This is a genomic window from Micromonospora sp. NPDC001898, from assembly GCF_042891255.1.
In the GTDB taxonomy this organism is placed as follows: domain Bacteria; phylum Actinomycetota; class Actinomycetes; order Mycobacteriales; family Micromonosporaceae; genus Micromonospora.
The window spans coordinates 285,095-341,928 of record NZ_JBIATC010000004.1; the positions used below are offsets into that span (position 1 = coordinate 285,095).

The 56,834-nt window shown below is 73.6% G+C and carries 48 protein-coding genes and 1 pseudogene (2 of these 49 running past the window's edge); 26 read left to right on the top strand and 23 right to left on the bottom strand.

All coding sequences use genetic code 11. The features are described from left to right. Both ACFYZF_RS11800 and yidD read right to left on the bottom strand, forming a co-directional pair. Positions 1-2,387: the 5' portion of a Tex family protein gene (locus ACFYZF_RS11800; protein ID WP_387018753.1), read on the bottom strand. Its footprint begins 55 nt before the window's first position; only the first 2,387 of its 2,442 coding nucleotides appear in the window; it begins with the start codon at positions 2,385-2,387; its stop codon lies beyond the left edge, outside the window. A gap of 163 nt (positions 2,388-2,550) precedes the next feature. Further along, positions 2,551-3,063: a membrane protein insertion efficiency factor YidD gene (gene yidD / locus ACFYZF_RS11805; RefSeq protein WP_387018756.1), complete on the bottom strand. Its 513-nt coding sequence runs from the start codon at positions 3,061-3,063 to the stop codon at positions 2,551-2,553. A 121-nt stretch (positions 3,064-3,184) separates the two neighbouring features. Here yidD and ACFYZF_RS11810 point away from each other — a divergent pair, with 121 nt between their 5' ends. Then, complete coding sequence (locus tag ACFYZF_RS11810) at positions 3,185-4,696, top strand: deoxyguanosinetriphosphate triphosphohydrolase family protein (protein WP_387018759.1); 1,512 nt, start codon at positions 3,185-3,187, stop codon at positions 4,694-4,696. Positions 4,697-4,787: 91 nt separating this feature from the next. On the opposite strand, the gene ACFYZF_RS11815 is transcribed toward ACFYZF_RS11810, so the two are convergent. The 3 genes from ACFYZF_RS11815 to ACFYZF_RS11825 form a co-directional block, all read right to left on the bottom strand. Next, on the bottom strand, positions 4,788-5,927 hold the full coding sequence (locus ACFYZF_RS11815) for an MBL fold metallo-hydrolase (protein ID WP_387018761.1): 1,140 nt from the start codon (positions 5,925-5,927) through the stop codon (positions 4,788-4,790). 136 nt (positions 5,928-6,063) lie between these two features. Beyond that, entirely contained in the window at positions 6,064-7,074 is a 1,011-nt protein-coding gene (locus tag ACFYZF_RS11820; protein WP_387018764.1) for a serine hydrolase, read from the bottom strand. Positions 7,075-7,201: 127 nt separating this feature from the next. Further along, positions 7,202-8,386, bottom strand: coding sequence for a zinc-dependent alcohol dehydrogenase (locus tag ACFYZF_RS11825; RefSeq protein ID WP_387018766.1), 1,185 nt, complete (start codon positions 8,384-8,386; stop codon positions 7,202-7,204). A gap of 228 nt (positions 8,387-8,614) precedes the next feature. Between ACFYZF_RS11825 and ACFYZF_RS11830 the strand changes: the two genes are divergently transcribed. Next, positions 8,615-9,583, top strand: a complete 969-nt coding sequence (locus ACFYZF_RS11830) for a peptidoglycan DD-metalloendopeptidase family protein (protein WP_387018769.1) — start codon at positions 8,615-8,617, stop codon at positions 9,581-9,583. Positions 9,584-9,804: 221 nt separating this feature from the next. Here ACFYZF_RS11830 and ACFYZF_RS11835 read toward each other — a convergent pair whose 3' ends face one another. From ACFYZF_RS11835 to ACFYZF_RS11845, 3 genes are read right to left on the bottom strand one after another with little or no spacing between them, the layout of a single operon-like run. Then, the gene (locus tag ACFYZF_RS11835; protein WP_387018771.1) at positions 9,805-10,566 is read right to left on the bottom strand and encodes a succinate dehydrogenase/fumarate reductase iron-sulfur subunit; all 762 of its coding nucleotides are present in this window, start codon (positions 10,564-10,566) and stop codon (positions 9,805-9,807) included. Continuing rightward, positions 10,563-12,500 (bottom strand): fumarate reductase/succinate dehydrogenase flavoprotein subunit, encoded by a 1,938-nt coding sequence (locus tag ACFYZF_RS11840; RefSeq protein WP_387018774.1) that lies wholly within the window; start codon positions 12,498-12,500, stop codon positions 10,563-10,565. Before ACFYZF_RS11840 ends, ACFYZF_RS11835 begins: the two co-directional genes overlap by 4 nt. Before the next feature lie 2 nt (positions 12,501-12,502). Next, a complete protein-coding gene (locus ACFYZF_RS11845) occupies positions 12,503-13,192 on the bottom strand; it encodes a succinate dehydrogenase cytochrome b subunit (protein ID WP_387018776.1) in 690 nt (229 codons plus the stop codon). 77 nt (positions 13,193-13,269) lie between these two features. Between ACFYZF_RS11845 and ACFYZF_RS11850 the strand changes: the two genes are divergently transcribed. Both ACFYZF_RS11850 and rfbB read left to right on the top strand, forming a co-directional pair. Further along, positions 13,270-14,199: a LysR family transcriptional regulator gene (locus tag ACFYZF_RS11850; RefSeq protein ID WP_350882140.1), complete on the top strand. Its 930-nt coding sequence runs from the start codon at positions 13,270-13,272 to the stop codon at positions 14,197-14,199. 199 nt (positions 14,200-14,398) lie between these two features. Beyond that, positions 14,399-15,439, top strand: coding sequence for a dTDP-glucose 4,6-dehydratase (rfbB, locus tag ACFYZF_RS11855; protein ID WP_387018780.1), 1,041 nt, complete (start codon positions 14,399-14,401; stop codon positions 15,437-15,439). Between the two features lie 100 nt (positions 15,440-15,539). Here rfbB and hrpA read toward each other — a convergent pair whose 3' ends face one another. Next, positions 15,540-19,607 carry an ATP-dependent RNA helicase HrpA gene (hrpA, locus tag ACFYZF_RS11860; RefSeq protein WP_387018783.1) on the bottom strand — a complete coding sequence of 1,356 codons (4,068 nt, stop codon included), beginning with the start codon at positions 19,605-19,607 and terminating at the stop codon, positions 15,540-15,542. Positions 19,608-19,705: 98 nt separating this feature from the next. Between hrpA and ACFYZF_RS11865 the strand changes: the two genes are divergently transcribed. Next, positions 19,706-20,149: a cytidine deaminase gene (locus ACFYZF_RS11865; protein WP_387018786.1), complete on the top strand. Its 444-nt coding sequence runs from the start codon at positions 19,706-19,708 to the stop codon at positions 20,147-20,149. 37 nt (positions 20,150-20,186) lie between these two features. Here the strand turns inward: ACFYZF_RS11865 and ACFYZF_RS11870 are convergent, their stop codons facing one another. After that, positions 20,187-20,546, bottom strand: coding sequence for a YciI family protein (locus ACFYZF_RS11870; RefSeq protein ID WP_387018789.1), 360 nt, complete (start codon positions 20,544-20,546; stop codon positions 20,187-20,189). A 286-nt stretch (positions 20,547-20,832) separates the two neighbouring features. Between ACFYZF_RS11870 and ACFYZF_RS11875 the strand changes: the two genes are divergently transcribed. The 4 genes from ACFYZF_RS11875 to ACFYZF_RS11890 all read left to right on the top strand — a co-directional run bounded on the left by ACFYZF_RS11875 (position 20,833) and on the right by ACFYZF_RS11890 (position 24,837). Continuing rightward, positions 20,833-21,879 (top strand): FecCD family ABC transporter permease, encoded by a 1,047-nt coding sequence (locus ACFYZF_RS11875; RefSeq protein ID WP_387018792.1) that lies wholly within the window; start codon positions 20,833-20,835, stop codon positions 21,877-21,879. Beyond that, positions 21,876-22,940 carry a FecCD family ABC transporter permease gene (locus ACFYZF_RS11880; protein ID WP_387018794.1) on the top strand — a complete coding sequence of 355 codons (1,065 nt, stop codon included), beginning with the start codon at positions 21,876-21,878 and terminating at the stop codon, positions 22,938-22,940. The genes ACFYZF_RS11875 and ACFYZF_RS11880 overlap by 4 nt, the downstream gene beginning before the upstream one ends. 95 nt (positions 22,941-23,035) lie before the next feature. Next, positions 23,036-23,884, top strand: a complete 849-nt coding sequence (locus tag ACFYZF_RS11885) for an ABC transporter ATP-binding protein (RefSeq protein WP_387018797.1) — start codon at positions 23,036-23,038, stop codon at positions 23,882-23,884. 11 nt (positions 23,885-23,895) lie between these two features. Further along, on the top strand, positions 23,896-24,837 hold the full coding sequence (locus ACFYZF_RS11890; protein ID WP_387018800.1) for an ABC transporter substrate-binding protein: 942 nt from the start codon (positions 23,896-23,898) through the stop codon (positions 24,835-24,837). Between the two features lie 75 nt (positions 24,838-24,912). Here the strand turns inward: ACFYZF_RS11890 and ACFYZF_RS11895 are convergent, their stop codons facing one another. The 4 genes from ACFYZF_RS11895 to trmB all read right to left on the bottom strand — a co-directional run bounded on the left by ACFYZF_RS11895 (position 24,913) and on the right by trmB (position 30,313). Next, positions 24,913-25,893 (bottom strand): endonuclease domain-containing protein, encoded by a 981-nt coding sequence (locus ACFYZF_RS11895; protein WP_387018804.1) that lies wholly within the window; start codon positions 25,891-25,893, stop codon positions 24,913-24,915. A 368-nt stretch (positions 25,894-26,261) separates the two neighbouring features. After that, entirely contained in the window at positions 26,262-26,909 is a 648-nt protein-coding gene (locus tag ACFYZF_RS11900; RefSeq protein ID WP_387018806.1) for a hypothetical protein, read from the bottom strand. Positions 26,910-27,029: 120 nt separating this feature from the next. Further along, a complete protein-coding gene (locus ACFYZF_RS11905; protein ID WP_387018809.1) occupies positions 27,030-29,543 on the bottom strand; it encodes a DEAD/DEAH box helicase in 2,514 nt (837 codons plus the stop codon). Between the two features lie 56 nt (positions 29,544-29,599). Beyond that, complete coding sequence (trmB, locus tag ACFYZF_RS11910) at positions 29,600-30,313, bottom strand: tRNA (guanosine(46)-N7)-methyltransferase TrmB (protein ID WP_387018811.1); 714 nt, start codon at positions 30,311-30,313, stop codon at positions 29,600-29,602. A 128-nt stretch (positions 30,314-30,441) separates the two neighbouring features. Here trmB and ACFYZF_RS11915 point away from each other — a divergent pair, with 128 nt between their 5' ends. Together ACFYZF_RS11915 and ACFYZF_RS11920 are read left to right on the top strand one after the other, a co-directional pair. After that, on the top strand, positions 30,442-31,182 hold the full coding sequence (locus ACFYZF_RS11915) for a hypothetical protein (protein WP_387018814.1): 741 nt from the start codon (positions 30,442-30,444) through the stop codon (positions 31,180-31,182). Positions 31,183-31,190: 8 nt separating this feature from the next. Continuing rightward, on the top strand, positions 31,191-31,862 hold the full coding sequence (locus ACFYZF_RS11920; RefSeq protein WP_387018816.1) for a class F sortase: 672 nt from the start codon (positions 31,191-31,193) through the stop codon (positions 31,860-31,862). Between the two features lie 43 nt (positions 31,863-31,905). Here ACFYZF_RS11920 and ACFYZF_RS11925 read toward each other — a convergent pair whose 3' ends face one another. The 4 genes from ACFYZF_RS11925 to ACFYZF_RS11940 all read right to left on the bottom strand — a co-directional run bounded on the left by ACFYZF_RS11925 (position 31,906) and on the right by ACFYZF_RS11940 (position 34,964). Beyond that, positions 31,906-32,592 (bottom strand): tyrosine-protein phosphatase, encoded by a 687-nt coding sequence (locus ACFYZF_RS11925; RefSeq protein WP_387018819.1) that lies wholly within the window; start codon positions 32,590-32,592, stop codon positions 31,906-31,908. 256 nt (positions 32,593-32,848) lie between these two features. Further along, entirely contained in the window at positions 32,849-33,169 is a 321-nt protein-coding gene (locus ACFYZF_RS11930; protein ID WP_387018822.1) for an antibiotic biosynthesis monooxygenase family protein, read from the bottom strand. Positions 33,170-33,208: 39 nt separating this feature from the next. Next, on the bottom strand, positions 33,209-34,006 hold the full coding sequence (locus ACFYZF_RS11935) for an exodeoxyribonuclease III (RefSeq protein WP_387018825.1): 798 nt from the start codon (positions 34,004-34,006) through the stop codon (positions 33,209-33,211). A gap of 37 nt (positions 34,007-34,043) precedes the next feature. Next, a complete protein-coding gene (locus tag ACFYZF_RS11940; RefSeq protein WP_387018828.1) occupies positions 34,044-34,964 on the bottom strand; it encodes a proteasome assembly chaperone family protein in 921 nt (306 codons plus the stop codon). Positions 34,965-35,374: 410 nt separating this feature from the next. Here ACFYZF_RS11940 and ACFYZF_RS11945 point away from each other — a divergent pair, with 410 nt between their 5' ends. From ACFYZF_RS11945 to ACFYZF_RS11955, 3 genes are all read left to right on the top strand, one after another. Next, the gene (locus ACFYZF_RS11945; RefSeq protein ID WP_387018830.1) at positions 35,375-36,361 is read left to right on the top strand and encodes a peptidase M23; all 987 of its coding nucleotides are present in this window, start codon (positions 35,375-35,377) and stop codon (positions 36,359-36,361) included. Between the two features lie 103 nt (positions 36,362-36,464). Further along, positions 36,465-36,611, top strand: a complete 147-nt coding sequence (locus ACFYZF_RS11950; protein WP_201754126.1) for a hypothetical protein — start codon at positions 36,465-36,467, stop codon at positions 36,609-36,611. A 47-nt stretch (positions 36,612-36,658) separates the two neighbouring features. Then, positions 36,659-37,423, top strand: a complete 765-nt coding sequence (locus ACFYZF_RS11955) for an EcsC family protein (protein WP_387018833.1) — start codon at positions 36,659-36,661, stop codon at positions 37,421-37,423. Positions 37,424-37,495: 72 nt separating this feature from the next. Here the strand turns inward: ACFYZF_RS11955 and ACFYZF_RS11960 are convergent, their stop codons facing one another. Then, positions 37,496-38,344 (bottom strand): GDSL-type esterase/lipase family protein, encoded by an 849-nt coding sequence (locus tag ACFYZF_RS11960; RefSeq protein ID WP_387018836.1) that lies wholly within the window; start codon positions 38,342-38,344, stop codon positions 37,496-37,498. A 178-nt stretch (positions 38,345-38,522) separates the two neighbouring features. On the opposite strand from ACFYZF_RS11960, the gene ACFYZF_RS11965 reads away from it, so the two are divergent. The 7 genes and pseudogenes from ACFYZF_RS11965 (at position 38,523) to ACFYZF_RS11995 (ending at position 44,395) form a co-directional block, all read left to right on the top strand. Continuing rightward, entirely contained in the window at positions 38,523-38,786 is a 264-nt protein-coding gene (locus ACFYZF_RS11965) for a DUF6343 family protein (RefSeq protein ID WP_387018839.1), read from the top strand. 12 nt (positions 38,787-38,798) lie between these two features. Continuing rightward, a complete protein-coding gene (locus ACFYZF_RS11970) occupies positions 38,799-40,211 on the top strand; it encodes an NADP-dependent succinic semialdehyde dehydrogenase (protein WP_387018841.1) in 1,413 nt (470 codons plus the stop codon). 38 nt (positions 40,212-40,249) lie between these two features. Further along, on the top strand, positions 40,250-41,212 hold the full coding sequence (locus ACFYZF_RS11975; protein ID WP_387018844.1) for a TIGR03885 family FMN-dependent LLM class oxidoreductase: 963 nt from the start codon (positions 40,250-40,252) through the stop codon (positions 41,210-41,212). Between the two features lie 37 nt (positions 41,213-41,249). Further along, the gene (locus ACFYZF_RS11980) at positions 41,250-42,821 is read left to right on the top strand and encodes a Na+/H+ antiporter (protein WP_387018846.1); all 1,572 of its coding nucleotides are present in this window, start codon (positions 41,250-41,252) and stop codon (positions 42,819-42,821) included. Then, a complete protein-coding gene (locus tag ACFYZF_RS11985; RefSeq protein WP_387018849.1) occupies positions 42,821-43,078 on the top strand; it encodes a UBP-type zinc finger domain-containing protein in 258 nt (85 codons plus the stop codon). The genes ACFYZF_RS11980 and ACFYZF_RS11985 overlap by 1 nt, the downstream gene beginning before the upstream one ends. 186 nt (positions 43,079-43,264) lie before the next feature. After that, positions 43,265-43,678, top strand: a pseudogene (locus ACFYZF_RS11990) (snapalysin family zinc-dependent metalloprotease); the annotation flags it as partial. Next, positions 43,676-44,395: a S1 family peptidase gene (locus ACFYZF_RS11995; RefSeq protein WP_387019311.1), complete on the top strand. Its 720-nt coding sequence runs from the start codon at positions 43,676-43,678 to the stop codon at positions 44,393-44,395. The pseudogene ACFYZF_RS11990 and the gene ACFYZF_RS11995, both read left to right, overlap by 3 nt. 179 nt (positions 44,396-44,574) lie before the next feature. Here ACFYZF_RS11995 and ACFYZF_RS12000 read toward each other — a convergent pair whose 3' ends face one another. Next, positions 44,575-47,196, bottom strand: a complete 2,622-nt coding sequence (locus ACFYZF_RS12000) for a glycoside hydrolase family 9 protein (protein ID WP_387018852.1) — start codon at positions 47,194-47,196, stop codon at positions 44,575-44,577. 221 nt (positions 47,197-47,417) lie between these two features. Between ACFYZF_RS12000 and ACFYZF_RS12005 the strand changes: the two genes are divergently transcribed. Continuing rightward, the gene (locus ACFYZF_RS12005) at positions 47,418-48,146 is read left to right on the top strand and encodes a PP2C family protein-serine/threonine phosphatase (RefSeq protein ID WP_387018855.1); all 729 of its coding nucleotides are present in this window, start codon (positions 47,418-47,420) and stop codon (positions 48,144-48,146) included. Between the two features lie 69 nt (positions 48,147-48,215). Here the strand turns inward: ACFYZF_RS12005 and ACFYZF_RS12010 are convergent, their stop codons facing one another. After that, complete coding sequence (locus tag ACFYZF_RS12010; RefSeq protein WP_387018858.1) at positions 48,216-50,906, bottom strand: ATP-dependent RNA helicase; 2,691 nt, start codon at positions 50,904-50,906, stop codon at positions 48,216-48,218. A 304-nt stretch (positions 50,907-51,210) separates the two neighbouring features. Here ACFYZF_RS12010 and ACFYZF_RS12015 point away from each other — a divergent pair, with 304 nt between their 5' ends. Genes ACFYZF_RS12015 through ACFYZF_RS12025 form a run of 3 tightly spaced genes read left to right on the top strand, consistent with a single transcriptional unit; the run spans position 51,211 to position 53,996 of the window. Beyond that, complete coding sequence (locus ACFYZF_RS12015) at positions 51,211-51,837, top strand: GPP34 family phosphoprotein (protein WP_387018860.1); 627 nt, start codon at positions 51,211-51,213, stop codon at positions 51,835-51,837. A gap of 42 nt (positions 51,838-51,879) precedes the next feature. Further along, entirely contained in the window at positions 51,880-53,406 is a 1,527-nt protein-coding gene (locus ACFYZF_RS12020) for an APC family permease (RefSeq protein ID WP_387018863.1), read from the top strand. Further along, positions 53,403-53,996, top strand: coding sequence for a GNAT family N-acetyltransferase (locus ACFYZF_RS12025; RefSeq protein ID WP_387018865.1), 594 nt, complete (start codon positions 53,403-53,405; stop codon positions 53,994-53,996). Before ACFYZF_RS12020 ends, ACFYZF_RS12025 begins: the two co-directional genes overlap by 4 nt. Before the next feature lie 127 nt (positions 53,997-54,123). Here ACFYZF_RS12025 and ACFYZF_RS12030 read toward each other — a convergent pair whose 3' ends face one another. After that, on the bottom strand, positions 54,124-54,951 hold the full coding sequence (locus ACFYZF_RS12030; protein WP_387018868.1) for a SigB/SigF/SigG family RNA polymerase sigma factor: 828 nt from the start codon (positions 54,949-54,951) through the stop codon (positions 54,124-54,126). A 471-nt stretch (positions 54,952-55,422) separates the two neighbouring features. On the opposite strand from ACFYZF_RS12030, the gene ACFYZF_RS12035 reads away from it, so the two are divergent. Further along, positions 55,423-56,175 carry a hypothetical protein gene (locus ACFYZF_RS12035; RefSeq protein ID WP_387018870.1) on the top strand — a complete coding sequence of 251 codons (753 nt, stop codon included), beginning with the start codon at positions 55,423-55,425 and terminating at the stop codon, positions 56,173-56,175. Here ACFYZF_RS12035 and ACFYZF_RS12040 read toward each other — a convergent pair. Beyond that, positions 56,124-56,834 carry the 3' end of a phospholipase D family protein gene (locus ACFYZF_RS12040; RefSeq protein WP_387018872.1) on the bottom strand. 879 nt of this gene lie beyond the right edge of the window, so 711 of the gene's 1,590 nt are visible here — the last part of the coding sequence; its start codon lies off the right edge, out of view — the gene reads right to left on this strand; the stop codon is at positions 56,124-56,126. The genes ACFYZF_RS12035 and ACFYZF_RS12040 overlap by 52 nt on opposite strands.

Sequence of the window (56,834 nt, forward strand, 5' to 3'; positions counted from 1 at the left end):
GGAGTCCCGCCGCCCCGGCCCGGCCGCTGCTGCGGGCCGCCGCGCCCCTGGCCGTCCCCACGGGGACCACCGCGCCCCTGGCCGCCCCCGGACTGCTTCCCCCGGCCGCCCCCGGACTGCTTCCCCCGGCCGCCGCCGGATGGCTCGCCCCGGCCGCCGCGCTCGCGTCGCCCGTCGTCCGGGCCACGCCGGCCCGCCTCGGTCTCGTCCTCCAGCCGCAGCGTCAGCGAGATCCGCTTACGCGGCACGTCGATGTCGAGCACCTTCACCCGGACCACGTCGCCCGACTTCACCACGTCGCGCGGGTCCTTGACGAAGGTGTGGGACATCGCCGACACGTGCACCAGCCCGTCCTGGTGCACGCCGACGTCGACGAACGCGCCGAACGCCGCCACGTTGGTGACCACGCCCTCCAGGATCATGCCGGGGGTCAGGTCGCCGATCTTCTCCACGCCCTCGACGAACGTCGCGGTCCGGAACTCCGGCCGCGGGTCCCGGCCGGGTTTCTCCAGCTCGGCCAGGATGTCGGTGACGGTGGGCAGACCGAACGTGTCGTCGACGAAGTCGGTGGCCCGCAGGCCGCGCAGGATGGCGCTCTGCCCGATCAGCGAGCGCAGGTCCTGCCCGGTGCGGGTGAGGATCCGCCGCACCACCGGGTACGCCTCCGGGTGCACGCTGGAGGAGTCCAGCGGGTCGTCGCCGCCGGGGATGCGCAGGAAGCCGGCGCACTGCTCGAACGCCTTGGGGCCGAGCCGGGCCACCTTCTTCAGCTCCTTGCGGGAGCGGAACGGGCCGTTGGCGTCCCGGTGCAGCACGATGTTCTCCGCCAGCCCCGCGCCGATGCCGGAGACCCGGGTCAGCAGCGGCGCGGAGGCGGTGTTGACATCCACGCCGACGGCGTTCACGCAGTCCTCGACCACGGCGTCCAGCGACCGTGAGAGCTTCACCTCGGACAGGTCGTGCTGGTACTGCCCGACCCCGATCGAGCGCGGGTCGATCTTGACCAGCTCGGCGAGCGGGTCCTGGAGCCGGCGGGCGATGGAGACCGCGCCGCGCAGCGAGACGTCCAGTTCGGGCAGCTCCTGCGAGGCGTACGCGGAGGCGGAGTAGACCGACGCGCCGGCCTCGGAGACCACCACCTTGGTCAGCGTCAGCTCCGGGTGCCGCTTGATCAGGTCACCGGCGAGCTTGTCGGTCTCCCGGCTGGCGGTGCCGTTGCCGATGGCGATCAGCTCGACGCCGTGCGCCCCGGCCAGCCGGGCCAGGGTGTCGACCGAGGCGTCCCACTGCCGGCGCGGCTCGTGCGGATAGATCGTGTCGGTGGCCACCACCTTGCCGGTGGCGTCGACCACCGCGACCTTGACCCCGGTGCGCAGGCCCGGGTCGAGGCCCATGGTCGGCCGGGTGCCGGCGGGGGCGGCGAGCAGCAGGTCGCGCAGGTTGGTGGCGAAGACCCGCACGGCCTCCTCCTCGGCCGCCTGCCACAGCCGCATCCGCAGGTCGGCGCCGAGGTGGATGAGGATCCGGGTGCGCCAGGCCCAGCGCACCGTGTCGGCCAGCCACCGGTCGGCGGGCCGGCCGTGGTCGGTGACCCCGAAACGGCCGGCGATCGCCGCCTCGTACCGGCTCGGGCCGGTCGGCGCGGCGTCGGGGTCACCCTCGGTCTCCGGGGCCATCGTCAGGTCGAGCACGCCCTCCTTCTCGCCCCGGAGCATCGCCAGGATCCGGTGCGAGGGCAGCTTCGGGTACGGCTCGGCGAAGTCGAAGTAGTCGGAGAACTTCGCCCCGGCCGACTCCTGACCGTCGCGTACCCGGGAGACCAGCCGCCCCCGCGACCACATCTGCTCGCGCAGCGTGCCGATCAGGTCGGCGTCCTCGGCGAAGCGCTCGATGAGGATGGCCCGCGCGCCGTCCAGCGCGGCGGCGGCGTCGGCCACCCCCCGCTCGGCGTCGACGAACCCGGCGGCCCGCTCCCGGGGATCCTGCCCCGGGTCGGCCAGCAGCGCCTCGGCCAGGGGCTCCAGCCCGGCCTCGCGGGCGATCTGCGCCCGGGTCCGCCGCTTCGGCTTGTACGGCAGGTAGATGTCCTCCAGCCGGGACTTCGAGTCGGCCGCCATGATCTGCGCTTCCAGGGCCTCGTCGAGCTTGCCCTGGCCGCGGATGGACTCCAGCACCGCGGCGCGGCGCTCGTCCAGCTCACGCAGGTAGCGCAGCCGCTCCTCCAGGGTGCGCAGCTGGGCGTCGTCGAGCAGGCCGGTGGCCTCCTTGCGGTAGCGGGCGATGAACGGCACGGTGGAGCCGCCGTCGAGCAACTCCACGGCCGCCCGTACCTGTCGTTCGGCGACGCCGAGCTCGTCGGCTATCCGCTGGTGCACAGACTGGGTCACGATCTGATCCGCCTTCTCGGGTGGGGTCCGTCCTGCATTGTGCCGCCCGCCCCCGACGGCGCCGCCCTGACCCACCTCCCGCGCACGTCGCCGCCGCCCGAGTGGCGGGTGGCTGGTCCTGATCCAACGGCTTCTTCGGCTTGATCTTGTAGGTGAGCGGCGGTCAGGGCAGCGGGTCGGCGGTTCCGCGCGGCACCTGCGGCCGGCAACGGCGCAGCCGGGCCGCCGCGAGTCGCCCGCCGACGGCCAGCCCGTACCGGTCGACGGCGGCGAGTCCGTACGCGCTGCAGGTCGGGGTGTACCGGCACTGCCCCGGCCAGCGGTGCGACAGCCAGCGGCGGTAGCCGCGGATCGCGGCGAGACCGGCCCGGTCCAGCGGTCCCGGCCGATTGCCGGCCGTCCGGCCCCGGCGGGCGGGTACCTGGCCGCCGGCGGCGCCCGCGACGGCGGCGCCCAGGGTGAGCAGGGTGGAGTAGAGCCCGAAGTCGCAGCAGCCCGGGCTGCTGCAAGGGTCGTCGCCACAGGAGTCCAGAGCCCCCTTGCGGCCCTTGCAGCCCGGTCCCTGGCGACGCGCGCCGACCTCGCCGTGGCAGTGGCCCGTGGCATGGCAGTGGGTCGGCTTGCGGCAGGGGCAGGGCCCCCGGTCGCCGGAGTCGTCGGCGCCGGTGATCTTCATGGGCGACATCATGCCTGGTCCGGGCGAGCCGCCCTGGTGGGCCTGGCCGCCCGGGGAGGATCCACAAAACGTGACCGGAAACCCGGTGAACATCTGTGGACACCGCACTAGCGTGGTGATCATGGAAACTCCCGCTGACCCGCGGGCACGTCGGCTCTTCGGCGGCAGCGCCCGGGCCCTCGGCGATCTCGCCGGCAGCCCGTTCCGGGCCGACCGGGACCGGATCGTGGCCTCGCCCTTCTTCACCCGGCTGGGCGGGGTCACCCAGGTGATCAGCCCCGGCGGCTCCGGGCTGCTCGTGCACAACCGGCTCACCCACAGCCTCAAGGTGGCCCAGGTGGCCCGGGCGATCGCCGAGCGGCTCACCGCCGACGACCGCTGGCAGGGCCTGCTGGAGAAGCTGGGCGGCTGCGACCCGGACGTGGTGGAGGCCGCCGCGCTCGCCCACGACCTCGGGCACCCGCCGTTCGGGCACCTCGGGGAGCGGGTGCTCGACCGGCTGGCCCGGCAGCGGCTCGGCCTGGCCGACGGGTTCGAGGGCAACGCGCAGTCGTACCGGATCGTCACCAGCACCGAGATCCGGGGCGCGGCGACCACCGGCCTCGACCTGACCGCGGCGGTCCGGGCGGCCCTGCTGAAGTATCCGTGGACCCGGCTGGACCACCCGGACCCGCACCCCCGGCACCTCGACCCGCCGCCCCGGGGCGCCGCCGCGCCGCCCGCCGACCCGGACAGCGGCTCGGTCAAGTTCGGCGCGTACCGGACGGAGCTGGCCGACCTGCGGCAGGCCCGGGAGCCGTTCGTCGGGCGGATCGCCGACTGGCAGCAGACCGTCGAGGCGTCGGTGATGGACACCGCCGACGACATCGCGTACGCCATCCACGACGTGGAGGACTTCTACCGGGTCGGGGTGCTCCAGCAGGGGGCCGTGGCCGCCGAGCTGACGGCCTGGCAGCGGGAGAACGGGCACTTCCGGGCGGTCACCGACCCGGCCCTGGCCGGGGCGGCCCGGCGGCCCGGGGCGGCGATCGAGCGGCTGCGCCGGCAGTTGCACCGCAAGGACGCCTGGATCACCGACGACGAGGCGTTCGCCGCCGCCGTCGAGCACGTCCGCGAGGAACTGGTCGAGGGGCTGCTGGCCCTGCCGTTCGACGGCTCGATCGAGGCGGAGCAGTACGTGGCCCGGTTCTCCGCCCGGTGGACCACCCGGTTCGTCGACGCGATCACCGTCGCCGAGGCCCCGTCGATGCGCTCCGGGCACGTGCTGCTCGCCCCGGCGCAGTGGCACGAGGTGCAGGTGCTTAAGTTCGTCCACCACCGGTTCGTGCTGGCCCGGCCGGACCTCGCCCTGCACCAGCGCGGCCAGGCCCGGCTGCTGGGCACCCTCGTCGAGGCGCTGTGGGAGTGGCTGCTCGACCCGGAGGAGGAGTCCCGGCTGCCGCGCCGGCTGCACGACCTGGTCGAGTTGGCCGAGGCGGAGCTGCACCCGCGCACCCCGGACCGGGTCGGCCGGGCCCGGGGGCGGGCGATCATCGACTTCGTCGCGCAGCTCACCGACGGCCAGGCGGTGGCGATGCTGGACGCCCTCTCCGGCCGCTCCGGAGCGCTGTGGACGGACGCCTTCGTGCTGTAAGGGCGGCGCGGACGGAGCGGCGCGGACGGGGCAGCGCGGCGTGGGACGGCGTGGACGGGGCGGCGCGGCGTGGACGGGGCGGCGCGGGCGCTCAGGCGACCGACTGCCACCAGCCGTCGACCGCGGGCGGGTCGTCGACCACCACCCGCTCGCCGGGGCGGGGCACGGCCAGCCGCACGCCGCGGGTCTTCGCCTCGGCCCAGATCCGGTCCACCGGCTCCGACCAGTCGTGCAGGGCCAGGTTGAATGTCGCCCAGTGCACCGGGACGAGCAGCCCGCCGCGCAGGTCGAGGTGGGCCGCCACGGCCTCCTCCGGGAACATGTGGATGCCCGGCCATGCCCGGTCGTACGCGCCGATCTGCATCAGCGTGACGTCGAACGGGCCGTGCTCCGCGCCGATCTCGGCGTACCCGTCGAAGTAGCCGGAGTCGCCGGTGTAGAACAGGCGGCGGTGCGCGCCGGCCACCACCCAGGAGCTCCACAGCGTGCCGTCGCGGCGCAGCCCCCGGCCGGAGAAGTGCTGGGCGGCGGTGGCGGTGATCGTCAGCGGCCCCACCCGACGGCTCTCCGACCAGTCCAGCTCGACGATCCGGTGCTCCGGCACGCCCCAGCGGTCCAGGTGGGCGCCGACGCCCAGCGGCACCAGGAACGGCGCCGACTGCCCGGCCAGCAGAGCCCGCACGGTGGCCATGTCGAGGTGGTCGTAGTGGTCGTGGGAGATCAGGATCGCGTCCACGGCGGGCAACTCGTCGAGGCCGACCGGGGGCTCGTGCAGCCGCCGCGGCCCGACCAGCGCCGACGGCGAGCACCGGTCGCTCCACACCGGGTCGATCAGCACCCGGCGCCCTTCGATCTCGATCAGCGCCGATGCGTGGCCGTACCAGACGACGTTGAGCTCGCGCTCGGTCGCGGCGGGCGCGTCGGCCGGGCGCAACAGCGGGACGGCGCCGGCCGGCCGGCGCTTCTGCTTGCCGAAGATCAGCTCGCGGACCAGGTTGCGGTCGGACGCGCCGGGCATCGTGCGGGTGCTCGGCCGGTTGTGGAAGGTGCCGTCGCGGAACTGCGGCGAGCGGGCCGCCCGCGCGGCGCGCGCCCCGGCCAGCCGCCCTCCCAGCGCCGCCGGAACGTCCCGCGCCACCCAGGCCAGGCCGGCGAGCGCGGCCAGCCCGGCCGCGCCGCGCAGCCGCCGCCCGAGGGCCCGCGCAACGGCCCGTTCCGCTGGTTCCCCCATGGTGGTGCCCCCTCCGCCGGTGTCCCGCCAGTAAACGGTAGTCCGCCGCACCCGCGCGCCGGGTGCCAGGGGCGGGGGATCGTCGAGTTCGAGCGGCGGTACGCGCAGGAGGTGCGGGCGGGGTGGCCGAGCCTGGTCAGCCGCCGTTGCTCGGTCGCCGCACGGCCGGCCGGTGGATGGCGCCGCTGCCGGTCAGCCCGTCGACGGCGGTCAGGAAGCTGCGCCCCATCCGGGCCCGGGCCTGCACCGCCGGGTGGGTCGCGCCGAAGTTGCCCGCGTCGGCCTGTCCGTCGGCGAACAGGGTGTACGTCAGCACCGCCGCGCCGGCGGAGTCGAAGATCACCCCGGCCTCGTGCCGGGCGCTGCCGAACCAGCCCGCCTTGGTGGCGATCCGGGCCCGCTGCGCGGAGGACATCTCGCGCCGGATGCCGTCGGTGAACGCGACGGGGGAGCGCAGCAGCCCGAGCAGGAACGCCGTCGAGGACGTCGACAGCAGCGTGCCGGCGACCAGCGCCCGCAGCAGGTTGTGCGCCTCCCGGGGGGTGCTGGTGCCGAGGAAGAACCGGTTCGGGTTGGCCACCGGCTGCACCTGCGTGTTCGGGAAGCCCTTCGCCACCAGGATCTGGTTCAGCTCGGCCGCCGGGCAGACCAGGCCGCAGAGCCGAACGGCGGTGTCGTCGGAGACGGTGAGCAGGTTCGCGAGCGCGTGCCCCAGGGTGACGCTGCTCGGGTACGCGCCGTCCAGGCTGAAGATCCCGTCCCCGCCGGGCACCACGATCGACGCCGTCACGTCGACCTGCTGGGCGAGCGTCAGCAGACCCCGGTCGACCTTGTCCAGCACCGCCGTGGCCACCGCGATCTTGTTCACGCTGTACGCCTCGATCTGGGCGTCCGCCTCGTCGGCGACGGCCACCAGCGGGGCGGCGGACGAGTTGGCGACAGTCACGTACGCCTTCCAGTTGCCGCCGGCCCGGGCGGACTCCTGGGCGTACCTGGCAGCCACCCAGCTCGCGGCCTCGGCCGCGGTGGCCGCCGCCCGGGGGCGCATGGCGGCGGCGGAGGCCGGCGTGCCGGCGCCGAGCACCGTGCCGGCGGTCGCCACCGTGCCGAACCCCAGCGCAGCCCTGCGGTTCACCCTGATCGTCATTCGTCGCCCCCGTCGGTGGTCGCGGCTCATCCGTTCCGCCGTCACCCTAGGGGAGAAGATTGATTCCGGTGGGCCCGAAACCGGTCACCGGGGCCGGCGACCGACCCCGTTACCGACGCCGTACGGGTCACGGGGCGAGCACGACCTTGACGCAGCCGTCCTCCTTCTTCTGGAACATCTGGTACGCCTGCGCCGCCTGCGCCAGCGGCACCCGGTGGGTCCGCAGGTCCTCCACGCCCAACGGATCGCCGTCGCCGGAGAGCAGCGGCATGATCTCGTCGGTCCACCGGCGCACGTGACACTGCCCCATCCGAACCTGGACGCCCCGGTCGAACATCTCCATCAGCGGCATCGGATCGACCTCCCCGCCGTACACCCCGGAGATCGACACGGTGCCGCCCCGGCGGACCGCCTTCAGGGCGGCGTGCAGCACGGTCAGCCGGTCCACGCCCGCCCTGTCGGTCATGGTCCGGGCAAGCTTGTCCGGAAGCATCCCGGCCGCGGCCTGGGCCAGTCTGCCCGAGGTGGAACCGTGCGCCTCCATGCCGACCGCGTCGATCACCGCGTCCGGTCCGCGCCCGTCGACCAGGTCGATCAGCGCGCCGGGCACGTTGTCGAGCCGGCTGACGTCGAGCGTCTCGATGCCGTGCCGGCGGGCCATCTCCAGCCGCTCCGGCACCAGGTCCAGCCCGATCACCCGGTCGGCGCCGAGGTGCCGGCCGATCCGGGCGCTGAGCTGCCCCACCGGGCCCAGCCCGAACACCGCGAGGGTGCCGCCGGGCGGGGTGTCGGCGTACCGCACCGCCTGCCAGGCGGTGGGCAGGATGTCGGACAGGTACAGCCAGCGCTCGTCCGGGCCGGTCTCCGGGACCTTGATCGGCCCGAACTGGGCGTGCGGCACCCGCAGGTACTCGGCCTGCCCGCCGGGCACCGAGCCGTACAGCGAGGTGTAGCCGAACAGGGCGGCGCCTTTGCCCTCCGAGGTCACCTGGGTGGTCTCGCACTGGGCGTAGAGCTTCCGGTCGCACATCCAGCAGGAGCCGCAGGAGATGTTGAACGGGACCACCACGCGGTCGCCCGGCTTGAGTCGGGTCACCCCGGACCCCACCTCCTCGACGATCCCCATCGGCTCGTGGCCCAGCACGTCGCCGGGCTTCAGGTACGGCCCCAGCACCTCGTACAGGTGCAGGTCGGAGCCGCAGATCGCGGTGGAGGTGATCCGGACGACGGCGTCGGTGGGCTCCTCGATGCGCGGGTCCGGCACCTCCTCGACCCGGACGTCCCGTTTGCCCTGCCAGGTCAGTGCCTTCATGTCCTCATCGTCCCCTCGTCGGTGCCACCCCTACGGAACTGCTACCCGCGTCGGGGCCGTTGAACCGGTGGCGCGGGCGGCGGTGCCTCGCACGTCGACCCGGTGAGCGCCTGCTCCGCCTGCGGCTCCCTGAGCCGTTCGGATATTGATCTGTCGATATGGAAGATCTACGATGGCCGCCACCGGATCGTCCACCGGCACGATACGAGCGAGCATCGGGAGACAACAGTGAGCGACGATTCGGAAACGGGCCGCCTACTCGACGCGCCGGCTCGGCGCCGCACCCTCCTCACGGCGCTGGGCGTCGGGATCGGGGTCGGGGTCGTCGGCGTGCCCAGCCCGGCGATGGCGGCGGTCGCCGGCTGGAGCAACCCGACGCTCGGCGCGCTGACCTCCGGATACAAGACCCCCGGCCGCCCCACCCACATGGGCTGGGACGTGGCGAACAGCCAGGGCACCCCGGTCTACGCGACGGCCGCCGGAACGGTCCGGGACATCAGGACCAACTCGTACCCGGGCGACACGTCGAGCGGCCCGCTGGGCGGTCGCACCGGCAACAGCGTCCACCTCAACCACGCCGACAGCTACTTCTCCTACTACGGCCACCTCCACCGGGTGCTGGTCAGCGACGGCCAGCAGGTCAGCTGCGGGCAGCTGATCGGCCTGATGGGCACCACCGGCAACTCGACCGGCCCGCACCTGCACTTCGAGATCCACCGACCCCGGCTGACCTCGACGGACCCCCGGGTCTTCCTGGCCAATCGGGGCATCACCCTCGGCTCGACGGCCCCCGTCGGGAGCACCGGCTACCCGAGCGTCAGCCAGGGCGCCTCGGGATGGGTGCCCAAGGTGATTCAGTACCTGGTGCGGGCGCGTGGCATCTCCGTCGTCGTGGACGGCGTCTTCGGGCCGGCCTGCGCCTCGGCGGTCAGGTCGTTCCAGAGTGGCCGGGGCCTCTACGCCGACGGCATGGTCGGCCCGATCACCTGGACGGCCCTCGTCCTGCCCCTGATCGAGGGCAACTCCGGCGACCTGGTCCGCGGCCTGCAGACCGCGCTCAACGGCCGGGGCGCGGGCCTCGTGGTGGACGGCGGTTTCGGTTCGGTCACCACCAGCGCGGTACGCGGCTTCCAGAGCCGCAACGGTCTCGTCGCCGACGGTCTCGTCGGCCCGGTGACCTGGAGCGTGCTGATCTGAACCCCCACTGACGCCCCCACCCCACCTCCCCTGCGCGCACCTTTACGGAATGGGTGGCATCGACGCGCGCCATGGCCCCGCTTCCGTGCGGGTGCGCCCGCCGGGACCAGGCGGGGAGGGGAGGCCCGTCGGCCGTCGTGCGTGCGCCCGGGACCGCCCGGAGACGGGCCGACCGCCGGGCCTCGGTGGGGCGCGGCGGTCGGTCGTCGGGTGCGGTCGGGTCAGGAGCCCGGGGTGCCGCCGCCCTTGGCGGTCGCCGTGAGGTAGTCGCGGTTGAGTCGGCCGATGGTGTTCAGCGGGATGCCCTTCGGGCAGACCTCCGTGCACTCGCCGGCGTTGGTGCAGCCGCCGAAGCCGGCCTCGTCGTGTGCGTCGACCATCCCGATCACCCGGGTGTACCGCTCGGGCTGGCCCTGCGGCAGCAGCGAGAGCTGGGTGAGCTTGGCGGCGGTGAAGAGCATGCCGGAGCCGTTCGGGCAGGCCGCCACGCAGGCCCCGCAGCCGATGCAGGCGGCCGACTCGAATGCGGCGTCCGCGTTGGCCTTGGCCACCGGCGTGGCGTGCGCCTCGGGGGCGCTGCCGGTCGGCGCGGTGATGTACCCACCGGCGGCGATGATCTTGTCGAAGGCGCCTCGGTCGACCACCAGGTCCTTGATGACCGGGAAGGCACGGGCCCGCCACGGCTCGATGTCGATCGTGTCGCCGTCGGAGAACTGCCGCATGTGCAGCTGGCAGGCGGTGGTGCCGCGCTGCGGCCCGTGCGCGTCGCCGTTGATCATCAGGCCGCACATGCCGCAGATGCCCTCGCGGCAGTCGTGGTCGAACGCCACCGGCTCCTCGCCGGAGAGGGTCAGCCGCTCGTTGAGCACGTCGAGCATCTCCAGGAACGACATGTCGGGGGAGACGTCGTCGACCTGGTAGGTCACCATCCGACCCTTGTCCTCGGGGCCGGGCTGGCGCCAGATGCGCAGGGTCAGGTTCACTTGTAGCTCCGCTGCGTCGGGTGCACGTATTCGAACTTCAGGTCTTCCTTGTGCAGCACGGCCGGCTCGCCGGCGGCGGTGTACTCCCAGGCCGCCACGTAGGCGAACCGGTCGTCGTCGCGCTGCGCCTCGCCGTCCGGGGTCTGGTGCTCGGCCCGGAAGTGACCGCCGCAGGACTCCTCGCGGTGCAGGGCGTCGACGCACATCAGCTCGGCCAGCTCGAAGAAGTCGGCCACCCGGCCGGCCTTCTCCAGCGACTGGTTGAGCCCCTCGCCGTCGCCCGGCACCCGGACCCGCTGCCAGAACTCCTCGCGCAGCGCGCGGATCTCGTCGATCGCCTTGCGCAGCCCGGCTGCGCTGCGCTCCATCCCGCAGTGCTCCCACATGATCTGGCCCAGCTCGCGGTGGAACGAGTCGACCGTCCGGTCGCCGTCGACTGCCAGCAGCCGCCGGACGCGATCCTCCACGTCGGCGCGGGCCTCGACCGCCGCCGGGTGGCTGGCGTCGACCTTCTCCAGCGGCCCGGAGGCCAGGTAGTTGGCGATGGTGCTGGGCAGCACGAAGTAGCCGTCGGCCAGGCCCTGCATCAGCGCCGAGGCGCCGAGCCGGTTCGCGCCGTGGTCGGAGAAGTTCGCCTCGCCGATCACGAACAGACCAGGGATGGTCGACTGGAGGTCGTAGTCGACCCACAGGCCGCCCATCGTGTAGTGCACGGCGGGGTAGATCCGCATCGGGACCTGGTACGGGTCCTCGCCGGTGATCCGCTCGTACATCTCGAAGAGGTTGCCGTACTTGGCCTCGATGGCCTTGCGGCCGAGCCGGTCGATCGCGTCGGCGAAGTCGAGGTAGACGCCGAGCTTGGTCGGCCCGACGCCCCGGCCGGAGTCGCAGACGTTCTTCGCGGCCCGGGAGGCGATGTCCCGGGGGACCAGGTTGCCGAAGGAGGGATAGATCCGCTCCAGGTAGTAGTCCCGCTCGTTCTCGGGGATGTCCCGGGGGGCCCGGTCGTCGCCCTTGGCCTTCGGCACCCACACCCGACCGTCGTTGCGCAGCGACTCGCTCATCAGCGTCAGCTTCGACTGGTGATCGCCGGAGACGGGAATGCAGGTCGGGTGGATCTGGGTGTAGCAGGGGTTGGCGAAGTAGGCGCCCTTGCGGTGCGCCCGCCAGGTCGCGGTGACGTTGCAGCCCTTGGCGTTGGTGGAGAGGTAGAAGACGTTGCCGTACCCGCCGGAGGCGAGCACCACCGCGTCGGCCATCTCGGTGCTGATCTCGCCGGTGACCAGGTCCCGGACCACGATGCCCCGGGCCCGTCCGTCGACGACGACCAGCTCCAGCATCTCGTGCCGGGAGTTCATCTCGACGTTGCCCAGGCCGATCTGCCGCTCCAGCGCCTGGTACGCCCCGAGCAGCAACTGCTGGCCCGTCTGGCCCCGGGCGTAGAAGGTGCGCTGCACCTGCGCGCCGCCGAACGAGCGGGTGTCGAGCAGGCCGCCGTACTCGCGGGCGAACGGCACGCCCTGGGCGACGCACTGGTCGATGATGTTGACCGACACCTCGGCCAGCCGGTGCACGTTCGACTCCCGGGAGCGGAAGTCGCCGCCCTTGACGGTGTCGTAGAAGAGGCGGTGCACGGAGTCGCCGTCGTTGCGGTAGTTCTTGGCGGCGTTGATGCCGCCCTGCGCGGCGATCGAGTGGGCCCGGCGCGGGCTGTCCTGGTAGCAGTACGACCTGACCCGGTAGCCCTGCTCGGCCAGCGTGGCGGCGGCAGACCCGCCGGCCAGGCCGGTGCCCACCACGATCACCGTCATCTTGCGGCGGTTGGCCGGGTTGACCAGCTTGGCCTCGAAGCGGCGGGTGTCCCAGCGGGCCTCGACCGGGCCGCCGGGAGCCGCCGTGTCGGCGATCGGGTCGCCCTCGGTGAACAGATCCATGGTCAGGCCACCAATCCGGTGAGTACGGCGAACGGGACCGCCAGATAGCCGGCGCAGAGCGCGACGGCGAGGACGAGTGCGGCGACGCGCGCCCGGCGCTCGCCCCTCGGGGTCTGCTGGCCGAGGCTGCGGAACGCGCTGAACACGCCGTGTCGCAGGTGGAAGCCGAGCGCCACGATCGCGAGGGTGTAGAAGAGCGTGACGTACCAGCGCTCCGGCGCGAAGTCGGCGACCACGTTGCCGTACGGGTTGCTGGGGTCGCCCTTGGGGTTCAGGTGACCGGTGGTCAGGTCCAGGATGTGGTAGATCACGAAGAGCAGGATGATCACCCCACCCCAGCGCATGGTGCGGGCCGCGTAGCTGCCCCGGACCGCCTTGCGGTGGGCGTACTTCACGGGGCGGGCGGCGCGGGCGCGCGCGGCGAGCACCGTGGCGGCGGCGATGTGGCCCAGCACGGCCGCCAGCAGCGCCGTGCGCTGGATCCAGAGGAACCAGGTCGACGGGAGCAGTGGCGTGCCGAGGTCGCGCAGCCAGTGCCCGTAGTGGTCGAACGCGGTCTCGCCGGTGAAGATCTTCAGGTTGCCGAGCATGTGGGCGATCAGGAACAGCACAAGGAGGATGCCCGTCACCGCCATGACGGCCTTCAGGCCGACGTTGGAGCGGATGGGCGACCGAGTTTTCGTGAGTACCACTTGACCGACGCTAGGAGCACTTCGACTAGTCGTCCAATGCATCGAACTCGCAGCCTTGATAGCCTTAGGCTATGTAGATGCAGCTCCATCAGCTCCGCTACTTCGTCGCAGTCGCGGAAGTGCGACATTTCACCCAGGCGGCCGATGTCGTCGGCATAACCCAGCCCTCGTTGAGTAAGCAAATTCACGCCCTGGAGGCCGACCTCGGGGCGCCGTTGTTCGAGCGGGTGCGGGGCAACATCGCCCTCACCGCCGCCGGCGAGGTGCTGCTCCCGCTGGCCAGGCGGATCCTCGCCGACGTCGAGACCGCCACCCGCGAGGTCCAGGAACTGGTCGGGCTGCGGCGCGGCCGGGTCCGTCTCGGCGCCACCCCGAGCCTGGCCACCGCGCTCGCCCCGCCGGTGCTGCGCCGGTTCCGCGACGCCCACCCCGCCGTCGACCTGCGGGTGGAGGAGGGCGGCTCGCAGAACCTGGTCCGCGACCTGCTCCGCGGCGACCTCGACCTGGCGTTGATCATCATGCCCGCCCACGGCGCGGATCCGGGGCTGCACACCGAGGAGATCCTGCGGGAGAGCCTGGTGGTGGCCTCGCTGGACGAGGTCCCCGGCACCTCGGCGGCCGGCGAGCTGCGCGTCACCGACCTGCGCGGCCAGCCGCTGGTCATGTTCCGCGAGGGCTACGACCTGCGCGACGCCACCCTCCAGGCGTGCCGGGAGGCCGGCTTCGAGCCCACCCTCTCCGTCGACGGCGGCGAGATGGACGCCGTGCTCAGCTTCGTCGAGGCCGGGCTCGGGGTGGCGCTGGTGCCCGGCATCGTGGTGGCCCGCCGACCCGCCATCCGGGTCACCCGGCTGGCCCCGCCGGGGGTGCGCCGGACCATCGCCGTGGCCCGCCGCCGCGACGTCGAGCCCACCCACGCCGGGCGCGAGCTGCGCCGCATCCTGATGGACTACGTGCACACCGCGATCGAGGCGGACGGCCTCCCGCCCGGGGTGGAGCCGAGGTGAGAGACCCCGGTCGGGGGAATGTGGCGACCCTGCCGTCCGCTTGTGCCGTGCTTGAGTTAAATAGTCCTTAAGGGCGTTGTATCAGCCGCGTTGCTCCTGTTGGTCCCCTATGGTGAAGCCTTGCACAGGCACGACGCCCCGTCGGCCTGTCGAAGACGAAGTCGAACGCGCGGGCTTCGCGTGGCAGGGAGGCCACCACATGAGGATCCTGGTTACCGGCGGTGCCGGCTTCATCGGGTCACACTTCGCCCGGAGCCTGCTCAACGGGCGGTACACCGGCTTCGAGGACTGCCACGTGACGGTCCTGGACAAGCTGACCTACGCGAGCGACCGGCACAACCTGCCCGCCAGCCACCCGCGCCTGACCTTCGTCCGTGGCGACATCTGCGACCGGCCGCTGCTCGCCGACCTGGTCCCCGGGCACGACGCGGTGGTGCACTTCGCCGCCGAATCGCATGTGGACCGCTCCATCGACGACCCGGCCCCGTTCTTCGAGACGAACGTGATGGGCTCGCACCGCCTGATGGCCGCCTGCGCCCGCGCCGGCGTGGGCCGGGTCGTGCACGTCTCCACCGACGAGGTGTACGGGTCGATCACCGACGGGGCGTGGACCGAGCGCTGCGTGTTGGAGCCCAACTCGCCGTACGCGGCGTCGAAGGCGGCCAGCGACCACGTCGTGCGCTCGTACTGGCGCACCTTCGACGTCGACGTGTCGATCACCCGGTGCGCCAACAACTACGGGCCCTACCAGCACGTGGAGAAGGTCATCCCGCGCTTCGTCACCAGCCTGCTCACCGGTGGGGACATCACCCTGCACGGCGACGGCGGCGCGGTCCGGGAGTGGCTGCACGTCGACGACCACTGCCGGGCCATCGCGCTGGTGCTCGGCAAGGGCCGCGCCGGGGAGGTCTACAACATCGGCGGCGACGTCGAGCTGACCAACAAGGCGCTGGCCGAGAAGATCCTGCTGCTCGCCGGGGCCGGCTGGGAGCGGGTGCGGCACGTCGCCGACCGCAAGGTCCAGGACCAGCGGTACTCGCTCGACTACACCAAGATCTCCGATGAGCTCGGCTTCGAGCCGCAGATCCGGTTCGCCGAGGGGCTGTCCGAGGTCTTCCACTGGTACCGGGAGAACCGGGCCTGGTGGGCGCACGCGTACCCGGAGGCCCGCTCCGGCGGCCTGACGAACTCCGTGCGGGGGCTCCCGGTCGGCCGGGCGGTGCCCGCCCCGGTGCACTGACCCGCCACCGCCACCGCCACCGCCACCACGCCGTCCGGCCCGCCGGGCGACGGCGGCCGTGCCGCCCGGGGCCGGTCCGGCCCGACCCGCCCCGGGCGGCTCAGCGGCCCTCGGCGTCGTCCATCGCCCGGTAGATCCGCTGCTCGGAGACCGGGTACGGGGTGCCGAGCGCCTGGGCGAACACGTTCACCCGCAGCTCCTCGATCATCCAGCGGATCTGCCGCACCGCCGCCGACTGCCGTCGGCTCGGCGGCAGCGCGGCGAGCAGGTCGGCGTACTCCTTCTGCACCACCGCGATCCGGTCCTGCTGCTGGCGGTCCCGCTGCGGGTTGCCCGGCAGCCGGTCCAGCCGCCGTTCGATCGCGGTCAGGTAGCGCAGCAGGTCGGGTAGTCGGGCGTACCCGGTCTCGGTGATGAAGCCGGCGTGCACCAGGCCGGAGAGCTGGGCCCGGATGTCGGCCAGGGCGGCAACCACGGCCAGGTTCTGGGTCTTGCCGAGCCGCTGCTCGACGGCGTACCCGGCGGCGAGCACCTGGCGCACCCGCCCCATCACCTCGACCACGGTGTCCACCAGGTCGGCGCGGACCCGCTCGCGCAGCGCGGCGAAGCCCTCGGCGTCCCACGCGGGGCCGCCGGCGTCGGCGATCAGCCTGTCGATCGCCGCCCCGGCCGCGTCGGAGATGAGCTGCTGCACGCCGCCGTGCGGGTTGCGGCTCAGCGCCAGCTTCGCCTCGTTGGACAGCCGCCCCTGAAGGAACTTCGCCGGGGACGGCACGGTCAGCCGCAGCAGCCGCCGGGTGCCGGCCCAGTGCGCGGCGGCCTGCTCGGCCTCGGAGTCGAAGACCTTCACCCCGACCGTCTGCCCCTCGTCGACCAGCGCCGGGTACGCGGTCACCGCGTACCCCGCGCGGACCTGCTCGATGGTGCGCGGCAGGGTGCCGACGCCCCACTGGGTCAGCCCGGTGCGGGCCACCTCCGGCGCGGCGGCGGCCACCACCTGGCGCACCTCCTGGCGGAGCTGGCGTTGCAGGGCCGGCAGGTCCTTGCCCTCGGCGACGGGCTTGTTCTCCTCGTCGAGCACCCGGAAGCTGACCCGCAGGTGGGCGGGGAGTTTCGCCGGCTCCCAGGCGTCCCGGGGCACGGTCACCCCGGTCATCCGGCGCAGCTGCCGGGTCAGCGCGTCCAGCAGCGGCTCCTCGCCCGGGGTGATCGCCGCGAGCGCCGCCCGGGCGTAGTCGGGGACCGGGACGAAGTTGCGCCGGACCGGCTTGGGCAGCGACCGGATCAGCGCGATCACCATCTCCTCGCGCAGTCCGGGGACCTGCCAGTCGAAGCTCTCCACCGGCACCTGGTTGAGCAGCGGCAGCGGGATGTCCACGGTCACCCCGTCGGTCGAGGTGCCCGGATCGAAGGTGTACGTCAGCGGGAGGGTGACGCCCTCCGTCCGCCACTCGTCCGGGTAGTCGTCCTCGGCGACCCCGCCCCGGCCCGCGTTGACCAGCAACTCCCGGGTGAACGTGAGCAGGTCGGGCCGTTCCCGGCGGGTCTGCTTCCACCAGGCGTCGAAGTGCCGGCCGGACACCACGTCGGCCGGGATCCGCTCGTCGTAGAACTGGAAGATCGTCTCGTCGTCGACCAGGATGTCCCGCCGTCGGGCCCGGTTCTCCAACTCCGCGATCTCGGTCAGCAGCCGCTGGTTGTCCTGCCAGAACTGGTGGTGGGTCTGCCAGTCGCCCTCGACCAGGGCGTGCCGGATGAACAGCTCCCGGGACAGCACCGGGTCGATCCGGCCGAAGTTCACCTTCCGGGCGGTGACCAGCGGCACGCCGTACAGGGTGACCTTCTCGTACGCCAGCACCGCCGCCTGCTTCTTCTCCCAGTGCGGCTCGCTGTAGCTGCGCTTGACCAGGTGCTGGGCCAGCGGCTCGACCCACTCCGGCTCGACCCGGCCGGCCACCCGACCCCACAGCCGGGAGGTCTCCACCAACTCGGCGGCCATCACCCAGCGCGGCGGCTTCTTGAACAGCGCCGATCCCGGGAACAGGGCGAACTTCGCGCCCCGCGCGCCCAGGTACTCGTGCTTCTGCGGGTCCTTGAGCCCGACGTGGGACAGCAGGCCGGCCAGCAGTGACTGGTGGACCTTGGGGGTGTCGATCTCCTCCGGCAGGTCCGCGGCCGGGCCGCGCCGTCCGCCGTCCGCCCCGGCCTCCTTCGCGCCCCGCCCGTCGCGTCCACCGCCGGCCTGATCGGGGGTACGGAGCACCTGGCGGAGCTGGCTGACGATGTCCTGCCACTCGCGCACCCGCAGGTAGTTGAGGTACTCCGCCTTGCACATCCGGCGGAACGCGCTCGACGACAGCTCCCGCTGCTGGTCCCGCAGGTACCGCCACAGGTTCAGCAGCGCGACGAAGTCGGATTCTCTGTCGGCGAACCGGGCGTGCGCCTGGTCGGCCTGGGCCTGTCGCTCCGCCGGCCGCTCGCGCGGGTCCTGGATGGACAGCGCGGCGGCGATCACCATCACCTCGGTGGCGCAGCCGTTGCGCTCGCCCTCAAGGACCATCCGGGCCAGCCGGGGGTCGACCGGGAGCTGGGCCAGCCGCCGGCCCAGCGGGGTGAGCCGCTTGTCCGGGTCGGTCTCGGCCGGGTCGAGCGCGCCCAGCTCGTGCAGCAGGTTCACCCCGTCGGCGACGTTGCGCCGGTCCGGCGGGTCGATGAACGGGAACGCCGCGACGTCGCCCAGCCCGATCGAGGTCATCTGGAGGATGACCGAGGCCAGGTTGGTGCGCAGGATCTCCGGGTCGGTGAACTCCGGGCGGGACAGGAAGTCCGGCTCGTCGTAGAGGCGGATGCAGATGCCGTCCGAGGTGCGCCCGCAGCGGCCCTTACGCTGGTTGGCCGACGCCTGGGACACCGGCTCGATTGGCAGCCGCTGCACCTTCAGCCGGCTGGAGTACCGGGAGATCCGGGCGCTGCCCGGGTCCACCACGTACTTGATGCCGGGCACGGTCAGCGAGGTCTCCGCGACGTTGGTGGCCAGCACCACCCGGCGCCCGCCGTGCGGGGCGAACACCCGGTGCTGCTCGGCGGCGGACAGCCGGGCGTACAGCGGCAGGATCTCGGTGCCGAGCAGCGACCGCTTCTTCTCCACCAGCCTGGCCAGCGCGTCGGCGGTGTCCCGGATCTCCCGCTCGCCGGAGAGGAAGACCAGGATGTCGCCCGGCCCCTCGGCGGCCAGCTCCTCCACCGCGTCGCCGATCGCCTGGATCTGGTCGCGGACGTTCTCCTCGTCGTCGGTCTCGTCGGCCTCGGCCTCGGTGACCTCGACCAGCGGTCGGTACCGCAGCTCCACCGGGTACGTCCGTCCGGACACCTCGACCACCGGCGCCGGTCTGCCCTCCGCCTCCCCCTCGACGGGCGGGGCGGCGAAGTGCCGGGCGAACCGCCCGGTCTCGATGGTCGCCGAGGTGATGATCACCTTGAGGTCGGGGCGGCGGGGGAGGAGCTGTCGCAGGTACCCCAGGATGAAGTCGATGTTGAGGGAGCGCTCGTGCGCCTCGTCGATGATCAGCGTGTCGTACTGGCGCAGCATCCGGTCGGTCTGCAACTCGGCCAGCAGGATGCCATCGGTCATCAGCTTCACCAGGCTGCGGTCGCCGACCTGGTCGTGGAAGCGGACCTTGTAACCGACCACGTCGCCCAGCTCGGTGCCCAGCTCCTCGGCGATCCGGTCGGCCACCGTCCGGGCGGCCAGCCGGCGCGGCTGGGTGTGCCCGATCAGCCCGTGCACCCCACGCCCCAGCTCCAGGCAGATCTTCGGCAGCTGGGTGGTCTTGCCGGAACCGGTCTCGCCGGCCACGATCACCACCTGGTGGTCGCGGATCGCGGCGGCGATGTCGTCCCTGCGTTCGCTGACCGGCAGCCCGGCCGGGTAGGTGATCACGGGCACGGCCGCCCGACGGTCGGCGAGCCGCTGCTCGGCCCGGGCCACATCGGCGGTGATTTCGGCCAGGGCAGCCTCGCGCCGCTGCGGGTCGCGCAGCCGCCGGGCGCCGTCGAGGCGCCGCTGGAGCCGGCGCTGGTCGCGGAACATCAGGGTGGGCAGGCGGCGGTGCAGCTCGCGGACGGTGTCGGACGCGGCCGGTGCGGCGGGAACGGCTGGATTCTGCATGTCGTCGCCAAGGATAGGCAGCCCGAGTGCCGACCGCCCCCCGGTTATCGCCGTCTAGAGTTGACCGCCGACCGACACCGACCGCGGGGACGCCGAGAATGACCATGCGAGACACCGACCGGGCGCTGGTACAGGCCGCCACGGCGGTCGCCAAGCTGCGCTGTCGTAGCGACAACCACACCGTCGCCGCCGCCGCCCGCACCGCCGACGGCCGGGTCTTCACCGGCGTGAACGTCTACCACTTCACCGGTGGGCCGTGCGCCGAGGTGGTCGCGATCGGCGCCGCCGCCACCCAGGGCGCGGGCGCGCTGGAGACGATCGTGGCGGTGGGCGACCGGGGCCGGGGCGTCATCCCGCCGTGCGGCCGGTGCCGACAGGTGCTGCTGGACTACTTCCCGTCGATCCGGGTCATCGTCGGCCCGGCGGACGCGCTGCGCGCCGTGCCGGTCGCCGAGCTGCTGCCCACGGAGTACGTCTGGGCCGACCACCAGGTCGACGCCGGTGCCGGGGTGCCGGCGCCCCGCGAGGACGCGGCCGGCTGACCACCCGGGCGGCCCCCGGCCCCGTGCCGGCCCCGGCTCAGTCGCCCGCCGCCATCTCCAGCATCGACCGGGGGATCGGCACGCCGCCGAACCGGACGTTGCCCTGCGGCACCAGCCAGCTCATCACCCGCACGACGAGCCGGCCGGCCCGGACCGCCGGGTCGTTGCCGTACAGCTCGCGGGCCGCCGCCCGATCGACCGCGAGCACCGCGAAGCCGCGCAGCCGGTCGTCGTCGGGGTCGAGGAAGGGACCGGCCGCCAGGACGAGGCCCCGCTCCACCAGCCCCGCCTGGTGGGCCAGATGGGCGTCGCGCAACCGGTCCGCAGCGTCCCGGGGCAGCTCCGGCGCGTCCTCGGGCCAGGACAGGAGCACGACAGTGTGCTGGTCGAATTCCATGCGACCAGCGTATGGGGGTGAATGGTGCCATCATCGCCTGAACAGGGGTTTCCGAGAAGATGGCGGCTTTTGCCCCTCCGAGCGAAATTGGGGCGGCGACCGGCGACGGCGGGATCCGCGCGGCGGGATCCTCCGGGCTCGGCCTGGCCGGCGTGGCGGCCCTCGGGGCCGCCGGCCTGGGCGCGGGAATGCTGCACGGCGCACGCGATCCCGGATCGACATCCGTCGGTTAGGCGGGTCTGTGCAGCTCAGCTAAGGTAAGGCGAGCCTAAGCTGAGGGAGTTTCGTGACCACCGTCGCCGCGCGGCCGATCCGGGCCGCCAGCCGGCCCGCCCGCGGGTCGGGCCGACGGGTGGCCGTCACCGTGGGCGCTGCGGCGGTGCTGGCGCTCGCCGTGCTCGCCAGCTTCGCCCTCGGCAGCCGGCCGCTCGCGCCCGGCGACGTGTGGCACGCGCTGGTCGCCCCCGACGGCGGGGACGCCACCACCATCGTCCGCGAGCTGCGGATGCCGCGCACCACCCTGGGCATCGTCGTCGGTCTCGCCCTCGCCGTCGCCGGGGTGCTGTTCCAGGCGCTGACCCGCAACCCGCTGGCCGAGCCGCGCATCCTCGGCATCAGCGCCGGCGCGTCGTGCGGCGTGGTGCTGGCCATCGCCGTCTTCGGCGTCGGCAGCCTCGCCGGGTACGTCTGGTTCGGCGTCGCCGGGGCGCTCCTGGCCGGCCTGGCCGTGTTCGCGGTCGCCAACCGGACCCGCGAGGGCGCCTCGCCGGTCACCCTCGCGCTGACCGGCGCCGCGCTCGACGCCAGTCTCGGCGCCGTCGTGTACGCGCTGCTCAGCATCGATGCCCGCACCTTCGAGGAGTACCGGTTCTGGGTGGTCGGCGGGCTGACCGGCCGGGACGTCGGCGTCACCGGTCAGGTGCTGCCGCTCGTCCTCGCCGGGCTCGTGCTGGCCGTCCTGGTCGCCCGGGGCCTGGACGCGCTCGCCCTCGGCGACGACGTGGCCCGGGGACTGGGCCACCGCATCGGCCTGGTCCGCCTCGGCGGTGGCGCGGCCGGGGTGCTGCTCACCGGGGCGGCCGTGGCGGCGGCCGGACCGATCGCGTTCGTCGGGCTCGCCGTGCCGCACCTGGCCCGGGCCCTGGTCGGGGCGGACCACCGGTGGACCCTCGCCGTCGCCGCCCTGCTCGGACCCGCCCTGCTGCTCGGTGCCGACGTCGTCGGCCGGCTCGTCGCCCCGCCCGGCGAGGTGCCCGCCGGGGTGATCACCGCGCTGGTCGGTGCCCCGCTGCTGGCCTTCCTCGTCCGCCGCGCCCGGGTGGTCACCGCGTGAGCGCCCCCGCCACCGGCGTCCGCCCCCGCTCCGCCCCGCCCGGCCGGACCCTGCTGCGCCTCGGCCCACTGCGGGTACCGGTACGCCGCCGGCCGGTGCTGGTCGCCGTCGCGCTGACCGGGCTGCTCGTCGCCGCCGGGGTGCTCAGCCTCTCCCTCGGCACCCCGTACGTCGCCCCGCCCGACGTGCTGCGCGTCCTCTCCGGCGCCGGCACCCCGTACGACCTGGTGGTGCTCGACCTGCGGCTGCCCCGACTCGTCCTCGCGGCGGTGGCCGGCGCGGCGTTCGGCGTCGCCGGCACGCTGATCCAGAGCGTGGCCCGCAACCCGCTGGCCAGCCCGGACGTCATCGGCATCACCCAGGGGGCCGGGCTGGCCGCCACGATCGCGCTGACCGGCGGGGCCGCCGCCGTCCTGGTCGCCCCGGCGGCGCTGCTCGGCGGGCTGGCCGCGGCGGCACTGGTGCTCGCCCTCGGTGCCCGGCACGGGCTGGCCGCCCAGCGGTTCGTCCTCGCCGGGGTCGCGGTGGCCTTCGCGCTGCGGGCGCTGATCGAGGTGGTCCTGATGACCGTCGACCCGATCGACGGGATGCGCGCCCAGATCTGGCTGGTCGGCACCCTCGCCGGAAAGGGTTGGACCGAGGCGGCATGGATCGCGGTCACCCTGCTGGTGCTGCTGCCCGTGCTGCTCTGGGCCGGCTGGGCACTGAACAGCACCGCCCTGGACGACGACACCGCACGCGGGATCGGCGTCCGCCCGGTCGCCCGCCGGATCGGCCTGGCCGGCACCGGGGTGCTCGCCGCCGCGATGGTCACCGCGCAGGTCGGCGCCGTCGACTTCGTCTCCCTGGTCGCGCCCCAGCTCGCCCGCCGGCTGGTCCGGGCCGAGCGTCCCCCGCTGCTCTGCTCCGCCCTGCTCGGCGCGCTGCTGCTGGTCCTCGCCGACCTCGCCGGCCGCCGGCTGCTCGCCCCCACCCAACTCCCGGCGGGCGTGCTGACCGCCGCGATCGGCGGGCCGTATCTGATCTTCCTGCTGCTGCGCGGACGCCGGAGGCCGTCCTGATGCCCACGACCGCCCCCGCTGGCCCGCTGCCACCGTCCCCCGCCCCCGTCGGCCCACCCGCATCCCCTTCTGTCGTCCCCTCCCGAGGAGCCGCGATGCTCTCCACCCGCGACCTGGTCGTCGGCTACGACGAGCGGACCGTCCTGGACGGCCTCGACCTTGAGCTGCCCGCCGACGCCTTCACGGTCGTCGTCGGGCCGAACGCCTGCGGCAAGTCGACGCTGCTGCGCACCATGGCCCGGCTGCTCACCCCCAGCCGGGGCGCGGTGCTGCTCGACGGCACCGCGATCCGGGACCTGCCGACCCGGGAGGTCGCCCAACGTCTCGGCGTGCTGCCGCAGAGCCCGCTGGTGCCCGAGGGGGTCACGGTCGCCGACCTGGTGGGCCGGGGCCGGCAGCCGTACCAGCGGTGGTGGCGGCAGTGGTCGGAGCAGGACAGCGCCGCCGTCGACGAGGCGATGGAGCTCGCCGACGTGGCCGGCCTCGCCGACCGGCCGGTGGACACCCTCTCCGGCGGGCAGCGGCAGCGGGTCTGGATCGCGATGACCCTGGCCCAGGACACCGAGGCGCTGCTGCTGGACGAGCCGACCACCTTCCTCGACCTGGCCCACCAGGTGGAGGTGCTGGACCTACTGCACCGGCTGCGCGCCGAGCGGGGCCGGACCGTGGTCGCCGTGCTGCACGACCTCAACCAGGCCGCCCGGTACGCCGACCACCTGATCGCCATGCGCTCCGGCCGGGTGGTGGCCGCCGGCCCGCCCCGGAAGATCCTCACCGTGGAGCTGGTCCGCGACGTCTTCGGGCTCGACTGCGTCGTCGTGCCCTGCCCGGTGACCGGCGCGCCCCTGGTCGTACCGGCCCTCACCGGCCCTTCCCTGGCAGCCCTCGCCTGGGCCGCCTCCTCCGTCACCTCCTCCGGCCCACCGGCTGGCGGAACCCTCTGAAAGGAACATCGATGCGTCGTCTCGCCGCCGTGCTCACCGCGGCCGTCGCCCTGAGCGTCGGACTCACCGCCTGCGGAGAGAGCGACCCCGTCGCCGACACCGCTGCCGGGGACACCCGGGAGATCACCCACGCCATGGGCACCACCAAGGTCCCGGCCGACCCGAAGCGGGTCGTGGTCCTCGACACAGACAAGATCGACACAACGCTGTCGCTGGGCATCACACCGGTCGGTGCGGCCACCGCGGGCGAGGCGAAGGGCTGGCCGACCTACTTCGGCGAGGAGAAGCTGGCCGGGATCAAGACGGTCGGGGTGGTCACCGAGCCCGACCTGGAGGCGATCAACGCCCTCAAGCCCGACCTGATCCTGGGCAGCAAGTTCCGCCAGGAGAAGTTCTACGACGAGTTGGCCGCCATCGCCCCGACGGTGTTCACCGAGCAGGTGGGCATCACCTGGAAGGAGAACCTCCTCCTCGACGGCAAGGCGCTCGGCAAGGAGGAGCAGGCCCGTGAGCTGCTCACCACGTACGAGAAGCGGGCCGCGGACTTCGGCGCGAAGCTCGGCGACGCCGCCCAGCGGAAGATCTCCATCGTGCGCTTCATGCCCGGCGCGATCCGGGTCTACGGCCCGGACTCCTTCTCCGGCATCGTGATCGGTGACACCGGGCTGGGCCGCCCCGAGCGGCAGAAGCTCGCCGACAAGGAGGACAAGCGCTTCGACGCGGTCAGCCCCGAGCGGGTCAACGAGGTCGACGCCGACGTCATCTTCGTGACCGCGTACGGCGAGAAGGCCGCAGCCGAGCAGAGCACCGTCTCCGGCGGCACGTTGTGGAAGGGCCTGTCCGCGGTGAAGGCCGGCAAGGCGTACCCGGTCTCCGACGAGGTCTGGATGACCGGCATCGGCGTCGGCGCCGCCAACAAGATCATCGACGACCTGGAGAAGTACCTCTCCTGATCGGCCCTCGCGCCGCCCCGCTGGCATGATCGCGCTCGATCCAGGAAGTAGTGGCCTCTGACGTACAGGAGGCCACTACTTCCATGTTCGAGCGCGATCATGCCCAGTGCGTCCCTGGCGGCGGTGGTGGCGGGAGCGCAGCGCCTCCCGCACCTCGGCGACGAAGCCGTCGAAGTCGTCGCGCAGGCGTCGCGCCGTCACATGAAGCACGAGCCAGTCCCCGCCGATGAGCCGGTTGAGCCGACGGCGGTCGCGGTGGAACTGCTCGGGGTCGTCGTGCCAGAGCCCGTCGTACTCGACGGCGACCTTGAATTCGGGCCAGGCCAGGTCCAGCCGGGCCACGAACCGCCCACCGTCGGAGACGACCCACTGGGTACGCGGCCGGGGCAGCCCGGCCAGCACCAGCCGCACCCTGGTCCGGGACTCCTGCGGCGACTCGGCCCCCGGGTCGGCCAGGTCAACCGCGCGCAGCAGGGAACGCCAGCCCCGCAGCCCGGCCCGGGCCAGCGCGTACTCGCGCAGCGCCGAAACGTCGGTGAGGCGACGCGCCAGCAGTCCGTCGATGACGACGACCGCCTCCACGGCGTCCAGCCAGCGGGCCAGGTCCCAGCAGGTACGGGCCGGAGTGGTCACGAGCACGCCCACCCGATCGGCGACATCCGACGGATCCACCTCGCCCCGATGCACCCGCAGCCCCGTCATCGGCCCCTGCCGGCGTCCCACCCTCGGGTCCTGCCGATCGCCCCCTGCTGGTTCCTGCCGGTGGTCACCTCCTGGTACCGACCGGGGCGCTGCCTTCGGGTGCGAGGGTAGGGGGAACGGCCCTTTGGGCGTCAGGACGTCGATCGGCTCGTCGAGGGCGACGCGTCCCACCCCGTACAACGCCGCCGCTGATCGCCCGGCGACGGCCGTGCCGGGTGGCACCAGCCAGCGGGCCACGGCAGTGCACCGGTGGCGGTGGGTGACCGTGAGGTGGGCGTCCGCGTACACGTCCCGGAACAACGGGCGCCAGGCGGAACTGCGCAGTTCGTTGCGGGTGAGGAGACCGTCGGACACGGCCACCGATCCACGGAAGATTCGGCCTCGCAACTGCGGAGGTCGGAGCGGAGCTTTTGGCATGCCCCGACTCTGCCGATTTCGATCGGACTCCGCCGTCCCCTGTGGATAACCCCGTTGTGGCCCCTCAAGGTCGTGTCAAGGTCGTGTCAAGGTCGTGCTCGATCCGGGAAACAGGGGCCTCCGGGCGCCACGGTGACCACTGTTTCCCGGATCGAGCGTGACCTTGCAGCGGCAACCTCCACGTCGACAGCCGCGGCCAAGCCCGGAACGGGCCGACGCGCCGCCTCCCACGGCCAAGCCCGGAACGGGCCGACGCGCCGCCTCCCGTGGACGGGTGGGAGGCGGCGCGTCGGATTGGGGCCGGGTCAGGCGGCGGTGGACCAGATGGCGCGGAAGGCGGCGGCCTCGCCCGCCAGCCACTGCTCGACCTGTTGGGGCTTGACGCTGTTCGGCATCCGGTATGCCTCGCCTCGGCGGACGTCTACCAGGACCGGGGCGGCGTGGGGGAGGACGGCGTCCATGTGTCGGGCCATCAGGTGCAGGGTGGCCAGGGCCGCCTCCTCACTGGGCGGGGCCTCGTCGAAGTGCAGGCGGACGGCCTCGGCGCGGCCGTCCTCGGCGTACCGGATGCCGAAGTGGGGGTTGATCTTGACGGGGAGGTCGCCGAGCATGGCCAGGGCGTCGCGGGTCTGGGCCAGGTCGACGGCGGTCGGCTCGCCGAGGGAGCGCAGCCAGGTCGTCGCGCCCGGCACGAGCGCCTGGTAGAGCGGGCGCCAGCGCGGCTTGACCACGTCGGCGACCTGCGCCAGGTGGGTGCCGCCGGTGTGGAACGCGACGTCGGCCTTGAGCGCCTTGACGAACTGGCCGTGCGGGTTGAAGCCGTGCCGGCTCGCCCGCTGCTTGCGCAGGCCCCCGACGAAGGTTGCCTTGGTGGGCCCGGTGCGGTCGACGTACCGGGTGAAGCCGAGGAGGGTGGCGTAGGGCGGGAGGGTGCTGGAGGTGGACGCGTTCACGGAAGTCCTCCCAGGTCAGGACTTGGTTTAGTACACACATTCTAATCGATGGGTCTGACATCGCCCAGTGAAAAGGAGGGGCAGCCCGGACGTCCGGACTGCCCCTCCTGTGCCGATCGGCTAGAGCTGGCCGACGTCCGTGATCCGGACTGCGGCTGCGCCCACCTCGTCGGAGGCGGCCAGGTCGATCTCGGCGCTGATGCCCCAGTCGTGGTCCTCGTCCGGGTCGTCGAGGATCTGCCGGACCGTCCACCGCTCGCGGCCCTGCTCGATCATCAGCAGCGCCGGACCGCGGGCGTCCGGGCCGATCCCGATCGAGTCGTACGTCTCGAAGTACGGCTCCAGCGCGTCGGCCCACGCGTCCGCGTTCCAGCCGTCCCCGGCGTCCAGCTCCCCGAGCAGGTCCCAGCGGCGCAGGGCCGCCAGCTCGACCCGGCGGAACAGCGCGTTGCGCACCAGCACCCGGAACGCCCGGGTGTTGCGGGTGACCGCCGGCGGCCGGTCGTCCAGGTTGGCGTACGCCTCGGCGGCCTCGGCGACGTCGGAGGGGTTGCGCAGCCGCTCCCACTCGTCGATCAGGCTGGAGTCGACCTGGCGGACCAGCTCGCCCAGCCACTCGATGAGGTCGACCAGTTCCTCGGTCTTGGCGTCCTCGGGGACGGTCTGGCGCAGCGTCTTGTACGCGTCGGCGAGGTACCGCAGCACCAGCCCCTCGGAGCGGGTGAGGGAGTAGAACTGCACGTACTCGGTGAAGGTCATCGCCCGTTCGTACATGTCGCGGACGACCGACTTGGGGGACAGCTGGTGGTCGGCGACCCAGGGGTGCCCCTGCCGGTACATCTCGTACGCGGCCTCCAGCAGCTCCGCGAGGGGCTTCGGGTGGGTCACCTCGTCGAGCAGTTCGAGGCGGGCCTCGTACTCGATGCCCTCGGCCTTCATCGCGGCGACCGCCTCGCCACGGGCCTTGAACTGCTGCGCGGAGAGCACCTGGCGGGGGTCGTCGAGGATCGACTCGATCACCGATAGCACGTCGAGGGCGTACGACGGGGACTCGGCGTCCAGCAGCTCGATGGTGGCCAGGGCGAGCGGCGACAGCGGCTGGTTGAGCGCGAAGTCGAGCTGGAGGTCGACGGTGAGCCGGACCCGGCGGCCGGTCTCGTCCGGCTCGGGCAGTTCCTCCACCACCCCGCCGGCGCGCAGCGCCCGGTAGATGGCGATCGCCCGGCGGATGTGCCGGCGCTGGGCGGCGGGCTCCTCGTGGCTGTCGGTGAGCAGGTGCCGCATCGCGGTGAACGCGTCGCCGGGGCGGCCGATGACGTTGAGCAGCATCGAGTGGCTGACCTGGAAGCTGGAGGTCAGCGGTTCCGGCTCGGCCTCGACGAGGCGGTCGAAGGTGGGCCGGCCCCAGCCGATCGAGCCCTCCGGCGGCTTCTTGCGTACCACCTTGCGCCGCTTCTTCGGGTCGTCGCCGGCCTTGGCGAGGGCCTTCTCGTTGTCGATGACGTGCTCGGGGGCCTGCACGACGACCCGGCCGATGGTGTCGAAGCCCGCCCGGCCGGCCCGGCCGGCGATCTGGTGGAACTCGCGGTTCTTGAGCAGCCGGGTGCGGATGCCGTCGTACTTGCTCAGGCCGGTGAACAGCACGGTGCGGATCGGCACGTTGATGCCGACGCCGAGGGTGTCGGTGCCGCAGATGACCTTGAGCAGACCGGCCTGGGCCAGGGTCTCGACGAGGCGGCGGTACTTCGGCAGCATGCCGGCGTGGTGTACGCCGATGCCGTGCCGGACCAGCCTCGACAGGGTCTTGCCGAACCCGGAGGTGAACCGGAACCGGCCGATCGCCTCGGCGATCATGTCCTTCTCGGCCCGGCTGGCGACGTTGACGCTCATCAGCGCCTGGGCGCGCTCCAGGGCGGCGGCCTGGGTGAAGTGCACGACGTACACGGGGGCCTGCTTGGTCTCCAGCAGCTCCTCGAGGGTCTCGTGCATCGGCGTCATCGCGTACGTGAAGATGAGCGGGACCGGGCGCTCGGCCGAGCGGACGACGGCGGTCGGCCGGCCGGTGCGCCGGGTGAGATCGTCGACGAAGCGGGTGGTGTCGCCGAGGGTGGCCGACATCAGCACGAACTGCGCCTGGGGCAGCTCGATGATCGGCACCTGCCAGGCCCAGCCCCGGTCCGGCTCGGCGTAGAAGTGGAACTCGTCCATGACCACCTGGCCGACGTCGGCCCGCTCGCCCTCGCGCAGCGCGAGGTTGGCCAGGATCTCGGCCGTGCAGCAGATGATCGGGGCGTCGGCGTTGACGCTGGCGTCGCCGGTGAGCATGCCGACGTTGTCGGCGCCGAAAACCTCGCAGAGGGCGAAGAACTTCTCCGACACCAGGGCCTTGATCGGGGCGGTGTAGAAGGTGGTCCGGCTGTCGGCCAGGGCGGCGAAGTGCGCGGCGATCGCCACCAGGCTCTTGCCCGAGCCGGTCGGCGTGTTCATGATCACGTTCGCGCCGGAGACGATCTCGATGACCGCCTCCTCCTGGTGGGAGTAGAGGTCGAGACCGCGCTCCTTCGCCCAGCCGGCGAACGCGTCGAAGAGGGTGTCGGGGTCGGCGCTTGTCGGCAGCGCGGCGGTGAGCGTCATAGCCCGTCCATCGTGCCTGCCGCAGGCCCTCCCGCGCCAACCGGGGAGCCTGCCGGTCACGCCCGGCGGTGGATCAGGTCGAGGACCGGGCGGCCGGCGGCCAGCGCGCGGCGCTCGAACTTGGTGACCGGCCGGTGGGCGGGACGCGGGGCGTACCTGCCGTGCACGTCGGCCAGCCCCGGGTCGGCGGTGAGCGTCTCGCGCATCGACTCGGCGTACTCGGCCCAGTCGGTGGCACAGTGCAGCGTCCCACCGGGGGCCAGCCGGGAGCGCAGCAGCGCCACGTGCGCCGGCTGGATGATCCGCCGCTTGTGGTGTCGCGACTTCGGCCACGGGTCGGGGAAGAACACGTGCACCGCGTCCAGCGAGCCCTCCGGCAGCGCCCGGACCAGGTCCAGCGCGTCGCCCCGCCCGACCCGCACGTTGCCCAGGCCGTGGCGCTCCACCAGACCCAGCAGGTTGGCGATTCCGGGCGTGTGCACCTCGACGGCCAGATAGTCTCGGTTCGGGTCGCCGATGGCCATCTCGGCCGTGGCGTCCCCCATCCCGGAGCCGATCTCCAGCACCACGGGGGCCCGGCGGCCGAACAGCGCCGCCAGGTCCACCGGCGCGGCGAGGTCGTCGGTGATCGTCATGCCGTACGCCGGCCAGAGCCGGTCCAGGTCGTCGACCTGACGGTCGCTCATCCGGCCGCGCCGGGGGTGGAAGGTGCGGATCCGGGGCGCGTGCGGCGGCACGGTCGCGGCGGGGTTCGGGTCAGTGGAGGTCACAGCGACCCGAGCGTACGCGACGGCCACGCCGGACCGGATGTGATGTACGACCGGGACGGGCGGACCCGTCCCGTACGGCAGGCCGGGCGGCCGGTGCCCGGCGTCGCGCTACCGCGCCGGGAGGGATCATGGGGTCAGCCACGCGCCTCGGCGCCGCGCTGGCGGTCGTGGTCGCCACGGTCGCCGGCCCGCTCGCGGTCAGCGCCGTCAGCGTGGTCGCCGGCCCGCTCGCGGGGGTCGCCCGGGCCGCGGGTGCCCCGGCGGTCGCCCCGGCACCCGGTGCCCCCTTGGTCGCCCGGGCCGCCGGCGCTCCCGTGGTCGCCCCGGCGCCCGGGTCGTCGGCCGGCCAGCCCGGCGGCGGCCAGCCCGGCTGGCTCGTCTTCGTCGAGGTCAGCCCCGGCACGGTGCAGCCCGGTTACCTGGTCGGCATCCGGGCGAGCTGCCACGACAACTCGGTGCCGGCCATCGTGGTCTCCGACGCCTTCGGCCGGGTCGCCGCCCGACCGGACCGTGGTCTGCTGACGGCGTCCCCGATGGTCCGGGAGCGGGTCTGGCCGGGCAACTACCGGGTCAAGCTGGAGTGCCGGGGCGGGGAGACCGCGACCACGATGCTCCAGGTGGTCAAGCGGACGCCCTCGCCCCCGCCCTCGCCCACCCACCGGCCGACGCGCGAGCCGGCCCCGCATCCGACGCACCCCGCGGCGCAGCACCCGAGCCGGGGCCCGAACACCGGCTTCGGCGGCACCGCCGGGGCGGCCACCGGCGGGCTGCTGCTGCCCGGGGGTGTGGCGCTGGCCGTGGCCGGGGTGACGATCGGCCTGGCCACCAGGCGCCGGCCCCGCGCCCGCCGCGCCGCCGCCGGGCGTTGAGGCCGGTCGTGGCCTCCGCACGCGTACCCCGGTTGCCCGCCCCGCCGGCCGGCGCCGGGCAGCCGGCGGAGCGCCGGCTGTGGTCGGTGCCGGTCGCCGTGGTCCTGGTGCTGGTGGGCGTCTTCGCCACCGGCGCGGGGCTGGGCCGGGTGTCCGGGCCGCTCGACTGGGTCGCCGGAACCGTCGGCCGAGCCACCCCCTCCGCCGCCGGGCTGGCGGCCAGCCGACCGGTGTCCCTGGCCGTGCCGGCGATCCGGGTGTCCGCGCCCGTGGCGCCGGTCGGGCAGGCGCCCGACGGGTCGGTCGACGTGCCGCCGCTGGCGAAAGCGGACGAGACCGGCTGGTACGACCGTGGCCCGACGCCGGGTGAGCCCGGCCGGGCGGTGATAGTCGGGCACGTGGACACGAAGAGCGGCCCCGCGGTCTTCTACGACCTGGGCAAACTCAGGACCGGCGACCGGATCGAGGTGACCCGCGCCGACGGCGACGTGGTGCTCTTCGCGGTGGACTCGGTCGAGCACTTCGGCAAGGACGCCCTGCCCGCCGACCGGGTGTACGGCGACGACGGGCCGCCGGGGCTGCGGCTGATCACCTGCGGCGGCCAGTGGGTGGGCGGGCGGACCGGCTACGCCGACAACGTGGTCGCCTTCGCCTCGCTGGTGGACACCCGCCGTCCCTGACGGCCCCCTGACGTGGTGAAGGGGCTGCGCGCCGGCCTGGCCGTCAGGCCACCTGCGTTCGCAGCGCCGTCAGCTCCGACTCCTCGGCGCCATGCTTCACGAGGTAGGCGGAGACGGAACCATGGATGCTGCGAATCCAGAGCATCGCCCGGTGGATGAGGGTGGCGGAGACAGGAAGGGTGCCGTGTCCTGCGGTGGACGACGCCGTGTTCGCGGTCAGGCCCAGCTCGGCGTTCGACCGGAGGAAATCCGCGGTGACCTCCGCCTCGGATGCTCCCAGCAACGTCTGAAGGACGGCAACGACGACACCTGTCCGGTCCTTGCCGGAGGCGCAGTGCACCAGTACGGGCGGGCCCGGGGTGAGAAGACAACGAATGACAGCGACCGAGGAACGCCCCGCGTGCCCGGCCATGAACGGGTAGAGCTCCAACTGGTCGCTCGGCCAGTTGCGCTCGGCGAACACCGGCGCACGCACGTGCCGGAAGCCGAGCCCGTCCCGTACGTCCGGCCTGTCGGTCATCTCCGGGACGCTGCGCAGGTCGACGACCGTGCGTACGCCCAGCCGCTCCAACGACTGTGCTCCTGCCGGCAGCAGCTCATGCAGCGCACCGGACCGGTACAGCACGCCACGACGCAGGGCCCCGACGCCGCCCGCATCCCGGAAGTTCCGCACACCGGGAACGACGACCGGTGTGGGAGCCGTCTCGGCCTGATCAACAACAGCAGTCACGTAGCCGAAACTACTGGTCCGGGCACCTGCCGCCGAGGCCAGCCCCCGGTCAGCCACGGGCGCGGGCCCAGGACAGGAGACGGTCGGTTCCGGCCGGTGCGCGCGGCTGCCCAGCGTTGGCGGAGGCGATTGGTCCGCGCGTCGTCTCATGATCGTCTGTCGTTCAGCGAGAACCGGCACGGCGTGTCGTGTCGGTTCTCGGCAGACGATCATGGCACCGAGACACGCGGACAACCTTCCCGGCGCCGGCTTGTGGTCAGGGCCGGGGTGGCACCTGCTGGACAACCTCGAACTCCAGCAGGCTCGCGCCGGAGGCGACCGGGCGCCGCTGTTCGCCGCCCTCGCCGTCGGCGTGCGCGGCCCGCGACGGCCCGGCGGCCCACGCCTGGTAGGCCTCCTCGGTCTCCCACCTCGTGTAGACGAAGTAGCGCTTCTCGCCGCCGGTCGGGCGCAGCAGCTCGAAGCCGAGGAAACCGGGGGAGCCCTCCACCGCGCCGGCCCGGGCCGCGAACCGCCGCTCCAGCTCCTCGCCCGCGCCCTCCGGAACGTCGATCGCGTTGATCTTCACGACTGCCATGGGTCCACCCTAACCGCCGCCGGACGCACCCAACGGGGGTCAGGGCGTCGGCGCGGCCGGCACCGGGTCGGCGTCCACCACGATCGGGGCGTGGTCCGAGGGGCCCTTGCCCTTGCGGGCCTCCCGGTCCACGTACGCGGCGCGGACCGCCAGGGCCAACGGCGCGGACGCGTACACCAGGTCGATCCTCATGCCCTTGTTCTGGTGGAACATCCCGGCCCGGTAGTCCCAGTACGTGTAGGGGTGCGGGCCCTTCATCGGGGTGGGCACGACGTCGTGCAACCCCAGGTCGCGCAGCGCCGCGAGGGCGGCCCGCTCGGCGGGGGTGACGTGGGTGGAGGCGGCGAACAGCGCCGGATCCCAGACGTCGGCGTCGGTCGGGGCCACGTTGAAGTCGCCGCAGACCGCCACCGGCGGCCCGCCGGCCAGCTCAGCTTCCAGCGCGTCGCGCAGCGCGGCGAACCAGGCCAGCTTGTACGCGTAGTGCGGGTCGTCGACGGCCCGCCCGTTGGGCACGTACACCGACCAGACCCGCAGCCCGGCGCAGGTGGCCGAGATGGCCCGGGCCTCCGGCTCGGGGAAGCCCGGCTCATCGGGGAAGCCGACCGTCACGTCGGCCAGGCCGACGCGGGACAGGATCGCCACCCCGTTCCACCGGCCGTCGCTGTGGCTGGCCACGGTATAGCCCAACTCGCCGACCTCGGCCACCGGGAACGCCCCGTCGGGGCACTTGGTCTCCTGAAGGCAGACGACGTCGGGGCCGGTGGCGGCCAGCCAGTCGAGCAGCCGGGGCAGGCGGGCCTTCACCGAGTTCACGTTCCAGGTCGCCAGGCGCATGCCTCCAGCCTGCCGTATTCCCGCCCCGACCGTCCGGTCAGCTCCCCGGGGTGTCGCCCGGTCGGCCCTGCTCGGCCAGGAACCGCTCCAGCTCGGCGCCCAGCTCGTCGGCGGTGGGCAGGGGACCGGCCTCCGCGGCGAGCAGGTTCTTCTCGCCCCGGCCCCGGGCGAACGCGTCGTACTGTTCCTCGAGGGCCGAGACGAGGGCGGCGGCATCCTCGGTCTGTGCGACCTGCCGGTCGATCTCGACCCGGACCACCTCGGCGGCCGAGCGCAGCCCGTCGCGGGGCAGCAGCAGCCCGGTGCTGCGGGACACCGAGGCGAGCAGCACCTCGGCGGCGGCCGGGTACTCGGACTGGGCGACGTAGTGCGGCACGTGCGCGGAGAAGCCGAGCGCGTCGCGGCCCTGCTCGCCGAGGCGGAACTCCAGCAGGTGCCCGACGCTGCCGGGGACCTGGACGCGTTGCAGCCACGGCTCGTACCCGGAGATCAGCTCGCGTCTCGTGGCGTGCGCGGTGACCCCGGTCGGCCGGGTGTGCGGCACCGCCATCGGGATCGAGTTGAGCCCCACGGTGAGCCGGACGTCGAGCCGGGCCGCCAGCCCGCCGACGGCGGCGGCGAACCGCTCCCACTGCAGGTCCGGCTCCGGGCCGGTGAGCAGCAGGAACGGCGTCTCGTCGTCGTCGTGCAGCAGGTGCACCTCCAGCGTCGGCGCGTCGTACTCCGCCCAGTGGTCCTCGACGAAGGTCATCGGCGGGCGCCGGGACCGGTAGTCGTAGAGCTGGTCGACGTCGAAGCGGGCGACCGGGCGCGCGTCGAGGGAGGTGAGCAGCTGCTCCCGGGCCAGCCGGGTGGCGCTGCCGGCGTCGACGAAGCCGGTGAGGGCCTGGATGAGGACCGGCTGCCCGAGGTCGGGCAGCTCGTCGGAGAGTTCGTACAGCTCGTGTGGGTCGAGCACCGGTGCGGACCTCCCTGGAATGTGCCAACGGGGCGCCGTGCCGTGCACGACTCCCAGTTCGGGAAACGTACCCGCCATCCTTGTGCATTCCTGCGTCGACGGTCCGACGGGAAGTTTCATGATCACAATTAGGTGAACGCCCCACTCCGGCGGCGCCGACCGGCCCGCCGAGGCCGGACGGTCTACCCGGTGTCGGCCGAACGGGGGAGCGGTCGGTCTCCCCGCTCGCAGTGGGCGTTAGCTGCCCGGCGCGGTGCGCCTCCGCCGGCCCCGGAGGTTCGTCCGGTCCGCCCGGCTCGTGCCGGTGCGGCCCGCCGGCTGCCGGGGTGCCCGGCGTGGCGGGCGGAAGTGTGACGATGGCCACTCAATGGCCCCGGGTCATCCGCATTTGTCCCGCCTAGTGTCGGCGGATGCGTGACGACGGCACCCTCGACGACCAGCAGAACCCGGGCGTGGCGGCTGGCCGTTCGGACGTTACCACCTCGTCCGAACGGCCAGCTACTTCCACCACCGCCACCGGCGACACCCGCCCCGGGCACCACCGGATTACTTCCCCTGGCGGTACGACTACCCGCTCCGCGCGGCTGCGTAACCTGCTCGCCCCCGGCCGTTCCGCGTCCGGTCCCGCCGCCCCGGGCGGCCCGTCGCGCCGGCCCGGGCGGACCGCGGTCGCCCTGGCCGCCGGCGTGACCTGCTGCCTCGGCCTTGCCGCCCTGGCCCAGGCCCGGCAGGAGACGGGGGCGGACACCGCCGCCCGGGCGGCCGTCGCCGGCGCCGACCTGGAACGGCGTGCCGCCGCCGACGCCGACGCCGCCTCCCGGTCGCTGGATCGGGTGTCGGCGACCCCGTCCGCGACCGTCAGCCCCTCCGCCGCGACCCCGTCCCCCACCACCGCCGATCCGGACACCACCCGCGCGCCCGCCCCCCGCAAGCAGCCCGCCCGCCCGGCCGACCCCGCCCCGGTCGCCGGGCTGACCAAGGCGCAGATGGCCAACGCGAAGGTGATCGTGCGGACCGGCCGGGAGATGGGGGTGCCCCGCAGAGGGCTGGTCATCGCCGTGGCGACCGCGATGCAGGAGAGCAACCTCTACAACGTGGCCAGCGGTGTGCTGCCCGAGTCGCAGAAGTACCCGCACCAGGGGGTCGGCTGGGATCACGACTCGGTCGGGCTGTTCCAGCAGCGGGCCAGCAGCGGCTGGGGCGAGGTGGGCCAGCTCATGAACCCGGCGTTCGCCACCCGACAGTTCCTCGCCGCGCTCCAGCAGATTCCCGGCTGGCGTGACCTGCCGCTGACCGTGGCGGCCCAGGCTGTGCAGATCTCCGCGTATCCGGACCTGTACGCCCAGCACGAGTGGCGGGCGACCGAGGTGGTCGACGCGCACCTGGCCGTCGTGTAGCGATCACCGGGCGGGCCGGGCACACACAGTGAGGCCCACAGTGGACGCATGGCGGTTGCACCCACGGGGTACACATGGGGGAGGCAACCTACAGGAGGACGACATGTCAGCACTGGTGCAGCGGATCAGCCGGTTCCTCCGTTCCCCGCAGGGGCAGAAGATCGTCGACCGGGGCCGCCGCGAGATGGCGAAGCCGGAGACGCAGCGCAAACTGAAGCAGTTGGCCTCCCGCCTGTCCACCCGGCGCTGAACGCCGGCGCCGTCGTACCCGCACCTCAACGACCCCCGGGAGCCTCCGTGACCGACCCCGCCCCCGTCGACGGCCAGCCCAGCACCCCCGCCCCGGAGCCGGCCGCGCCGCGTCCACCGGCGGTGATCCCCACCATCGCCCAGGACGCCCCGGAGGCGCCGCCGGCCCGGCTCTGGGACCGGATGCGGGAGGACCCGCAGTACGCCCCGGAGCACCTCGCCCTGGAGGCGGTGCGCCGGCTCGGGCCCGAGGCGGCCCAGTGGGCGGCCCGGGCGCGGGCGGAGCGGCCGGGCGTGCCGGCCGAGGAGTTGGCCGACCAGGCGGTCCGCAAGTTCGTCACCCTGGCCCGGCTCTCCGGCGCGGTCTCGGGCGCGGCCGGGCTGCCCGGCGCGGTGATCGACGTCGGGGTGCTGGCCTGGACGCAGGCCCGGATGGTGCTGCACGTGGCGGCGGCCCACGGGGTCGATCCGACCCACCCCGAGCGGGCCACCGACCTGCTGGTGCTGCAGAAGGTGCACAAGGTCGCCGGGACCGCCCGGCTGGCGCTGGGGGTGGCCGCCGGGCGGGAGCGGGCCGGGGCGCTGTTCGGCTCCGGGGGGCAGAAAGCGCTGGGCAAGGCGATGATCCGGCTGAGCGTGCGGCTGGCCCAGATGGCCGGGGTTCGGGCGGCGAAGCGGGTTTTCGCCAAGGTGATCCCGGGCGCGGCCATCGTCCTCGGCACCTGGGCCAACTCGTCGGCCACCAAGGACCTCGCCGAGCGCTCCCGGCAGCTCTACCGCAGCACGGGCATCACCGGCTCGGGCTCGCCGTGATCCTCTGACGGGAACCGGCGCGACACGCCGGGCGGGGTGCCGGTGCGGGTCAGCCGATCGGGGGCCCGGGGTTCAGTCGAAGCCGGCGGCCCGCCAGGTCGCGTCGGCCAGCCGGCCCTGCCCGGCGACGTTGGGGTGGAACCAGTCCAGCGCGTTCACCAGGTCGAGGGTGAAGCGCACCCGGTGCACCGCCCCACCGTCGTACCGGCACCGCGAACCGTGCGCCCGGCAGGCCGCCTTCAACTGCGCGTTGTAGTCGTCGATCCGGTCCCGCACCCTGGCCCGGCGGGCCACGTCGGCGGGCGCGGTCGAGGTCGCGTCGGCCAGCAGCGCCGGGCAGATCCCGTGCCGCCAGGCTCGTACCGCCCGGGAGTCCGTGTGCCCGACCTCCCACAGCCGGTACAGGTCGGGGATGCTGACCACCAGCACCCGCGCCTTCGGGCGACCCTTGCGCAGCACCCGCAGGCCCCGGTCCACCTCGCTGCGGAAGGTGGCCACCGGGGTCATCGCGTCGACGTCGTCGCGGCACACGTCGTTCGCGCCGATCAGCACCGTGACGTAGTCGGCGCGGTCGCGTACCGCCGCCTCGGCCTGCCCGGCCAGCGCCGCGGCCCGCGCGCCCGGCTTGGCGTGGTTGTACGCCTTCCCGCGCAGCTTCGGGTTCCGGTCGAGCAGCCGCTGGTAGTGGCTGTCCACCCGCAGCCCGTCCCCGGTCGACCAGGAGTTGCGCTCGCACGAGCTGAGCATCAGGCAGGAGCCGAACCCGGCGGTGATCGAGTCGCCGAGCGCGGCCATCGCGGCCGGCGTGCCGGGCGCGGGCGACCCGCCCGGCGGCCGGGGCTGGGCGCTGCCCCCGTCCTCACAGGCGAGCGCGACCAGGGCCGCCAGGCAGGCGACCGCGGCGACCCAGCGTCGAGGCATGATTCCCCAGTCCCGCGGCGGAGTGCGACAGCGCGGTAACCCTATGCGGGACACCGGGTCGGGGGGTGGCCTCCTGTCGGCTTTCCGGCAGTTTGCCCCGTCGTTGCCCAGCGAGTGGTAAAGGGCATGCGGTGCGGCTGGGTCGGTTAACCGCGCCGATCGGGGGTAGCCCGCAGGGATGACGAGATCGCAGCCCCGACGTGCCCGCGGGACGGTGGGTCACGCGTACAGCGCGCTCAACCTCCGCCTCGCGCTCGCCGGCTTCGGGCTGGTGACCATGGCGGTCTTCGCCGTGCTGGCGTTCCGGGCCGACCTGGTGTGGCTGGGCGTGGTCTGCGCGGTCTTCGCCGTGGTCGCGGTGGTCGACCTTGTCGTCATCCAGCGCCGTCGGGCCGCGCGCCGCCGGGAGCAGCCGGGCGCGCGGCACTCGCTGTTCGAGTGACAGGAGTACGAGATGCGCATCGCCACCACCAACCCCGCCACCGGCGAGGTGCTCAAGTCGTACGACCCGATGTCGACCGAGCAGCTCGACGCGGCGATCGAGCGGGCCGACCTGGCCTTTCGGGACCTGCACCGGACCACCGTCGCGCAGCGGGGGCGGTGGCTGAGCGCCGCCGCCGACCTGCTCGACGCCGAGCGCGACGACACCGCCCGGCTGATGACCACCGAGATGGGCAAGACGTACGCCGCCGCGCAGGCCGAGGTGACCAAGTGCGCGTCGGCCTGCCGGTTCTACGCCGCGCACGCCGAGCGGATGCTCGCCGACGAGCCGGCCGACGCCCACGCCGTCAACGCCACCCGCGCGTTCGTCCGGTACCAGCCGATCGGGCCGGTGCTGGCGGTGATGCCGTGGAACTTTCCGCTCTGGCAGGTCATGCGGTTCGCCGCCCCGGCGCTGATGGCCGGCAACACCGGCCTGCTCAAGCACGCCTCGAACGTGCCGCAGACCGCCCTGTACCTGGAGGACCTGTTCCGCCGGGCCGGCTTCGCGGAGGGCGCGTTCACCACCCTGCTGGTCGGCTCGGACGCGGTGGACCGGATCCTCAGCGACCCGAGGGTGCGGGCCGCCACCCTCACCGGCAGCGAGCGCGCCGGCCGGTCGATCGCCCAGATCGCCGGCCGGGAGCTGAAGAAGACCGTGCTGGAACTGGGCGGCAGCGACCCCTTCGTGGTGATGCCCTCCGCGGACCTGGACCGGGCCGCCGAGGTCGCCACCACCGCCCGCTGCCAGAACAACGGCCAGTCCTGCATCGCCGCGAAGCGGTTCATCGTGCACACCGACGTCTTCGACGCGTTCGCCGAGAGGTTCGCCGCGAACATGGCCGCGCTGCGGGTCGGCGACCCGATGGACGCCGGCACCGACGTGGGGCCGCTGGCCAGCTCCGGCGGCCGGGACGAGGTCCACGCCCAGGTGCGGGACGCCGTGGATCACGGCGCCACGGTGCTGTGCGGCGGCGAGCAGCCGGCCGGGGACGGCTGGTTCTACCCGCCGACCGTGGTCACCGACCTGACCCCGCAGATGCGGATGTGGACCGAGGAGGTGTTCGGGCCGGTCGCCGGGCTGTACCGGGTCTCCTCGTACGCCGAGGCCGTCGAGGTGGCCAACGGCACCGCCTTCGGCCTCGGCGCCAACGCCTGGACCACCGACCCGGACGAGCAGGAGCGCTTCGCCACCGACCTGGACGCCGGCAGCGTCTTCGTCAACGGGATGACCACCTCGTACCCGGAACTGCCCTTCGGCGGGGTGAAGAACTCCGGGTACGGCCGGGAGTTGTCCGCGCTGGGCATGCGCGAGTTCTGCAACACCAAGACCGTCTGGGTGGGCCGGGGCGAGGCCCCGGCCGGCGCCGGGGCGCACGCCGAGTAGCGATTGGCCGAACACCGTCATGGGTAGGAGATGCGGTCATGACGGTGTTCGGCTTCCACGCGTCCCACGAGCAGATCCACCCGGCCAAGCTGCTGGAGGCGGTGATCCACGCCGAGCGGGCGGGCTTCGACGCGGCCATGTCCTCGGACCACTTCTCCCCGTGGAGCGCCCGGCAGGGCCAGTCCGGGTTCGCCTGGTCCTGGCTCGGCGCCGCCCTCCAGGCCACGAACCTGCCCTTCGGTGTGGTCAACGCGCCCGGCCAGCGGTACCACCCGGCGATCATCGCGCAGGCGATCGGCACCCTCGGTGCGATGTACCCGGGGCGGTTCTGGGCGGCCCTGGGCACCGGCGAGGCCAGCAACGAGCACATCACCGGGGACGCCTGGCCGCGCAAGGACGTCCGCACCGCCCGGCTGCGCGAGTGCGTCGACGTGATCCGGGCGCTGCTGGCCGGCGAGGAGGTCAGCCACGACGGCCTGGTGACGGTCGACCGGGCGAGGCTGTGGACCCGGCCCGAGCAGCCGCCCGCGCTGATCGGCGCGGCGGTCAGCGTGGCCACCGCCCGCTGGTGCGCCGAGTGGGCCGACGGGCTGATCACCGTCAACGCCCCGACCGATCACCTGCGACAGATGATCGACGCCTACCGGGACGCGGGCGGCCGGGGGCCGCTGCACCTCCAGGTGCATGTGAGCTGGGCGCCCGACCAGGCCGAGGCCGAGGCCCTCGCGTACGACCAGTGGCGCAGCAACGTGTTCGCCCCGCCGATCTGCTGGGACCTGGACACGGCCGAGCACTTCGACGCGGTCTCCGCCGACGTGCCGATGGCGAAGGTCACCTCGACGGTCAACGTCTCGGCCGACCCGGGCCGGCACGTCGGCTGGCTCCAGGAGTACCTGGAGCTGGGCTTCGACCAGATCGCCCTGCACCACGTCGGGCAGGAGCAGCGGGCCTTCATCGACACCTTCGGCGCCGAGGTGCTGCCGAAACTGCGAGCGGCGTGATCCGTCCGGACGGGGTCGCGGCCTAGGCTCGTACCCCATGGAGCCACTGTTCGAGGTCGTCGTCTTCCTCGCGATCGCGACGCTCGGCGCGGCGCTGGCCCGCAGGCTCGGCCTGCTGGCGCCGATCGTGCTGGTGGTCCTCGGCCTCGTGCTCTCCTTCGTGCCCGGCTTCCCCCAGGTCCGGCTCGACCCGGACCTGGTGCTGGTGGGCATCCTGCCGCCGCTGCTGTACGTGGCGGCCCTGGAGACGTCGGTGCCGGCGTTCCGGCTCAACCTGCGGCCGATCCTGCTGCTCGCCGTCGGGCTGGTGATCTTCACGGCGTTCGCCGTCGGCCTCGTCGTGCACCTGCTGCTGCCGGCGGTGCCGTTCGCGGTCTGCCTGGCCCTCGGCGCGGTGGTGGCCCCGCCGGACGCGGTGGCCGCCACCGCGATCGCCCGGCGGATCGGGCTGCCCCGCCGGGTGGTGACCATCCTTGAGGGCGAGAGCCTGATCAACGACGCCACCGCGCTGGTGCTGCTGCGGGTCGCCACGATGGCGACGATCGGCACCTCGGTCGGGGTCGGTGACGTGGCCTGGGAGGTGGTGGCCGCCACCGGCGGCGGCATCCTGGTCGGGCTGGCCGGCGTGGTGGTCTTCGGGTTCCTGCACAAGCGGATCAGCGACGCCGTGCTGGACAACGCGCTGTCGCTGATCGTGCCGTTCGCGGTGGTCTTCGCCGCCGAGGCGATCCACGCCTCCGGGGTGGTCGCGGTGGTGGTGACCGGGCTCGGGATCGGGCACCGGATGCCGCTGCTGATGTCGGCGGCCTCCCGCCTTCAGATCGGCGCGTTCTGGCGGCTGACCCGGTTCCTGTTGGAGGGGCTGGTCTTCCTGCTCGTCGGCCTGCAACTGCGCGAGGTGGTGCGGGACCTCGACGAGCCGCTCGGCTTCCTGACCGCGATCACCGCGGCGGTGCTGGCGACGGTCATCCTGGCCCGGTTCGTCTGGATCTTCCCGGCCACGTACCTGGCCCGGCTGGTGCCCCGGGTCCGGCAGCGCGAGACGAGGCCGTCGGCGAAGTTCCCGATCGCCATCGGCTGGGCCGGGATGCGTGGCGTGGTGACCCTGGCCGCCGCGCTGGCCCTGCCGCTCACCCTCGCGCAGGACCGCCCCTACCCCCGGGAGCTGTTCATCTGGCTGGCCTTCGCCGTGATCGTGGTGACGCTGGTAGCCCAGGGCGCCACGCTGCCGGCGGTGGCCCGCCGGCTCAGGCTGCCGCCGGACGACCCGATGCAGGACGCGCTCTCCGCGGCCGGCGTCCAGCAGCAGGCCAGCCGGGCCGCCCGGGAGCGGCTCGACGCGCTGGCGGACAGCGCGCCGAAGGCGGTCGTGGACCGGCTGCGCCGAGGGCTGGAGGACCGCACCAACCTGGCCTGGGAGCGGCTGGGCGGCGCCGATCGGGAAACCCCGTCCCAGGCGTACGGTCGGCTGCGGCAGGAGATGATCGACGCGGAGCGGGAGGTGTTCCGGGCCGCCCGCGACGCCGGCCGGATTCCCGAGGAGGTGCTGGTGCGGGCCTACCGTGACCTGGACCTGGAGGAGTCGTTGCTGCGACAGGAGACCGAGTGATGAGCTGCCAGCATCTTGCCGAGGCGGGTGCCGTCGAGCCGCTGACCACGGCGGAGTGCCCCGAATGCGTTGCCGTCGGCAACGACGACTGGGTGCACCTGCGGGCCTGCCTGGCCTGCGGGCAGGTCGGCTGCTGCGACTCCTCGCCGTACCAGCACGCCACGAAGCACTTCGAGGCCACCGGGCACCCGGTGATGCGCTCGATCCAGCCGGGGGAGGCGTGGCGCTGGTGCTTCGTCGACGAGGAGATCGGCTGACGCCTCCCGCGCTCCGTGGTCGTATGACGCAACCGCTATGCAGTGGATCGACCGAAGCCGATTTATTGTCGACGCACATCGATGGAGGCGGCAGCGCCGCCGTGATCCAGAGGAGTGCGTGTGATCCGACGACACCTGCTGCGCACGGTGGGAGCCGTGGCCGCGGTGGTCCTGTCCGCGGCCGGCATGCTGGCCGCCACCGGCACCAGCGCGTCCGCCGTCCGCACCGTCTACTACGACGCCAGCCGGGCCGGCGAGTTCCGTACCAACTTCGACCAGGCCGCCCAGATCTGGAACGGCAAGGTCAGCACCGTCCGGCTGCTGCCGGCCACCCCGGGCAACATCACCATCTACGTCGACACCGGCTGGCCCCGGGCGCAGACGACCTCGCTCGGCAACGGCCGGGTGTGGATGGGCTGGCAGGCGGTGAACCAGGGGTACAACCGGACCCGGATCGCCACCCACGAGATCGGCCACATCCTCGGCCTGCCCGACAACCGCACCGGGCTCTGCACCGACCTGATGTCCGGCAGCAGCGCGCCCGTCTCCTGCGCCAACGCGAACCCCAGCGCCGCCGAGGCGTCCCGGGTCAACTCGCTGTTCGCCGGCGGCCTCGCCGCCGGGTCGACCGCCGAGAAGACGTACGTCTGGAACGGCGAGGAGGCCGACGGGGACATCTCGCCGAACGTCGTCGGCGGCGTCACCGCCTCGGAGAACTACTCCTTCCTGGTGTACAGCTCCGGCTGCACCGCCTCGCTGATCAAGGCCAACTGGGTGGTCACCGCGAAGCACTGCCCGACGCCGGCCTCGGTGCGGGTGGGCAGCACCAACCGCACCAGCGGCGGCACCGTCGCCGCGGTGAGCAGGGCGGTCAACCATCCGTCGATCGACGTCAAGCTGTTCCAGCTCGCCACCTCGGTCAGCCACGCGCCGGCCACGATCCCGACCACCTCGGGAGCGGTGGGCACCGCCACCCGGATCATCGGCTGGGGCCAGACCTGCCCGACGTCCGGCTGCGGCTCCGCGCCGACCGTGGCCCGGGAACTGGACACCTCGATCGTGGCCGACAGCCGGTGCAGCGGCATCAACGCCACGTACGAGATCTGCACCAACAACACCGGCGGCGTCGCCGGCGCCTGCTACGGCGACTCCGGCGGCCCCCAGGTCCGCAAGGTCAACGGCGTGTGGAACCTGATCGGCGCGACCAGCCGGGCAGGCAACAACAACCCCACCTGCGCCACCGGCCCGTCGATCTACGGTGACCTGCCGTCGATCCGTACCTGGATCAACACCCAGGTGGGCGGCCTCCCCGCCTAACCCCCGAACCCGCACCCACGACCGGCCCTGCCGAAGCCCCCCGGCCCCGGCTCTCCCCACGCTCCCCGCGCGCTCCCCCGCGCACATTGACGGAAAGAGTGGCCTCCCCGCCCAGGGAGGCCACTCTTTCCGTCAATTGCGGGCCCTCCACCCCCGGGGGTGGAGGTGGGGGTGGGTGGTTAGGACGCGGTGCAGGGGGAGCCGTTGAGCGTGATCAGGGTGGGGGCGGGGTTGGCGCCGCCGGCGGTGGTCGCGTTGAAGCCGAAGGTCGCGGTGGCGCCCGGTTCGATCCGGGCGTTGTACGACTCGTTCCTCGCGGTCACCGTGGCCCCGGACTGGGTCACCTTCGCCATCCACGCCTCGCGCACCTTCTGGTCGCCGGTGAAGGCGAACCGGGCGGTCCAGCCGTTCACCGCGGCGGGGCCCGTGTTGCGGAGGGTCACCTGGGCGGTGAACCCGGTGCCGCCCTGCCAGGTGCCGTAGTTGGTGTACGTCACGGCGCAGGTCGGGGCGGGGACGGCCGCCGCGTCGTCCTGGTCGGCGAGGAACGAGGCCAGCCAGGCCAGCGCCGAGTTCCAGTTGATCGCCACCTCGTTCGTCGAGTACGAGTTGATGTCGTCGATGTAGCAGAACTGCGGCTCGCAGCCGGCCAGCAGGTTCGCCGAGAACGGATCCTGGAGGGCGGCGTTCGCGCCACCGGCCAGCGAGCCGGCCGGCGGGTTCGGCAGGGTCGGGTCGAACTGGTTGCCGAACATCCGGCTGTGCTGGTTCCGCGCGGCGTGCTCGCCCCACCCGGTCACGTACGAGATGTTGAGCGCGTTGCGGCCGAACAGGTAGTCCGCCGCCTGCACCGCCCCGTCCCGGTACTTCGCGTCCCGGGTCAGGTCGAAGGCGGTGCCCAGCACGACCGCGTTGTTGGCGATGTTGCCGTTGCCGCCCCAGAAGTAGCTGGCCGCGTCGCCGGGCATCGGCAGCCCGTACGCCTGGCTGCGCAGGATCTCCAGGTAGCGGTCGGCGGCGGCGCTCACCGAGGCACGTACCCGGTCGCGGTCGGCGGTGGGCAGGCCGCTCGGCACGGTGGCCAGGTCGAGCCGGCCCAGCGCGGCCACGCCCTGCCAGCCGAAGCCCTGGTCGCCGAAGACCGCGCCGGTGTGGTGCTTCGAGGCGGTCACGTCGGTCAGGTACGCCGGCGTGCCGGTGGTCAGGTACAGCTCCGCCGCGGCCCAGTAGAACTCGTCGCTGACGTCGGTGTCGTCGTACGCGCCGCCGCCGGTGGCGTCGGCCGGGCTGGCGTACACGGCCGGGTGGGCCTTGGCCGCCGCGTACGCGGTCTTCGCGGCGGTGCCGCAGCGGGTGGCGAACGTAGCGTCGTACGGGGCGAACAGGCGGGCGCACTGGGCGGCGACGGCGGCCAGGTTGAGGGTGGCGGCCGTGGACGGCGGGTGCAGCTCGCGTGGCTGCGGGTCGGCGGCCGGGTCGAGCGGCAGGCCGGTCCAGTTCCTGTCGTGGATCTTGTGGTGGGCCATCCCGGCCAGCGGCTTGCCGGCCGGCACCTGCATGCGCAGCAGGAACTCCAGCTCCCAGCGGGCCTCGTCGAGGACGTCCGGCACGCCGTTGCCGCGCTCGGGCACCCGCAGCGAGCCGTCGGCCAGGCCTGCGCCGCCGTCGGCGGTGGCCGCCGTCTTGGTCCGCTCGAAGGCGTTCAGGAGCTGGTACGTGGCGATGCCGCCGTTGACCACGTACTTGCCGTGGTCGCCCGCGTCGTACCAGCCGCCGCGCACGTCGAGGGAGTAGTCACAGACCCCCGGCTGGCAGGGCACGCGGGTGTCGCCCTGGTTGGGGGCGACGCCGAGGTGCCCGGCGGGGCGGGCGTACTCGTCGCCGACCAGGTCGCCGTCGATGGCGATGCCGCTGCGCTGGACGTAGAAGAACTGGAGGGCGTCGGCGCGCAGCTTGTCGTAGAGCGTGCCGGAGATGTCGAACGGGTGGCTGGTCTCGCCGTCGGCGACCAGGGTGTAGCCGGTGCCCGGGGTGCGGTACGCGGAGAAGTCGACGGTCTGCACGTTCTGGCCGGACGCCTCGTCGACCCCGCGCGGGGTGCTTCGCCCGCCGGCCACCACGACGCCGGCGGCGGAGCGGAGCTGCCAGTCGAGGGGGGTGGCGGCCTCGGTGACCACGGTGGCGTTCTTGGGGCCGCCGGGCAGGTAGCCGACCTGGTTCACCCGTACCCGGGGGCCGGTGTCCGGCTCGTACGGCTCGGGCGGCTCGCCGCCGCGCAGCGAGACGTTGTCCAGGCAGACCGTCTGCTCGGCGGCGGCACCGCCGACCTGGAAGATGAGCTGCGCGCCCGGGTTGTCCTCGCCGGCGGTGAAGGTCTTGGCGAAGTGCTGGCTGCCGCTGGTGGCGGCGGCGTCCACACTGGCGTACTGCGTGTAGGGGGCGGCGCCGAGTTGGAGGACGGCCTTGACGTTCGCCCCGGGGGTGGCGGAGATGTCGAAGGTCAGCTCGTACTCGGCGCCGGCTTTCAGCGGCACGGCGTCCTGGCCGATGCCGGCGTCCCAGGGGTTGGCCAGCCCGCCGGGGACGGTGGCGCAGAGCCGGCCGTCGGTGACGCCGAGCGGGCCGGTGCCGTAGGAGAACCAGGGGGTGACGCCCGCGCCGAAGTCGCCGTTCTTCAGCTGCTCGGGGGCGTCCGGTGGGACCTCGGCGTGGGCCATGCCGGCGGTGGTGCCGACGAGGGCCAGGGTGGTCGCCACGGCGAGTGCCGCGAGGCGGCGTCGGCGGCGTCGGGATGACGTCACGGGGGTTCCTTCCGGGGGAGGGACTGCATCGGTTCCTGGGAGCGCTCCCAGTATCGCTCCGATATTTCCAGCGGGTGTCCGCCGTGTCAATTGAGGATGCTGAATAAACCGGACCCGTTCACACCCCTGGTCCGGTCCGTCGCGTGAGATTCGCCGCGCCACGCGACGTCGCGGCGATCTCCTAGAGACAACTGCACCCTCCAACTGGCAGGCTGCGTCCCATGACCCTGAAGCTGCGTTCCGTGGGGGTGAGTGACCGCGGGCTGATTCGCAGCGGCAACCAGGACGCCCTGCACTCCGGCACCTGGCTCGTCGCCGTCGCCGACGGCATGGGCGGGATGGCGGCCGGCGACCTGGCCAGCCGGATCGCGATCGACGCGGTCAGGCCGCTGGACCTGGCGACCCCGGAGGACGCTCTGGTCGCCGCCCTGCAGAGCGGGATCGAGCTGGCGACCGCGGGGATCCGCGAGGCGGTGCGGGAGGACCCGGAGCGGCAGGGCATGGGCACCACCCTGACCGCCCTGCTCTTCGCCCGAACCGGAAGCTGCCTCGCGCTGGCCCACGTCGGGGACTCCCGCGCCTACCTCTACCGGGAGGGGGTGCTCAAGCAGATCACCCGGGACGACACCTTCGTGCAGATGCTCGTCGACCAGGGCGTGATCACCGCCGACCAGGCCGCGAGCCACCCCCGACGGGCCGTGGTCACCCAGGCGTTGCAGGGCGAGCAGGTCTCCCCGGCGTACGCGACGATGGTGCCCCGGGCCGGCGACCGGTGGCTGCTGTGCAGCGACGGGTTGTCCAACGTGGTCCGCCCGGACACCCTCGCCGAGGTGCTCGGCGCCCACCCGGACCGGGACGGGTGCGCCCGGCGGCTGATCGATCTGGCGTTACGCGCCGGCGGCCCCGACAACGTCACCGTCGTCGTCGCCGACGTGGTCGTCGAGGACTGACCCGGCCGGGTCGGCGGCGGCGCGTCGGGGTACGGCGGCGGGTCAGCCCGGCGCGGCGGGTGCGGCGGGTCAGCGGCGGCGTGGGGCGGCCCGGCGGGTGGGCTCGGCGGTGGTCGGATCCTCCGGCCAGGGGTGCCGGGGGTAGCGCCCGCGTAGCTCGGCGCGGACCTGCGGGTAGCCGGTACGCCAGAACGACGCCAGGTCCGCGGTGACCGCCACCGGGCGGCCGGCGGGGGAGAGCAGGTGCAGCAGCACCGGCACCCGACCGTCGGCGATCCGGGGCGCCTCGGCCCAGCCGAAGGTCTCCTGGAGCTTCACCGCCAGGACCGGGGCGGCCGGGTCGGCGTAGTCCACCCGGACGCGGGAGCCGCTGGGCACGGCGAGCCGCTCCGGGGCCAGCTCGTCGAGCCGGGCGGCCTGCTGCCAGGGCAGCAGCCTGCGCAGGGCGGCGGTCACGTCGACCCGGGCCAGGTCGGCCCGGCGTCGGGCGGCGGCCAGCTCCGGGCCGAGCCAGGCGTCCGCCCCGGCGAGCAGCGCCTCGTCGCCCACGTCCGGCCAGTCCGGGCCGAGGGCGCGCCGGCAGAACGCCATCCGCTCGCGCAGCGCCCGCGCGGCTGGGGTCCAGGTCAGCAGCGCCAGGCCGCCGCGGCGCAGCCCGTCGCGCAGCGCCGCGGCCACCAGCGCCGGCTCCGGCCGGACCAGCGCCCGGGCGACCAGCTCGATCGCGCCGAGCCGGACCACCTCCCGGGCCACCACGTCGCCGCCGGACCAGGTCACCTCCCGGGCGGAACGCAGCAGCGGGCCGCCGGCCTCGCGGGCGGTCGCCTCGTCCAGGCCGGTGGCCAGCCGGACCCGGGCGGTCGGCGCGCCGGGGGTACGGTCGGCCACCGCGATGGCCAGCCACGTCGCGCCGGTCAGCCCCGAGCCCGGCGCCAGCTCCGCCTCGGTTCCGCCCGCCATCAGGTACGCCGACCCGCCGGCCCGGCGCACCCGGGCCAGCCGCTCCGGGTACGCCAGCCCGACCAACAGCCCGGCGGCGAGATCGTCGGGCAGTCGGCCCTCCCCACGCTCCCGGGCGGGCGTGCGGCCGTCCGTGTCGCGGGGCGCGCGGCCGTCCGGAGCGCGGGACGTGTGGCCGTCCGTAACCCCGGGCGCGCGGGACGGGCCGCGCCCGGGGTCGAGGGCCGGGCCGGCGGAACCGTGCGGTGTCCCCGACCGGACGACGTGCTCCGTGGGCCGGTGGCTGTCCGTCCCGGCGGGCAGGGCGGCGCGGAGCCGGCGCACCTCGGCACGCCAGCGGGCCGTGGCGCCCGGGTCGGCACCCGAGCGCAGCCGGCGCCACCCGGCGGTCAGGTCGTCGCCCGGCCCGGCGACGGTGTCCTCGGCGAGCAGCGCCACCACCTCGGCGGCCCGGTCGGCGCCGACCACCGCTGCTCCGTCCAGCAGGGCCCGGGCCAGCCGGGGATGCGCCCCCGCGCCGGCGATCGCCCGCCCCCGGGCGGTGATCCGCCCGGCCGCGTCCAGCGCGCCGAGGGTGGTCAGGGTCTCCCGGGCGACCGTCATCGCGGCGGCCGGCGGGGGGTCGGGCAGGGCCAGCCCGCTGCCGTCCGGCTCGCCCCAGGCAGCCAGCTCCAGGGCGAACCCGGTGAGGTCGGCGGTCGAGATCTCCGGCTCCGGCTGCGCGGCGAGCCGGGCATGGGTGGCCTCCGACCAGCACCGGTACACGTGCCCGGGGGCCTCCCGGCCGGCCCGGCCGGCCCGCTGGGTGGCGGCGGCCCGGGACACCGGCACCGTGACCAGCGCGCCCAGCCCTCGGGCCAGGTCCACCCGGGGCACCCGGGCGAGCCCGGCGTCGACCACCGTCCGGACCCCGGGGACGGTGAGGCTGCTCTCCGCCACGGCGGTGGCCAGCACCACCCGTCGCCGGTCGGCGGGACGCAGCGCGGCGTCCTGCTCCGCCCCGCGCAGCCGGCCGTGCAGCGGCAGCAGGGCGACGGAGCCACGCAGGTCGGCCAGTCGGCGGGTCACGGCAGCGATCTCGCCCACCCCGGGCAAGAAGACCAGCACGTCCCCGTCCCGCTCGGCCAGGGCCCGGCGTACGGTCGCCGCGACGTGGTCCAGCAGCGCCGGGTCGACGCGGCCGGCCCCGGAAGGGGTGACCGGCCGGGGCGGCGGGGCCCAGACCCGGGTCACCGGGTGCAGGGCCGAGGAGGCCCGGACCACCGGGGCCGGCGTGCCGTCGGTGCCGAGCAGTTCGGCGAACCGGTCCGCGTCCGGGGTGGCCGACATGGCGGCCAGCCACAGGTCGGGGCGCAGTGTCGCCCGCGCCTGGACGGTGAACGCCAGCGCCAGGTCGGCGTCGAGCTGCCGCTCGTGGCACTCGTCCAGCAGCACCGCGCCGACCCCGGGCAGCTCCGGGTCGTGGTGCAGTCGGCGTACCAGCAGGCCGGTGGTGACCACCTCGACCCGGGTGGCGGGGCCGACCCGGCGCTCGCCGCGCACCGCGTACCCGACCCGGTCGCCGACCCGCTCGCCGAGCAGGGCGGCCATCCGGTGCGCCGCCGCGCGGGCGGCCACCCGGCGGGGCTGGGCGATCACCACCCGGCCGGCGACCGCCCCGGCCACGGCCAGCGGGGCGAGGGTGGTCTTCCCGGTGCCCGGGGGCGCCACGAGGACCGCGCCGCCGGCCGCGCGCAGCGCGTCGAGCAGCGCCGGCAGCACGGGCCGGACCGGCAGGTCGAGGTGTACGTCGTCGAGCACCTACCTACTGTCGCACCGACGGCGTGGGCGTCCGTCGGTGCGTACCGCGTCGAGGCCGGCGGGTGGGTGTGCCGCGGGCGCTCTCGATCAACGCCTCGGCGTCGTCCCCGGCAACCCGGTGGAGCGTCGGCGCGGCACGCGCGCTCGGGTCGGCGGTTACCCTCCGAGTCGGTCTCGACAAGATCCGCAGGTCGGATGTGCACGGAGTGCAACTGTGAAGACCGGGAGTTGCGTCGCAAACAGAGGGCGTGCATCCTTTCACCCGGCGTTGATCTGTTGTGGACAATCCGTTCGGGAGGCTCGTTTGCTCATCGCCGACGAGTTCTATCTGATCGCCCACAACGACAGCCGGGGCCGGGCGAGGCTGCACCCCAGCGCGGCGGGCATCTGCCTGGCGGCCGGGCTCCTCGGCGAGCTGGTCCTGTCCGGCCGGATCACCGTCAGCGCCGGCAACGTGACGGTGATGGACCGTCGCCCGCCGGCCGACGCCCTGGCGCACACCGTGCTGGACCAGCTGATCGGTGAGTCCCAGCACCAGTCGGTCCGCACCTGGCTGAGCTTCCTCGGGCAGTCCGCGGCAACGTCGGTGGCGGAGCGGCTGGCCCGGGCCGGGGTGCTGCACCGGCAGGAGAGCCGCCGGCTGCTGCGTACCACCATCGGGTACGTACCGATCGACCTGAACGCGGTGGCCTGGCCGGCCACCCGGCTGCGGGCCCTGCTGGACCGGCCGGAGCCGCCGGCCGTGCCGGACGCGCTGCTCTTCGGCCTGGTTTCCGCCTCCGGGCTCACCCGCGAGGTGCTGTGGAGCGCCAACCCCCGCGCCCACCACCGGCTCGGCGTCCTCATCCCCGCGTTGCCCCCGCCGCTGAAGGAGCTCGTCGCGCACGCCGAGGCCGCCGTGGGCGCGTCGGTGCTGCGCGGCATGCCCTGACCGGCCGGGCCCTCACCCCTCCCTGGAACCGGAGCACCCCCAATGTCCCCAACAGCGACCGTCCAACGACCGAGCAACGTCTCCGACGCGTTGGCCCGCGGTCGGCTCGGTGTGCCGTCGGTGATCTTCTTCGTGCTGTCCGCGGCCGCCCCGCTGACCGTGGTGGCCGGCGTGGTCACCACCGGGTACGCCGTCACCGGCGTCACCGGCATGCCGCTGGCCTTCCTGGTGGTCGGGGCGGTGCTCGCCCTGTTCTCCGTCGGCTACGTGGCGATGGCCCGCCGGGTGGAGAACGCCGGCGCGTTCTACGCGTACGTCTCCAAGGGGCTGGGCCGGCCGGCTGGCGTCGGTGCGGCCTGGATCGCCCTGATGTCGTACAACGCGCTCCAGGTCGGGCTGTACGGCGCGATCGGAGCGGCGGCCTCCCCGGTGCTGCAACGGCTCTTCGACGTCGACCCGGCCTGGTGGGTGGTGGCGCTGGTCGCCTGGGCCATGGTCGGCGTGCTCGGCCTGCTCCGGGTCGACGTCAACGGCATGGTGCTCGCGGTGCTGCTGGTCGCCGAGATCGTGGTGATCCTCGTGTTCGACCTGGGGCAGCTCAGCCACCCGGCCGGCGGGTCGGCCAGCTTCACCGCCCTCTCCCCGGACAGCCTGCTCGTCCCGGGCGCGGGCGCGCTGCTGGTGATCGCCGCGACCGGTTTCGTCGGCTTCGAGTCCGCGGTGGTGTTCAGCGAGGAGAGCAAGGACCCGAAGCGCACCGTCCCGAGAGCCACCTACCTGTCGGTGGCCGTCATCGCCGGGATCTACGCCCTGTCGTCGTGGACCATGACCGTGGCCACCGGCCCGGACCAGGTCGCCGCGCAGGCCGGCGAGCAGAGCGTCGAGCTGATCTTCAACCTGGCCGGGGCGCACCTCGGCGACACCGCCGTCGCCATCGGCCAGGCGCTGTTCATGACCTCCGTGCTGGCCGCGATGATCTCGTTCCACAACACCACCGCCCGGTACATCTTCGCGCTCGGCCGGGAGCGGGTGCTCCCGGAGGCGTTCGGGCGGACCTCGCCGCGTACCGGGTCGCCCCGGGTCGCCTCGCTCGCGCAGAGCGCCCTCGGCCTGCTGGTGATCCTGCTGTACGCGACCAACGGCTGGGACCCGGTGCGCCAGCTCTTCTACTACACCGGCGTCGGCGGCGGCTTCGGCGTGCTGCTGCTGATCGCCACCACCTCCATCGCGGTGATGGCGTACTTCGCCCGCACCCGCGTCGAGGAGAGCCTGTGGCGGCGGTTGGTCGCCCCCGGCCTGGCCGCCGTGGCGCTGGTCGCCATCATCATCGTGGCGTTGAACAACTTCGCCGTCCTGCTCGGCGTGGCGCCCGACTCACCGTTGCGCTGGGCCGTTCCGGCGGCGTTCCCGGTGGTGGCGCTGCTCGGCCTGCACTGGGCGCTGGTGCTGCGTGGCAGACGGCCGGACGCCTACGCCCGGATCGGACTGGGCGCGGAGAGCGCGGCCATGCTGGTCACGCCGGATCCGGCTGGTGCGCAGGCCCCGGTGGGGACGGGGAGCCGGCGGTGAGCGACGTGCGCGTCGAGCGCCTCGGCGCGGCCGAGACCCGGCTGGTGGCCGAGCGGATCGCCCGGGCGTTCCTGGTGCTCCCGGCGACCCGGTGGCTGGTGCCGGACGACTCCGAGCGGGAGGCCGTGCTGGCCGACAACTTCGAGATCCTGGTCGGGCACGCGATGACGCACGGCCACGTGTACGCCACCGCGGACCGGGCGGCGGTGGCCGTGTGGTTTCCGCAGGTCGGCGACGAGGTCCCGCCGCCGGTGGACTACGACGCCCGGCTGGCCGCCGCCTGCGGGCAGTGGGTCGAGCGGTTCCGGCACCTCGACGCGCTGTTCGCCGCCGACCACCCGCACGCCGACCACCACCACCTGGCCTTCCTCGCCGTCGCGCCGGACCGGCAGGGGCAGGGGCTCGGCTCCGCGTTGCTGCGGCACCACCATGCCAGGCTGGACGCCGACGGGGTGCCGGGCTACCTGGAGGCGAGCAGCGAGATCGCCCGGGACCTGTACGCGCGGCACGGCTACCGGGCGAGGGAGAGCTTCCGGCTGCCGGACGGCACCCCGTTCTACCCGATGTGGCGGGAGCCGGCGGGGGTCTGACTCGGCACGGGAAGGCCCGGCATGGGGCGAAGGGCCGGCACGGCGAAGGCCCGGTCGGCGCATCGCCGACCGGGCCTTCCGGGCTTACCGGTGGTCGGGCCCGCCGACCGGACCGCCGGTGGTGCCCCTAGTACGTGCCGTCGAGCTGTCCGCGCAGCTTGGTCAGCGCCCGGGCCAGCAGCCGGGACACGTGCATCTGCGAGACGCCGATCTGGTCGGCGATCTGCGACTGGGTCAGGTTGCCGTAGAAGCGCAGGGTGAGGATCTTCTGCTCACGCTCGTCCAGCGTGGCGAGCGCCGGGCCCAGGGCCACCCGCAGCTCGGCCAGCTCGAACTCGCCGTCCTCGCCGCCGAGCATGTCGCCCAGTTCGGTGGCCCGGTCGCCGTCGCCGGTCGGGGTGGACAGCGACACCGCGTTGTACGCGCGGGCGCCCTCCAGGCCCTCCAGGACCTCTTCCTCGGTGACCTTGAGGTGGGCGGCGATGTCGGCGACCGTCGGGGAGCGGCCCAGCGTCTGCAGCAGCGAGCTGTTGGCGTCGGAGATGGCCAGCCGCAGCTCCTGGAGGCGACGCGGCACGCGGATGTCCCAGGTGCGGTCGCGGAAGTGGCGCTTGAGCTCGCCGATGATGGTGGGGATGGCGTAGCCGGCGAAGTCGACGCCGCGGGACGGGTCGAACTTGTCGATGGCCTTGATCAGGCCGATGGCGGCCGTCTGCGCCAGGTCGTCGGTGGGCTCCCCCCGGCCGCTGTAGCGGTGGGCGAGGTGGTTGGCGAGCGGCAGCCAGGCCTCGATCGCCCTGTCCCGCAGTGCGGGGCGCGACGGGTGGTTGGCGGGCAGCGCTGCCATCGCGTTGAGGACGTCGGCCGCGCTGTCGGTGAGCGCTCGCGGGTCCAGCTTCTTGGTGGCGACGGCCGGCGATGTCTTCGTCTGCTCGCTGATCGTTGGCGCGGTCATTCGGTGGTCCTCCCTGCACCTCGTCCGCGGATAAAGACGTGACGCTGTGGTTTAGATTCAGATCGTCCGTTCGGGACTCACCTTAACCTGATCGGCTCCCTGAAATCTAGCCGAAAGTACGATGTACTTAAGGTTCTTATGGGAAGAAACCTAGCGAAAGGTGCGTAGAGACCGGAAGATGTGATCGTGATTACCGGTTCGCTGGCCGAACGGCCAGTCCGGCTCGGGTCGGGCAGCTCGCGCCGCGCGGCCGTCCGGCGGTCGTCTCCGCCCTATGGCGAGGGCCGCGCGGCAGTTCGGGGCGTGCGCGCGGCTGGCCCGCCCGGTCGCGGTGTCTGATCGGCCGATGCGCAGGTGGCGCGCGTCAACATGAAAGCCGACAGCCGGGCGCGCCTGTCGGCTTTCCGTCCTTGTCCCGCCCGAGGGGCCGCCCGTAGCGTCGCGGGGAAATCCCCCTGGCCCGGAGGCAGCGTGCTCGACCCCGCCGATCCGCACCTCGTCGTGCACAGCCGGATGATCTATCTGAGCTGGCTGCCGGCGGACCCGGAGGTGATCGCCGCCCTGCTGCCGGCAGGCCTGCGCGCCGGCGAGGACCGCCGGGTCTTCATGAACCAGTACGTGGTCGACGACGAGACCCAGACCTCCGGGTTCGGCGCGTACTCGCTGACCTATCTCGGCGTGTCAGTCGCGGGCCTCGACGCCCCGGACCGTCCCCTGGGGGGCGGCTGGTGGACGCACTACCTGTGCTCCAGCCCCCGGGTGCGCGGTTACGCCGCCGCGCGCGGCGCCCCGGTCGCCGCCGGCCGCACCTGGCTGGAGCAGCGGGGCGACACGCTGGTGGCGCAGACCGAGGTCGACGGGGTGCCCCTGATCCGCACCCGGGCCCGGGTCGGCGACACCGGGCACGTCATCCGCAGCGGCCACCACCGCTACCTCACGGGCCGGGGCGACGCCCTGGTCAGCGGCGTCTATCCGTACCTGGCCGAGCCGGTGGCCCCGTTCGAGGTCGAGTCGGTGGACTTCTTCGACCCGGACCACCCGGTCTACCGGCTCCGCCCGGCCAACCCGCTGGTCATCACCGCCGGGTTCTACTCACCGCGCGCGTCGTTCGCGTACCCCGGCGGGGAGAGCGTCCTCGCCCGCAGCCCGGCGGTGACGGTCGGCCGGGCCGGTCACCAGGTGCCGGCCAGCCGGGCCCGCAGCGGCCTGCCGTCCGGGTCGTAGACCAGCCGGTACGCGGGCAGTGCCCATGCCCGGGTGTACCAGGGCAGCCGCTCCGGCCGGTGCGGGCGCAGCCGGCCCGGCGGCCGGGGCCCGACCCGGCCCGAGTCGTGCCAGCGTTGCAGTGCGTCGGCCGACGCGGTGATCGTCTCGACCGCCGACGCCGGGTCCAGCAGGCCGTCGTCCGAGCCGCCGTCCGGGTCCAGGTCCAGGTGCTCGCGCCACAGCCGCAGCCGCAGCTCCCGGGCGAACAGCCGGGCCCCGTCGCCGAGGCCGCCCGGGTCCAGCGGGGCCCGCTCGTCCCGGGTGTCGTCGAGCACGGCGCAGGACAGCTCGCTGTCGTGGGTCCACGAGCGGCGGTTGAAGTTGTCGCTGCCCACGCTGGCCCACGCGTCGTCGACCACGCACACCTTGGCGTGCACGTACACGGGGTCGCCCGCGTGGTTCTCCACGTCGAAGACGTGCACCCGGTCCGGGGCTGCCCTGCCGCACAGCGACAGCGCCTGCTCCCGGCCGACCATGTTCGGCGGCAGGGCGAACCGGCCGTCCACGTCGGGGTGCCGCGGGACGACGGCCACCAGGTGCAGGTCGGGGTTGTCGCGCAGCGCCCGGGCGAACAGGTCGGCCACCTCGGTCGACCAGAGATACTGGTCCTCCAGGTA

Excerpts from the sequence above, each read along its gene's own strand:
- yidD (WP_387018756.1), bottom strand. The coding sequence starts at position 3,063 with ATGAAGATCACCGGCGCCGACGACTCCGGCGACCGGGGGCCCTGCCCC.
- ACFYZF_RS11810 (WP_387018759.1), top strand. The coding sequence starts at position 3,185 with ATGGAAACTCCCGCTGACCCGCGGGCACGTCGGCTCTTCGGCGGCAGC.
- ACFYZF_RS11815 (WP_387018761.1), bottom strand. The coding sequence starts at position 5,927 with ATGGGGGAACCAGCGGAACGGGCCGTTGCGCGGGCCCTCGGGCGGCGG.
- ACFYZF_RS11820 (WP_387018764.1), bottom strand. The coding sequence starts at position 7,074 with ATGACGATCAGGGTGAACCGCAGGGCTGCGCTGGGGTTCGGCACGGTG.
- ACFYZF_RS11825 (WP_387018766.1), bottom strand. The coding sequence starts at position 8,386 with ATGAAGGCACTGACCTGGCAGGGCAAACGGGACGTCCGGGTCGAGGAG.
- ACFYZF_RS11840 (WP_387018774.1), bottom strand. The coding sequence starts at position 12,500 with ATGGATCTGTTCACCGAGGGCGACCCGATCGCCGACACGGCGGCTCCC.
- ACFYZF_RS11850 (WP_350882140.1), top strand. The coding sequence starts at position 13,270 with ATGCAGCTCCATCAGCTCCGCTACTTCGTCGCAGTCGCGGAAGTGCGA.
- rfbB (WP_387018780.1), top strand. The coding sequence starts at position 14,399 with ATGAGGATCCTGGTTACCGGCGGTGCCGGCTTCATCGGGTCACACTTC.
- hrpA (WP_387018783.1), bottom strand. The coding sequence starts at position 19,607 with ATGCAGAATCCAGCCGTTCCCGCCGCACCGGCCGCGTCCGACACCGTC.
- ACFYZF_RS11865 (WP_387018786.1), top strand. The coding sequence starts at position 19,706 with ATGACCATGCGAGACACCGACCGGGCGCTGGTACAGGCCGCCACGGCG.
- ACFYZF_RS11870 (WP_387018789.1), bottom strand. The coding sequence starts at position 20,546 with ATGGAATTCGACCAGCACACTGTCGTGCTCCTGTCCTGGCCCGAGGAC.
- ACFYZF_RS11885 (WP_387018797.1), top strand. The coding sequence starts at position 23,036 with ATGCTCTCCACCCGCGACCTGGTCGTCGGCTACGACGAGCGGACCGTC.
- ACFYZF_RS11890 (WP_387018800.1), top strand. The coding sequence starts at position 23,896 with ATGCGTCGTCTCGCCGCCGTGCTCACCGCGGCCGTCGCCCTGAGCGTC.
- ACFYZF_RS11905 (WP_387018809.1), bottom strand. The coding sequence starts at position 29,543 with ATGACGCTCACCGCCGCGCTGCCGACAAGCGCCGACCCCGACACCCTC.
- ACFYZF_RS11915 (WP_387018814.1), top strand. The coding sequence starts at position 30,442 with ATGGGGTCAGCCACGCGCCTCGGCGCCGCGCTGGCGGTCGTGGTCGCC.
- ACFYZF_RS11930 (WP_387018822.1), bottom strand. The coding sequence starts at position 33,169 with ATGGCAGTCGTGAAGATCAACGCGATCGACGTTCCGGAGGGCGCGGGC.
- ACFYZF_RS11935 (WP_387018825.1), bottom strand. The coding sequence starts at position 34,006 with ATGCGCCTGGCGACCTGGAACGTGAACTCGGTGAAGGCCCGCCTGCCC.
- ACFYZF_RS11945 (WP_387018830.1), top strand. The coding sequence starts at position 35,375 with ATGCGTGACGACGGCACCCTCGACGACCAGCAGAACCCGGGCGTGGCG.
- ACFYZF_RS11950 (WP_201754126.1), top strand. The coding sequence starts at position 36,465 with ATGTCAGCACTGGTGCAGCGGATCAGCCGGTTCCTCCGTTCCCCGCAG.
- ACFYZF_RS11960 (WP_387018836.1), bottom strand. The coding sequence starts at position 38,344 with ATGCCTCGACGCTGGGTCGCCGCGGTCGCCTGCCTGGCGGCCCTGGTC.
- ACFYZF_RS11965 (WP_387018839.1), top strand. The coding sequence starts at position 38,523 with ATGACGAGATCGCAGCCCCGACGTGCCCGCGGGACGGTGGGTCACGCG.
- ACFYZF_RS11970 (WP_387018841.1), top strand. The coding sequence starts at position 38,799 with ATGCGCATCGCCACCACCAACCCCGCCACCGGCGAGGTGCTCAAGTCG.
- ACFYZF_RS11975 (WP_387018844.1), top strand. The coding sequence starts at position 40,250 with ATGACGGTGTTCGGCTTCCACGCGTCCCACGAGCAGATCCACCCGGCC.
- ACFYZF_RS11980 (WP_387018846.1), top strand. The coding sequence starts at position 41,250 with ATGGAGCCACTGTTCGAGGTCGTCGTCTTCCTCGCGATCGCGACGCTC.
- ACFYZF_RS11985 (WP_387018849.1), top strand. The coding sequence starts at position 42,821 with ATGAGCTGCCAGCATCTTGCCGAGGCGGGTGCCGTCGAGCCGCTGACC.
- ACFYZF_RS12005 (WP_387018855.1), top strand. The coding sequence starts at position 47,418 with ATGACCCTGAAGCTGCGTTCCGTGGGGGTGAGTGACCGCGGGCTGATT.
- ACFYZF_RS12020 (WP_387018863.1), top strand. The coding sequence starts at position 51,880 with ATGTCCCCAACAGCGACCGTCCAACGACCGAGCAACGTCTCCGACGCG.
- ACFYZF_RS12030 (WP_387018868.1), bottom strand. The coding sequence starts at position 54,951 with ATGACCGCGCCAACGATCAGCGAGCAGACGAAGACATCGCCGGCCGTC.